General features: G+C 67.4%; 50 protein-coding genes (2 of these 50 running past the window's edge). 19 read left to right on the plus strand and 31 right to left on the minus strand.

Features of this window, described 5'->3' with window-relative positions; translation table 11 throughout:
- Window positions 1–3,773 carry the 3' portion of a Pls/PosA family non-ribosomal peptide synthetase gene (locus ACWPXE_RS14665; RefSeq protein ID WP_454018416.1) on the plus strand. Its footprint begins 211 nt before the window's first position, so 3,773 of the gene's 3,984 nt are visible here — the last part of the coding sequence; the start codon falls outside the window, past its left edge; its stop codon occupies window positions 3,771–3,773.
- Window positions 3,774–4,011: 238 nt separating this feature from the next.
- Window positions 4,012–5,646 carry a fumarate hydratase gene (locus ACWPXE_RS14670; protein WP_237903529.1) on the plus strand — a complete coding sequence of 545 codons (1,635 nt, stop codon included), beginning with the start codon at window positions 4,012–4,014 and terminating at the stop codon, window positions 5,644–5,646.
- A gap of 62 nt (window positions 5,647–5,708) precedes the next feature.
- Here ACWPXE_RS14670 and der read toward each other — a convergent pair whose 3' ends face one another.
- From der to ACWPXE_RS14695, 5 genes are all read right to left on the minus strand, one after another.
- Window positions 5,709–7,112 carry a ribosome biogenesis GTPase Der gene (gene der / locus ACWPXE_RS14675; protein ID WP_145625897.1) on the minus strand — a complete coding sequence of 468 codons (1,404 nt, stop codon included), beginning with the start codon at window positions 7,110–7,112 and terminating at the stop codon, window positions 5,709–5,711.
- Window positions 7,113–7,148: 36 nt separating this feature from the next.
- Window positions 7,149–8,531: an outer membrane protein assembly factor BamB family protein gene (locus ACWPXE_RS14680; RefSeq protein WP_454018417.1), complete on the minus strand. Its 1,383-nt coding sequence runs from the start codon at window positions 8,529–8,531 to the stop codon at window positions 7,149–7,151.
- Complete coding sequence (locus tag ACWPXE_RS14685) at window positions 8,531–9,175, minus strand: tetratricopeptide repeat protein (RefSeq protein WP_174440526.1); 645 nt, start codon at window positions 9,173–9,175, stop codon at window positions 8,531–8,533. The genes ACWPXE_RS14680 and ACWPXE_RS14685 overlap by 1 nt, the downstream gene beginning before the upstream one ends.
- A gap of 171 nt (window positions 9,176–9,346) precedes the next feature.
- Window positions 9,347–9,901, minus strand: coding sequence for a thioredoxin family protein (locus ACWPXE_RS14690; protein WP_454018418.1), 555 nt, complete (start codon window positions 9,899–9,901; stop codon window positions 9,347–9,349).
- A 192-nt stretch (window positions 9,902–10,093) separates the two neighbouring features.
- Window positions 10,094–10,741, minus strand: a complete 648-nt coding sequence (locus tag ACWPXE_RS14695; RefSeq protein WP_454018419.1) for a response regulator transcription factor — start codon at window positions 10,739–10,741, stop codon at window positions 10,094–10,096.
- A 777-nt stretch (window positions 10,742–11,518) separates the two neighbouring features.
- Here ACWPXE_RS14695 and ACWPXE_RS14700 point away from each other — a divergent pair.
- Entirely contained in the window at window positions 11,519–12,262 is a 744-nt protein-coding gene (locus ACWPXE_RS14700; RefSeq protein WP_237903525.1) for a response regulator transcription factor, read from the plus strand.
- Window positions 12,263–12,534: 272 nt separating this feature from the next.
- Here ACWPXE_RS14700 and ACWPXE_RS14705 read toward each other — a convergent pair whose 3' ends face one another.
- Window positions 12,535–13,230 (minus strand): LuxR C-terminal-related transcriptional regulator, encoded by a 696-nt coding sequence (locus tag ACWPXE_RS14705; RefSeq protein ID WP_014240789.1) that lies wholly within the window; start codon window positions 13,228–13,230, stop codon window positions 12,535–12,537.
- A gap of 502 nt (window positions 13,231–13,732) precedes the next feature.
- Here ACWPXE_RS14705 and ACWPXE_RS14710 point away from each other — a divergent pair.
- Window positions 13,733–13,903 carry a hypothetical protein gene (locus ACWPXE_RS14710; protein ID WP_454018420.1) on the plus strand — a complete coding sequence of 57 codons (171 nt, stop codon included), beginning with the start codon at window positions 13,733–13,735 and terminating at the stop codon, window positions 13,901–13,903.
- Window positions 13,904–13,997: 94 nt separating this feature from the next.
- Here ACWPXE_RS14710 and ACWPXE_RS14715 read toward each other — a convergent pair whose 3' ends face one another.
- Complete coding sequence (locus tag ACWPXE_RS14715; protein WP_454018421.1) at window positions 13,998–15,602, minus strand: AAA family ATPase; 1,605 nt, start codon at window positions 15,600–15,602, stop codon at window positions 13,998–14,000.
- A 333-nt stretch (window positions 15,603–15,935) separates the two neighbouring features.
- On the opposite strand from ACWPXE_RS14715, the gene ACWPXE_RS14720 reads away from it, so the two are divergent.
- The gene (locus ACWPXE_RS14720) at window positions 15,936–16,127 is read left to right on the plus strand and encodes a hypothetical protein (RefSeq protein ID WP_454018422.1); all 192 of its coding nucleotides are present in this window, start codon (window positions 15,936–15,938) and stop codon (window positions 16,125–16,127) included.
- A 175-nt stretch (window positions 16,128–16,302) separates the two neighbouring features.
- Complete coding sequence (locus tag ACWPXE_RS14725) at window positions 16,303–18,255, plus strand: potassium transporter Kup (protein WP_454018423.1); 1,953 nt, start codon at window positions 16,303–16,305, stop codon at window positions 18,253–18,255.
- 3 nt (window positions 18,256–18,258) lie between these two features.
- Here ACWPXE_RS14725 and ACWPXE_RS14730 read toward each other — a convergent pair whose 3' ends face one another.
- Window positions 18,259–19,077, minus strand: a complete 819-nt coding sequence (locus ACWPXE_RS14730; RefSeq protein WP_454018424.1) for an ABC transporter substrate-binding protein — start codon at window positions 19,075–19,077, stop codon at window positions 18,259–18,261.
- Window positions 19,078–19,216: 139 nt separating this feature from the next.
- Here ACWPXE_RS14730 and ACWPXE_RS14735 point away from each other — a divergent pair, with 139 nt between their 5' ends.
- A complete protein-coding gene (locus ACWPXE_RS14735) occupies window positions 19,217–22,753 on the plus strand; it encodes a response regulator (RefSeq protein ID WP_454018425.1) in 3,537 nt (1,178 codons plus the stop codon).
- 50 nt (window positions 22,754–22,803) lie between these two features.
- Here the strand turns inward: ACWPXE_RS14735 and ACWPXE_RS14740 are convergent, their stop codons facing one another.
- The 4 genes from ACWPXE_RS14740 to cobD all read right to left on the minus strand — a co-directional run bounded on the left by ACWPXE_RS14740 (window position 22,804) and on the right by cobD (window position 27,730).
- Window positions 22,804–24,111 carry a methyl-accepting chemotaxis protein gene (locus ACWPXE_RS14740; protein ID WP_454018426.1) on the minus strand — a complete coding sequence of 436 codons (1,308 nt, stop codon included), beginning with the start codon at window positions 24,109–24,111 and terminating at the stop codon, window positions 22,804–22,806.
- Complete coding sequence (locus ACWPXE_RS14745; RefSeq protein ID WP_454018427.1) at window positions 24,086–24,637, minus strand: PAS domain-containing protein; 552 nt, start codon at window positions 24,635–24,637, stop codon at window positions 24,086–24,088. The genes ACWPXE_RS14740 and ACWPXE_RS14745 overlap by 26 nt, the downstream gene beginning before the upstream one ends.
- A gap of 268 nt (window positions 24,638–24,905) precedes the next feature.
- Complete coding sequence (locus tag ACWPXE_RS14750) at window positions 24,906–26,474, minus strand: diguanylate cyclase (protein WP_454018428.1); 1,569 nt, start codon at window positions 26,472–26,474, stop codon at window positions 24,906–24,908.
- 188 nt (window positions 26,475–26,662) lie between these two features.
- A complete protein-coding gene (gene cobD, locus ACWPXE_RS14755; RefSeq protein WP_454018429.1) occupies window positions 26,663–27,730 on the minus strand; it encodes a threonine-phosphate decarboxylase CobD in 1,068 nt (355 codons plus the stop codon).
- A 35-nt stretch (window positions 27,731–27,765) separates the two neighbouring features.
- Here cobD and cbiB point away from each other — a divergent pair, with 35 nt between their 5' ends.
- Window positions 27,766–28,728 (plus strand): adenosylcobinamide-phosphate synthase CbiB, encoded by a 963-nt coding sequence (cbiB, locus tag ACWPXE_RS14760; protein WP_454018430.1) that lies wholly within the window; start codon window positions 27,766–27,768, stop codon window positions 28,726–28,728.
- Window positions 28,729–28,800: 72 nt separating this feature from the next.
- Here cbiB and ACWPXE_RS14765 read toward each other — a convergent pair whose 3' ends face one another.
- The 9 genes from ACWPXE_RS14765 to ACWPXE_RS14805 form a co-directional block, all read right to left on the minus strand.
- Window positions 28,801–30,219: a homospermidine synthase gene (locus tag ACWPXE_RS14765; RefSeq protein WP_454018431.1), complete on the minus strand. Its 1,419-nt coding sequence runs from the start codon at window positions 30,217–30,219 to the stop codon at window positions 28,801–28,803.
- 140 nt (window positions 30,220–30,359) lie between these two features.
- On the minus strand, window positions 30,360–31,634 hold the full coding sequence (locus tag ACWPXE_RS14770; protein WP_454018432.1) for a type III PLP-dependent enzyme: 1,275 nt from the start codon (window positions 31,632–31,634) through the stop codon (window positions 30,360–30,362).
- Between the two features lie 432 nt (window positions 31,635–32,066).
- Window positions 32,067–32,891: a hemerythrin domain-containing protein gene (locus tag ACWPXE_RS14775; protein ID WP_454018433.1), complete on the minus strand. Its 825-nt coding sequence runs from the start codon at window positions 32,889–32,891 to the stop codon at window positions 32,067–32,069.
- A gap of 129 nt (window positions 32,892–33,020) precedes the next feature.
- On the minus strand, window positions 33,021–33,584 hold the full coding sequence (locus ACWPXE_RS14780; RefSeq protein ID WP_454018434.1) for a 1,2-dihydroxy-3-keto-5-methylthiopentene dioxygenase: 564 nt from the start codon (window positions 33,582–33,584) through the stop codon (window positions 33,021–33,023).
- Between the two features lie 100 nt (window positions 33,585–33,684).
- Entirely contained in the window at window positions 33,685–34,920 is a 1,236-nt protein-coding gene (locus tag ACWPXE_RS14785) for an MFS transporter (protein ID WP_454018435.1), read from the minus strand.
- A gap of 133 nt (window positions 34,921–35,053) precedes the next feature.
- Window positions 35,054–35,926, minus strand: coding sequence for a VOC family protein (locus ACWPXE_RS14790; RefSeq protein WP_454018436.1), 873 nt, complete (start codon window positions 35,924–35,926; stop codon window positions 35,054–35,056).
- 75 nt (window positions 35,927–36,001) lie between these two features.
- A complete protein-coding gene (locus ACWPXE_RS14795) occupies window positions 36,002–36,514 on the minus strand; it encodes a thioesterase family protein (RefSeq protein ID WP_454018437.1) in 513 nt (170 codons plus the stop codon).
- Window positions 36,515–36,560: 46 nt separating this feature from the next.
- A complete protein-coding gene (locus tag ACWPXE_RS14800; protein WP_094302185.1) occupies window positions 36,561–36,953 on the minus strand; it encodes a MerR family transcriptional regulator in 393 nt (130 codons plus the stop codon).
- Window positions 36,954–37,090: 137 nt separating this feature from the next.
- Complete coding sequence (locus ACWPXE_RS14805; protein ID WP_454018438.1) at window positions 37,091–38,809, minus strand: long-chain-fatty-acid--CoA ligase; 1,719 nt, start codon at window positions 38,807–38,809, stop codon at window positions 37,091–37,093.
- Window positions 38,810–39,041: 232 nt separating this feature from the next.
- Between ACWPXE_RS14805 and ACWPXE_RS14810 the strand changes: the two genes are divergently transcribed.
- The 3 genes from ACWPXE_RS14810 to ACWPXE_RS14820 all read left to right on the plus strand — a co-directional run bounded on the left by ACWPXE_RS14810 (window position 39,042) and on the right by ACWPXE_RS14820 (window position 40,367).
- Window positions 39,042–39,350 (plus strand): SCP2 sterol-binding domain-containing protein, encoded by a 309-nt coding sequence (locus tag ACWPXE_RS14810; RefSeq protein ID WP_454018439.1) that lies wholly within the window; start codon window positions 39,042–39,044, stop codon window positions 39,348–39,350.
- Window positions 39,351–39,426: 76 nt separating this feature from the next.
- Complete coding sequence (locus ACWPXE_RS14815; RefSeq protein ID WP_454018440.1) at window positions 39,427–40,059, plus strand: DUF6134 family protein; 633 nt, start codon at window positions 39,427–39,429, stop codon at window positions 40,057–40,059.
- Window positions 40,060–40,082: 23 nt separating this feature from the next.
- On the plus strand, window positions 40,083–40,367 hold the full coding sequence (locus ACWPXE_RS14820; protein WP_038527656.1) for a DUF1488 family protein: 285 nt from the start codon (window positions 40,083–40,085) through the stop codon (window positions 40,365–40,367).
- A gap of 125 nt (window positions 40,368–40,492) precedes the next feature.
- Here ACWPXE_RS14820 and ACWPXE_RS14825 read toward each other — a convergent pair whose 3' ends face one another.
- The 6 genes from ACWPXE_RS14825 to ACWPXE_RS14850 all read right to left on the minus strand — a co-directional run bounded on the left by ACWPXE_RS14825 (window position 40,493) and on the right by ACWPXE_RS14850 (window position 46,670).
- Window positions 40,493–41,221, minus strand: a complete 729-nt coding sequence (locus ACWPXE_RS14825; protein WP_454018441.1) for an ABC transporter ATP-binding protein — start codon at window positions 41,219–41,221, stop codon at window positions 40,493–40,495.
- A gap of 26 nt (window positions 41,222–41,247) precedes the next feature.
- Window positions 41,248–42,012, minus strand: a complete 765-nt coding sequence (locus ACWPXE_RS14830; protein ID WP_035674628.1) for an ABC transporter permease — start codon at window positions 42,010–42,012, stop codon at window positions 41,248–41,250.
- A gap of 5 nt (window positions 42,013–42,017) precedes the next feature.
- Entirely contained in the window at window positions 42,018–43,049 is a 1,032-nt protein-coding gene (locus tag ACWPXE_RS14835) for an ABC transporter substrate-binding protein (RefSeq protein ID WP_454018442.1), read from the minus strand.
- 199 nt (window positions 43,050–43,248) lie between these two features.
- A complete protein-coding gene (cysC, locus tag ACWPXE_RS14840) occupies window positions 43,249–45,123 on the minus strand; it encodes an adenylyl-sulfate kinase (RefSeq protein WP_051140279.1) in 1,875 nt (624 codons plus the stop codon).
- An 18-nt stretch (window positions 45,124–45,141) separates the two neighbouring features.
- Window positions 45,142–45,939, minus strand: coding sequence for a sulfate adenylyltransferase subunit CysD (gene cysD, locus ACWPXE_RS14845; protein ID WP_014240756.1), 798 nt, complete (start codon window positions 45,937–45,939; stop codon window positions 45,142–45,144).
- Window positions 45,936–46,670, minus strand: coding sequence for a phosphoadenylyl-sulfate reductase (locus ACWPXE_RS14850; protein WP_454018443.1), 735 nt, complete (start codon window positions 46,668–46,670; stop codon window positions 45,936–45,938). The genes cysD and ACWPXE_RS14850 overlap by 4 nt, the downstream gene beginning before the upstream one ends.
- 200 nt (window positions 46,671–46,870) lie before the next feature.
- Between ACWPXE_RS14850 and ACWPXE_RS14855 the strand changes: the two genes are divergently transcribed.
- From ACWPXE_RS14855 to ACWPXE_RS14875, 5 genes are read left to right on the plus strand one after another with little or no spacing between them, the layout of a single operon-like run.
- Entirely contained in the window at window positions 46,871–47,437 is a 567-nt protein-coding gene (locus ACWPXE_RS14855; protein ID WP_454018444.1) for a precorrin-2 dehydrogenase/sirohydrochlorin ferrochelatase family protein, read from the plus strand.
- Window positions 47,434–48,258 (plus strand): uroporphyrinogen-III C-methyltransferase, encoded by an 825-nt coding sequence (gene cobA / locus ACWPXE_RS14860; RefSeq protein ID WP_454018445.1) that lies wholly within the window; start codon window positions 47,434–47,436, stop codon window positions 48,256–48,258. The genes ACWPXE_RS14855 and cobA overlap by 4 nt, the downstream gene beginning before the upstream one ends.
- Before the next feature lie 24 nt (window positions 48,259–48,282).
- Window positions 48,283–48,618: a DUF2849 domain-containing protein gene (locus ACWPXE_RS14865; protein ID WP_454018446.1), complete on the plus strand. Its 336-nt coding sequence runs from the start codon at window positions 48,283–48,285 to the stop codon at window positions 48,616–48,618.
- A 35-nt stretch (window positions 48,619–48,653) separates the two neighbouring features.
- On the plus strand, window positions 48,654–50,342 hold the full coding sequence (locus ACWPXE_RS14870; protein ID WP_454018447.1) for a nitrite/sulfite reductase: 1,689 nt from the start codon (window positions 48,654–48,656) through the stop codon (window positions 50,340–50,342).
- Complete coding sequence (locus ACWPXE_RS14875; RefSeq protein ID WP_454018448.1) at window positions 50,329–50,826, plus strand: DUF934 domain-containing protein; 498 nt, start codon at window positions 50,329–50,331, stop codon at window positions 50,824–50,826. Before ACWPXE_RS14870 ends, ACWPXE_RS14875 begins: the two co-directional genes overlap by 14 nt.
- Before the next feature lie 52 nt (window positions 50,827–50,878).
- Here ACWPXE_RS14875 and ACWPXE_RS14880 read toward each other — a convergent pair whose 3' ends face one another.
- Window positions 50,879–51,070, minus strand: coding sequence for a hypothetical protein (locus ACWPXE_RS14880; protein WP_454018449.1), 192 nt, complete (start codon window positions 51,068–51,070; stop codon window positions 50,879–50,881).
- A gap of 409 nt (window positions 51,071–51,479) precedes the next feature.
- On the opposite strand from ACWPXE_RS14880, the gene ACWPXE_RS14885 reads away from it, so the two are divergent.
- On the plus strand, window positions 51,480–53,258 hold the full coding sequence (locus ACWPXE_RS14885; RefSeq protein ID WP_454018450.1) for a cation:proton antiporter domain-containing protein: 1,779 nt from the start codon (window positions 51,480–51,482) through the stop codon (window positions 53,256–53,258).
- Between the two features lie 1,028 nt (window positions 53,259–54,286).
- Here ACWPXE_RS14885 and ACWPXE_RS14890 read toward each other — a convergent pair.
- Window positions 54,287–54,991 carry a glutathione S-transferase family protein gene (locus ACWPXE_RS14890; protein WP_454018451.1) on the minus strand — a complete coding sequence of 235 codons (705 nt, stop codon included), beginning with the start codon at window positions 54,989–54,991 and terminating at the stop codon, window positions 54,287–54,289.
- Between the two features lie 162 nt (window positions 54,992–55,153).
- On the opposite strand from ACWPXE_RS14890, the gene ACWPXE_RS14895 reads away from it, so the two are divergent.
- Window positions 55,154–55,300 carry a hypothetical protein gene (locus tag ACWPXE_RS14895; protein ID WP_454018452.1) on the plus strand — a complete coding sequence of 49 codons (147 nt, stop codon included), beginning with the start codon at window positions 55,154–55,156 and terminating at the stop codon, window positions 55,298–55,300.
- A gap of 222 nt (window positions 55,301–55,522) precedes the next feature.
- Entirely contained in the window at window positions 55,523–55,804 is a 282-nt protein-coding gene (locus ACWPXE_RS14900; protein ID WP_454018453.1) for a hypothetical protein, read from the plus strand.
- A gap of 52 nt (window positions 55,805–55,856) precedes the next feature.
- On the opposite strand, the gene ACWPXE_RS14905 is transcribed toward ACWPXE_RS14900, so the two are convergent.
- A complete protein-coding gene (locus ACWPXE_RS14905; RefSeq protein WP_454018454.1) occupies window positions 55,857–56,378 on the minus strand; it encodes a hypothetical protein in 522 nt (173 codons plus the stop codon).
- Window positions 56,371–56,919: the 3' portion of a hypothetical protein gene (locus tag ACWPXE_RS14910; RefSeq protein WP_454018455.1), read on the minus strand. It continues 261 nt past the right edge of the window; the window shows 549 of its 810 coding nt (coding positions 262–810); its start codon lies beyond the right edge, outside the window; its stop codon occupies window positions 56,371–56,373. The genes ACWPXE_RS14905 and ACWPXE_RS14910 overlap by 8 nt, the downstream gene beginning before the upstream one ends.

A 56,919-nucleotide genomic window follows, 5' to 3' on the forward strand; every position in this document is an offset into this window, starting at 1 on the left:
TGCATGTGGCGCTGCTCGGCATTCTGAAGGCCGGCGCGGCCTATCTGCCCTTCGACGCCGACGCGCCCGCCGAACGCGTGGCGGTCAGTCTTGCCGACTGCGCCGCGCCGGCCGTCCTGGTGGACACCGTAACCGCGTCGAAGGCGACCGGGCTCTCCGTGCCGGCGCTGCGGCTGGAGGATATGAACTGTGATGACGAGCGTGCGCCCGATCTGCGCGCGGAGGGCGTCACCCGGGATCATCCGGCCTACGCGATCTACACCTCGGGCTCCACCGGCAAGCCCAAGGGCATCGTCATCAGCCACGCCAACATCTGCCACTACCTGCGCGCCGCCAACTGCCTGTACGGCATCACCGGCGAGGATGTCGCCTTCCAGGGCGCGTCTGTGGCCTTCGACCTGTCGCTTGAGGAGATCTTCGTGCCGTATCTGGTCGGCGCGACGCTCTGGGTGGCGAGCCGGCAAGTGCTGGACGAGGCCGACCGGCTGGCCGACGTGCTGAACGACGCTGGGATCACCGTGCTGGACACCGTGCCCACCCTGCTCGCCATGCTGCCCAAGGACGTGCCCAGCCTGCGCATTGTCATCCTGGGCGGCGAATCCTGCCCGCCCGCGGTGGCCGCGCGCTGGTGCCGCCCGGGTCGGACGATCTTCAACAGCTATGGCCCGACGGAGGCGACCGTCGTCGCCACCGTGGCCGAGGTTCACCCGGACGAGCCGGTCACCATCGGCCGGCCGATTCCGAACTACAGCTGCTATGTGGTGGACGAGGCGATGGCGCTGGTCGCCCCCGGCACCCAGGGCGAGTTGCTGATCGGCGGGCCAGGAGTGGCGCAGGGCTATCTGGGGCGTCCGGATCTGACCGCCGAGAAGTTCATCCGCAACAGCTTCGCCATCCACGGCAACGACCCGGTGCTCTACCGCTCCGGCGACGCGGTGAGCGTCGATCCGAACGGCAACCTGCTGTTCCACGGCCGCATCGACGACCAAGTCAAGATCCGCGGCTTCCGGCTGGAACTGGGCGAGATCGAGGCCAAGCTGACCGACATGGCCGGCGTGAATCAGGCCACCGTGGTGCTGCGCAACGACAACGGGCTGGACCGGCTGGTCGCCTTTCTGGTGCCGCAGGCCGGCGCCGCGCTGGACAAGACGGCGCTGCGCGACCAGTTGCGCGCCCAGTTGCCGAGCTACATGGTGCCGTCGCATTTCGAGGTGACGGACCGCCTGCCCCGCCTGACCTCCGGCAAGGCTGACCGCAAGGCGCTGCAGGCTGCCCCGCTGACCGACGACACCGGCCCCGGCGAGCAGGACGAGCCGCAGACCCCGACGGAGGCCGCCCTGTTGGAAGCCGCCAAGCGCGTCTTCCCCGGTCAGGCGGTGCCGCTGGAAGCCGACTTCTTCATGGATCTGGGCGGGCATTCGCTGCTCGCCGCGCGGTTCGTGTCGGCGGTGCGGGAGACCCGGCATCTCGACGGGCTGACCCTGCAGGACGTCTATGGCGCCCGCAGCCTGCGCGCCATGGCCGAGCGGCTGGACGCCCGCGCGCCGCACGGCGGCAATGGCGGCGGGGCGGAGCGCAAGGACCGCTCCTTCACGCCGCCGCCCCTGATCCGCCGCTTCCTCTGCGGGGCGGCGCAGGCGGCGGCCCTGCCCTTCATCCTGGCGCTGATGACGGCGCAGTGGCTCGGCGTCTTCGTCAGCTACATGCTGCTGTCAGGCGAAGACGCGAATTTCCTTCAGGAAATCGCCACGCTGCTCGGCGTCTATATGATCATCAACGCGGCCACGGTGGTGATCGCCGTCGCGGCCAAGTGGCTGGTCATCGGGCGGACGAAGCCCGGGCGTTACCCGCTGTGGGGCGCCTATTATTACCGCTGGTGGCTGGCGCAGCGCTTCATCAGCCTCGTCCACCTGAAGTGGTTCCAGGGCTCGCCGGTCATGCGGGTCCTCCTGCGCGCGCTCGGCGCCAAGGTGGGCGACGAGGCGCTGATCGGCGAGTTCGAGTCCGGGGCCATCGACCTCGTGACCATCGGCGCCGGCGCTTCGATCGGCGGCAAGGTGAAGCTGGCGAACGCCGAGGTGATCGGGAACGAGCTGGTCATCGGTGCGGTGGACATCGGCGCGGACGCCTATATCGGGACGTCTTGCGTCATCGGCATGGACGCGGTGGTCGGTCACGGCACGGAGCTGGCCGACCTGACCGCCCTGCCCGCCGGCGCACGCACCGGCGCCTATGAGCGCTGGGACGGTTCGCCCGCCCGCCGCATCGGCAGCGTCGATCGGGCGGAATTGCCCGCCCCGGCGACCGCCGGACGGCGGCGCCGCGGGCTGAACGCCGCCTTTTACACGGCGATGCTGCTCGCCCTGCCGCCGATCTCGCTGATGCCGATCTTCCCGGCCTTCTACCTGTTCGACAATCTGGACGGGGTGCTGGGGTCGGTGTTCGGAGTCAGCTACCTCTATTACCTGCCGCTGATCGCTTGGCCGACCGCCATGGCGCTGGTCGCGGTGACGGTCTGCATGATCGCTGCCGTGCGCTGGATCGTCCTGCCGCGCGTCGAGGCCGGCACCTACTCGGTGCACAGCGGCTTCTACCTGCGCAAATGGATGGTGGCGCTGTCCACCGAGGTGATGCTCGACACGCTCAGCTCGCTCTACGCCACGGTCTACATGCGGGCGTGGTACCGGCTGATGGGCGCCAAGATCGGCAAGGACGCGGAGATCTCGACCAACCTCGCCGGGCGCTACGACCTCGTCGAGATCGGCGAGAAGTGCTTCATCGCCGACGAGGTGGTTCTGGGCGACGAGGACATTCGCCGCGGCTGGATGTTCCTGAAGCCGGTGAAGACCGAGGCGCGCGTGTTCGTCGGCAACGACGCGGTGGTTCCGGCGGGGGCCTGCATCCCCACCGGCTCCCTGATCGGCATCAAGTCGAAGCCGCCCGCCAACGAGGCGATGTCCGCCGGGGAGACGTGGTTCGGCAGCCCGCCGATCAAGCTGCCGGTGCGCCAGCGCTTCGACGGTGTCGGCGCCAACTGGACCTATGAGCCGTCCAAGGCCCGACGTCTGGGCCGCGCGGTGTTCGAGGCCTTCAGCCTGTCGATGCCGACGATGCTGTTCATCACCTTCGGCACGCTGGCGGTGGAGCTGTTCGCCCCGGCCATCCTGGAGCAGCGTTACGGCGCTTTCCTGGCGCAGTTCCTGGCGGTCAGCGTCGCCATCCCGGTGGCGATGGTCGCGGTGGTCATTCTGGTGAAGTGGCTGCTGATGGGCCGCTACACGCCCACCGTGAAGCCGATGTGGTCCTGGTGGGCCATGAAGACCGAAGCGGTGGCTGTGCTCTACTGGGGCCTTGCCGGCAAGGTGCTGCTCGACCATCTGCGCGGCACGCCGATGCTGCCCTGGGTGCTGCGCCTGTTCGGCACCAGGTTCGGCGAGGGCGTCTTCATGGACACCACCGACATCACGGAGTTCGACTGCGTCTCGGTCGGTGACCACAGCGCGGTGAACGCCCTGTCGGCCCTGCAGACCCACCTCTACGAGGACCGCGTGATGAAGGTCGGCTGCGTGAAGGTCGGCCGCGGCGTTACCATCGGCGCCGGGTCCACCGTGCTGTACGACACCAGCGTCGGCGATTACGCCCATCTCGGCCCGCTGACCCTGGTCATGAAGGGCGAGGAAATTCCGGCACACACGGAATGGGCCGGCGCCCCGGCGGAGCCGGTCGTCGAGGGTCAGCCCGAGTTGACGGCTCAGTTCAAGAGCGCTGCGTAAGGTCTTGCCCGTGTTGGTGTGTTGCGGCCCGGCTTCCAGCGCTTCGGTGGTGGGTCCGGGCCGCATCGTTTCCGGGCCGAGGTCAGACCCTTTCCTTAACGCCGCAGGGCGTTCCGTTCCCGTTGTGCGCCGGGCGCAGGGGTGTATAACGGTGCGCGAGCGTGGCCCTGGCCCTTTTGCGCGCTCCAACGCGCCGCATCGGGGCCTGTGACCCAAAAACAGGAAGGAAGCCCCCCGAATGCCCGATGACATCAGCCCCGCCCGCGGCGCCGCGACGCTGTTTCCGCTGGCCAAGGACGACACGACCTACCGCAAGCTGACCTCGGATCACGTCTCGGTCGTCGAGTTCGACGGCGAGCAAATCCTGAAGGTGGAACCGGAGGGCCTGCGCCTGCTGGCCGAAGAGGCCTTCAAGGATATCAACCACCTGCTGCGTCCCGGCCATCTCGGCCAGATCCGCGCGATCCTCGACGATCCGGAAGCCTCGCCGAACGACAAGTTCGTGGCGCTCGATCTGCTGAAGAACGCCAACATTGCCGCTGCCGGCACGCTGCCCATGTGCCAGGACACCGGCACCGCCATCATCATGGGCAAGAAGGGCCGCCGCGTCTTCACCAAGGGTGGCGACGAGGCCGCGCTGTCGGAAGGCGCCCGCGACGCCTACCTGAAGCGCAACCTGCGCTACAGCCAGCTCGCCCCGATCTCCATGTACGAAGAGAAGAACACCCGCAACAACCTGCCGGGCCAAGTCGAGATCTACGCCGAGGGTGAGGACGCCTACAAGTTCCTGTTCATGGCCAAGGGCGGCGGGTCGGCCAACAAGACCTTCCTGCATCAGGCCACCCCGTCGGTGCTGGCGCCGGACCGGCTGCTGAAGTTCCTCGAGGACAAGATCCGTTACCTCGGCACCTCGGCCTGCCCGCCCTACCACCTCGCCATCGTCATCGGCGGCCTGTCGGCGGAGCAGAATCTGAAGACGGTGAAGCTGGCCTCGGCCCGCTACCTCGACAACCTGCCGACCGAGGGCGGCGAGGACGCGCACGCCTTCCGTGACCTCGCCATGGAGGCGGAGGTGCACAAGCTGACCCAGACCATGGGCATCGGCGCGCAGTTCGGCGGCAAGTATTTCTGCCACGACGTCCGCGTCATCCGCCTGCCGCGCCACGGCGCCTCCATGCCGATCGGCGTCGGCGTGTCCTGCTCGGCCGACCGTCAGGCGGTGGGCAAGATCACCAAGGACGGCATCTTCCTGGAGCAGCTGGAGACCGATCCGGCCAAGTACCTGCCGGAGATCACCGACGGCGATCTGGCCGGCGAGGTGGTGAAGATCGATCTCAACCAGCCCATGAGCGAGATTCTCGCCACGCTGAAGCAGTATCCGATCCGCACGCGCCTGTCGCTGACCGGCCCGCTGATCGTCGCCCGCGACCTTGCCCACTCCAAACTGCGTGCGCGGCTGGACGCCGGCGAGCCGCTGCCCGACTATTTCAAGAACCACCCCATCTATTACGCCGGTCCGGCCAAGACTCCGGAAGGCTATGCCTCGGGCTCCTTCGGTCCGACGACCGCCGGGCGCATGGACAGCTTCGTCGAGCAGTTCCAAGCGGCGGGCGGCTCGATGGTCATGCTGGCCAAGGGCAACCGCAGCCCGGAGGTGACCGCGGCCTGCCAGAAGCACGGCGGCTTCTATCTGGGCTCCATCGGCGGCGCCGCGGCCCGTCTGGCTCAGGACTGCATCAAGAAGGTGGAGTGCGTCGAGTATCCGGAACTCGGCATGGAGGCCATCTGGCGCATCGAGGTCGAGGACTTCCCGGCCTTCATCATCGTCGATGACAAGGGCAACGACTTCTTCAAGGAATTGAAGCTGGCGTAACCGGTGGCGCGCCCCGTTTCCCTTCCCCGCCCGGCGGGGAGGGAGACGGGGGGCGCAACGGCTCAATCATCCGCGTAGGGGTTCTTCTGCTTCCGCAGCAGCAGCCGCACCGGCACGCCCGGCAGGTCGAACGTCTCGCGCAGATGGGCGATCAGGTAACGCTGGTAGCTTTCCGGCAGATCGAGCGGCTTGTTCACGAACAGCGCCACCGTCGGCGGGCGCGCCTTCACCTGAGTGGCGTAGCGGATCTTCACGCGCCGGCCTTCGACCAGGGGCGGCGGGTGGTGATCCAGCACGCCCTCGATCCAGCGGTTGAGCTGGGCGGTCGGGATGCGGCGGTTCCACTGCCCATAGGTCGACAGGATCGAGTCGAGCAGCGTGTCCAGCTTCTTGCCCTGAAGGGCGGAGATGGTCACGACCTCCACGCCCTTGATCTGGGCCAACGCGGCCTGGAGCTTGTCCTCGACCTGGCGCAGGGCCATGGCGCGGTCGTCCACGGCGTCCCACTTGTTCAGCGCGATGACCAGAGCACGGCCCTCTTCCACCACGGTGCGGGCGATGGTCAGGTCCTGCTTGTCGAGAATCTGGTTGGCATCGACCACAAGGAGGACGACTTGCGCCATGCGGACCACGCGCAGGGCGTCGGCGACGGCCAGCTTCTCCACCTTGGCATCGACGCGGGCGCGCCGGCGCATGCCGGCGGTGTCGACGAGACGGAACTTGCGGCCCCGCCATTCCCAATCGACGCTGATGGCGTCGCGAGTCATCCCGGCCTCGGGGCCGGTCAGCACGCGCTCCTCGCCGATCAGGGCGTTCAGCAGGGTGGACTTGCCGACGTTCGGCCGTCCGACGATGGCAATCTGGATCGGGCGGGCACGCTCCTCGTCGGTTTCCGGCTGGTCGCCAACGGGCAGTTCCTCTTCACCCTCCCCCTTGACGGGGGCCGAAGCCTTCTCGACCGCCTCCGGTTCCGGCGGGGCGTAGGGCAGCAGGGCCTGGACCAGATCGGCCATGCCCTCGCCATGCTCCGCCGACAGCGCGAGAGGGTCGCCCAGGCCGAGCTCGAAGGCTTCATAGAGTCCGGTCATCCCCACCTTGCCTTCCGCCTTGTTGGCGACGAGGATGACGGGGGTCTTGCTCTTGCGCAACAGGGCCGCGAAGTGGCGATCCAGGGGCGTGATGCCGGTACGGGCGTCCACGATGAACAGCGCCACGTCGGCGCGTTCCAAGGCGCGTTCGGTCTGGCGGCGCATCCGCGCCTCCAGGCTGTCGTCGGTGACGTCCTCCAGGCCGGCGGTGTCGACCACGGTGAAGGACAGCCCGCCCACGCGGGCGGGGGCCGAGCGCCAGTCGCGCGTCACGCCGGGCGTGTCGTCGACCAGCGCCAGCTTCTTGCCGGCCAAACGATTGAAGAGAGTCGATTTGCCGACATTCGGCCGACCGACGAGAGCAACGGTAAAGGACATCGGGCCGGGGGCCTTATAAAGAACCAAGGATGGCGATCAGCGGTACGCCACCAACGTACCGTTCTCGCCCAGGACATATAGGGTGTTGTTCGCCACGACCGGAGGCAAATAGGTGGAGGCCGGCAGCGAATAGCGGGTCAGCACCTGCCCGTCGGCGGGCGACAGGGCGAGCATCTGGCCGTTCGACCCGGTGACGTAGAGCTTGCCGCCGGCCAGGACCGGACCGGACCAGGTGATCGGCCCCTTCTTGTCCTCCGGATCGGTGAACTGGGCGAGTTGCGCGACCCAACGGGCGTGACCGGCCTGACGGGTCAGGGCGACCAGTTCCGAATCGTTGGTGACGACGAACAGATAGTCGCCGGCGATCCAGGGGGTCTGGGTGCCGCCGATCTCGGCTTCCCACAGGCGGATGCCGATGCGCTCGTCGATGGCGATCATGCGGCCGGAATGGCCGATCGCGTAGACGACGCCGCGGTCGATCACCGGCAGGCCGCGGATGTCGGCGAGGCTGCTCAGGGCGCCGCTGCGGCGGATCGCCGCCAAGCTCTCCTGCCACGCCACGCGCCCGTTCTCCGGACGCAGGCCGTACAGCTCGCCGGAGGAGTAAGGGGCGACGATCAGGGTCGGCGAGGCCGCCGGGCTGACGGCGCCCAGCAGGCCCGCCGTCTCCAGAATGCCCTGATGCGACCACTGCACGGCACCGTCGGAGGCCGACAGGGCTGTGAGCTGGTTGTCCAGCGTCAGGACGAGGACGCGCCCGCCCTCAACCGTCGGCGCGCCGCGGACCGGGCCCGGCACGCGCTTGCGCCAGATGATCGAGCCGTTGGCGGGATCGAGCGCGACCACCTCGCCGAAACCGGTGGCCGCGAAGACGCGCCCGTCAGCGAAGGCGACACCGCCGCCGCTGGCGCCGCCGCGCTCCTTCTCCGGCTTGGTGTCGATGCGCCAGAGCTGGCGCCCGGTGCGCTCGTCCAGGGCGGCGACGTGCGAGTCGGCGTCCATGGCGAAGATACGTCCGTCGGCGATGACCGGCGTCGCCAGAAGCGAGCGGGAGCTGCTGGCCCCCGTGCCAACGTCGCCGCGCCACGCCTCGGCGGGGGTAGCCGACAGAGCGAGGTTGCCGCCGGCGTGTTCCGGCGTGCCGCCGGGCTGCGCCCAAGCCGGGTTGGCGACGGCGGTCGGCAGAGCGACCGGTGTGCCGACCAGCCGCTGGTCGACCTCGACCTTGCGCTCGCGGGTCAGGACGGAAACCCGCTCGCCCGGCAGGGGCGGATCGGGGGTCTTGCCGAACCACCCGCTGACGGTGTCGCAGCCGCTGAGCAGCACGGCGAGCAGCGGGGCGGAGAGCAGAGCGGTGCGCAGGGAGGGGCGCTTCGCGGTGGGGTGCGCGGTCGGTGCGGCCATGGGAATGCGGGTCATCAGCTCTTGCCGTAGAGGGTGGCGAGATCGGCGGCGCGCGACCGGACGCCGGCCGGAGCCTGCGAGTCGTCGGCCAATTGCTGGAACAGGGTGCGCGCACGCTCCTTGTCCCCGGCGCGGGCGGCGAGCACGGCGCTCATCTCGCGGGCGGAGAAGCGCCAGGGATTGGCATCCGCCGTCAGAGGCTGGAGCCGCGCCTGAAGCTGGGCCGGATCGCCGGATTCGAGTTGGTGCATCACCGAGAGCAGGGCCGCCAGTTCGCGGTAGACCGCGGCGGCGCCGGCGTTGTTGGACAGCGTGTCGTAGACGGCCACGGCCTCCGCGGTCTTGCCCTCGCGGGCCAGCAGGGCGGCGGCGTTCAACTGGGCCAGCGCGGCCATGCCGGGGTCGGACTTGGCGGCGAAGGCGGCCAGGGCCTCGACGCCCTTGTCCGGCCCCTGGGCGGCCTGGGACAGGGCGGCGGCCAATGCCGTCGTCCCGCTCTCCTTCTGCGATTGCTGCCAGTTGCGCCAGGCCACCGTGCCGCCCGTCGCGGCGACGACCGCCAGCGCGGCCGCCAGCATGATGCCGCCGTAGCGCTTGAACACGCGCTCCATGCGGTCGCGGCGCAGATCCTCGTCGACTTCGCGGAAAATATCGCTCATGGCTCTACAGCGGCATCCTACGGCACGAAAACCGTTACAGCGGAGATTGCGCCCGCGCGCGGCTGCGGCGGGCGGTTCTGATGGTTCAAAGGGCCGGATAGCATTGGGCGCCGCACGCGGTCAAGGCGCAACGGCGCCCATCCGGGTATTAAGGCTGCGCTTTGGGCGGAATCAGGCCGGATTCCGCCATTTGATCAAGCAGCCCATGCTGGGGATCTGGTCGGTCGGCCCCTGCCCCGTCTGGGCGATGCGGACCATCGCGTGGAACAGTTCGCGCGGGGCGTCGGGGATCGGTTCGCGTTTGGAGGCGTCCAGCCGGCCGCGGTACTGGAGACACAGGTCGGCGTTGAAGCCAAAGAAGTCGGGCGTGCAGACCGCGCCGTAGGCCCGCGCCACCTCCTGCGTCTCGTCGAGCAGATAGGGGAAGGTGAAGCCATGCTCCGCCGCGAAACGCTTCATGTTGTCGAAGCCGTCCTCGGGATAGGCGTCGGTGTCGTTCGACATGATGGCGACGGCGCCGATGCCGTGGGCTCTCAGCGCGTTGACCTCTTCGACGATTCGCCCGATCACCGCCTTCACATAGGGGCAGTGGTTGCAGATGAACATAACCAGCGTGCCGCTTGGTCCCTGGACGTCGGCCAGGCTGTAGGTCTTTCCATCGGTTCCCTTCAGGCTGAAATCCTCCGCCTTCCGGCCGAAGTCGCACACCGGGGTTTCCGCCGCCATCGCTGTCTTTCCTCCTTCTGGACCCTCGGACGCGCCGCCGGCGCGGGTTCGGGCATGAGTATATGAGGTGAGGCGAAAGCCGGAATCGAAAAGGCCGCGGCGGCACCTTGTTCGTGCCTGCTCGCGGCCCTGTCGGTCTCCAACCCGGTTTTTTGTTTCCCGCCCTGCCCCGTGACCTTCGGACCCGCCCCTTTACGAGGCCATGGCGGCGGCGGCGATCACCGCCTGGGTGCGGTTCTTGACGCCCAGCGACTTGAAGATCGCCGTGACGTGGATCTTCACCGTGCCCTCGGACAGGCCGAGTTCGTAGGCGATCTGCTTGTTCGACTTGCCCGCCCGCAGGCAATCCAGGACTTCCCGCTGGCGCTGGGTCAGGCCGTAGGCGCTGCGATCCGCGCCGTCCAGGCGACTGCGGCGCGGCGCGGCGTCGGAGGCCGCCGTCGCTGCGGTGAGCGCGCCGGGGGGCACATAGATGCCGCCGGAGAAAACGAGGTTCAGCGCGCCCATCATCACCTTGACGCTGCTCGACTTCGGAATGTAGCCGGTGGCCCCGTGGTCGAGCGCGCCGCGAATGTCGTTCAGTGCCTCGGAGGCGGAGATCACCACCACCGGAACGCCCGGCTGGAGGCTCTGCACCTCGCGCAGCCCGTCGAAGCCCGGCCAGTTCGGCATATGCAGGTCCATCAGCACCACGTCGAACCCGCCGCCAACGCGGCATTGCTGAACAACCTCGTCGAAGGTGCCCGCCTCAACGAAGATCGCGTCCCCGTGAAGCTGCTCCAAAAGACGGCGCAGGCCTTCACGAAAAAGGAGATGGTCGTCACCGATCAGAATTTTCATGGCCCCGTCCGCCTTCGTTTTTCCCGTTGCTTCGGATCAGCCCTCCCGGACTAACCGGGCCACCCCGTTGGCGATCCAACTACCCTTTCGCCCCGTGGCTTGAAGAACTGCTACCACATTCGGAAGAGAGCCAATATCCGGACAAGGGCCATAGGTCATTTGCGGCGCGGAAAGGCCCTCCGATACAGCGAAGGCCGACTGAACAAAGCAAGAACTATTACCTTTTAACTATTTCTTTGCACGAAAGAAAGGGGAAGCGCAATTTTTTCCATGTTTGGTTGTTCAGGATGCGAACGTCACGATGTCCACCCTGGAAAACATCCGGCGCGCGTGAAGGATCGACGCCTATGATCGAAATGCGTGAAAACCTATCCCATCGGCGCAACACGTTGTACGGATGGCCAGTCCTTTTCCTGTGCGAATGCGCCACCTTGCGACACGTACCTGTACTGGCCTTTCAGTGCGGTCCGTCACAAAAGAGTTATCGCTTGGAGTGATCCGGTCACCATTCAGATGCGCTTGACGATCTTGAGTGATCGTCTATCGTTTGATTTACGTGTTACACGCCTAATTTATAAACTGTTTATCACAGTGTCAAGTTTTTTTCCAGGTTTGATGGATATATGCCTGAAATTCGATGCAGTCTTTAAACGAAACCACTTACGCGAAGACACAGAGCGCCGACGAATTGAGAGCACGAGACAAGCCTAAAACACAGGCGGCGATAATGCCCGACAAGGGCCTGCCGTGGATGCCTCCTCCAAACAGAGCTGACCCATGCAAATGAACCATGAGTACGCCCAAGAGAAAGCATCGCACTCGACCCGCAACGCGGTGACCCCCATGCACGTCTGCCTGATTCTCGACAACAATTCCCTGACCGACACCGTGGTGCAGGCGCTCGACCGGGCCGGTCGCCATCGTGTGACCGTCTTCCACGACATATCGGAACTGACGCAGAGCACGCTGACGCCCGATGCGATCCTGATCGGCCTTCAGCAGTTCACCGCGCTGCGCGAGAACGAACCGATGGTGTATCTGCGGCTGTCACGCCGGTCGCGGATCGTCGTGGTGCTGTCGTCGCGGGAGTTGCTGGACGCCGCACACATCCTGGCCTTCGCCGATGCGTGGGTGTTCGAGGACATCAACGTGGACCGCATCAACGAGCTGTTGGATCTGGGGCTGGAAGGGCACTGTCTGATGCCCAAGCAGTTCCTGTCCCGGCTGGGCGTCGATGAGATTCGGCTGACCCTGCTGCCGCGGCTGTCGGAACCGGAGTTCGAGACCCTGCGCTTGCTTGGCCAGGGGCTGAACAACCGGACGATCGCCAACCAGCTCGATCTGTCCGAGGCGGTGATCAAGTCGATGGTGCGCAGTGTCCTGTCCAAGCTGCACTTCCGCAACAGAACGGAGGCCGGCGTCTTTGCCGCGCGACAGCAGGGCGCGTTGCAATCCGCCCGGGAAGGCATGGTGCCGCCGCATATGCACGCGGCCCCGGCCCAACGGACCGGCACGTCCTGACGAATCGTCGGACGCGTTTCACCCTGATCAATCGAAAGAATCCCGGCCACCGTGCCGGGATATTTTCTGTCCGCGCAATGGGTGCACGCTCTGGGGGGGCACTTTGCTCAATCTTCCGTCCGGGCCGCTCTCTGCACGGCGGAAGCTTTCCGGACGCATACCGGCCAGCCTCTGAGACCCGCACGGAAACGCCGGACCGGCCAGCCACCCCGAACGGGTATGGGCTGGCCGGTCCGGCGCCTGCACCGGTGGGAACGACCGCGGGAGTGCGATTACTGGTGGACCGCCGCCGCGGTCACAGCGCCGGCGGCGCCGGCCAACTCGCCGCCGATGCCGTTGTTCAGCGCCCAGATCGCCGCCTGGGTGCGGTTGGAGGCGTTGATCTTGCGCAGCAGGCTTTTCAAATGAACCTTCACCGTCGCTTCGGTGATGTTCAGATGGTTGGCGATCATCTTGTTGCTGTCGCCGTTCAGCAGGCAGCGCAGGATCTGCACCTCCCGCTGGGACAGGCCCTTGCGCGACACCGGCATGTCGGTGCCGTTCCCGTTCACCCGACCGGAAATCAGCAGGGCGGCGAGATGGGTCGGGAACACCTTCTCGCCCATCATCACGAGGCGCAGGGATTGGGCCAGCGCATCGGAGGAGAGGTCCTTCATCAGATAACCGTCCGCTCCGGCCTCCAGAGCGTTGGCGAGACGGCGGGTGCACAGGTCGCTGGTCAGGATGACCATGCGCGCGTCGGGAAGCTGAGCGCGCAGCCGCCGCATGCCGTCGGCCTCCTCCTCACCCCCGTTCACCAGATCGAGCAGGATGAGCTGCGGACGCAGTCCGTTCTCGACGGAGTTCAGCGCCTCGCGCAGGTTCCCCGCCTCGGCGGCGATCTGAAAAGGTGAATCGTCGAGAAGCCTCTTCAGGCCTTCGCGGAACAGCTTATTGGAGTCGATCAGAAAAGCACGCACTGGTTCCATTGGTCAGCTCCCGCGATTTTTGGAAAATTGCTCTGACTCCCTGGGCAATCTTGTAGGCTACCAATCACCCGAGGTTTCCCCACCCGTGCCCCACCGATGGCATTGACGTGCCGATATTTTGGATGACCTTACCCCTGTGTCGTGCAACACGGTACCACTCTGTGGGATTAAAAGAAGAACGCATTGGGCATATGCGCAAAGCTACTTTTAATCATGGATTACTGCATCTCTTTTAAAGTATCCACCACCCCCAATCGAATGGATACTTTCTGCATTCTCTATCACTTTCTTGCGGAAGCGTGCACGCTTTGGATGCGCGGTGGCAATGCCCGGTGCATATGGGTTGCCGAAAGTTCCCGCCCCCAAACGGACAGGAGGCACTCATGCCGAAGAAGCGCATCCACCCCTTGCCATGGGCGTCCTATGATCGCCGCCGCCCCCTCACCGTAGGTCATAACACCATGCGGAGGGAGCGTTCCCGACAGAGGCGGTGCGCGGTTCGATGTGGACGATGATTGGGGCGGCGGCGGCCGGCTACCTGCTGCTTCTGGCCCGAAGCGCCTGGAAACAGGGGGAAATGCGCCAGTTCCTGCGCAGCCTCGCCATCGTGCTCGCCCTGTGTGCGTTGGTCGCCGGCGCGGTCCTCATCGCGATGCTGCTCGATTCGCGCTGATCCTCGGAAGAATGCACGCCAGAACGCACGAAGGCCCCTCCCCGCATGAAAGCGGAAAGGGGCCTCCCCGGACCGGTCTGCCGTGGATGGACGGTCAGATCTGGCCGCGCTCGTGGGCCTGCCGCATCAGCACGTATTGGCGCATCATCTGATTGCGGAAGCGGTAGCGGGTCCAGCCCGGCTCGACCACCGGAGCCAGGACGCCGCCATACTCCTCGCGACAGAGCCGCTCCAGAATGCCGAGCGCCTCCTTGGTCGGCGGGGCGCCGCCCGGTCCGGCCAGTTCCTTGGGGTCAAAGGTTCCATAAGCGTCCGCCGGGCACAGCGCGCAGGCCAGCAGAACATCCTCCAACTCGGCGCGGCGTTCGGCGGCCAGCGCCCGGGCGTAGGAGTCGACGATGCCGCGCTCCGCCTCCTGGAGGCAGCGGGTGACGGCATAGGCGAGATCGTCCCGCTCCACCACCGTCGAACCGCGGCTGACCGCACTGCGGGCGGCGTGCAGGCCGAGAAGCTGGGCGTAATACGGCAGACCGCGAACGAATTCGCAGATGCGGTCCACGGCTTCCGGCGCGAAGGCGATTCCGGCGTTTTCCGCCCCCGCGTTGATGAGGCGTCCGATCTCCACATCGGTCATCAACGGCAGATGCACCGGCACCAGCGATCGCTGGATCGACGGATGCTTGCCCAGGAGCTGGTCCAGGTTCTCCGCCACGCCGACCACCAGAAGCGTCACCGGGATCGAGCTGTCGGTCAGGTTCTTGAACAGCTCGGCCAGCTTGTTGCGGAAATCCTCGTCGGTGACGCGGTCATACTCGTCAAGGATCAGCAGCACATGGGTGGCGTGGATGCCGGCCAGCACTTCGTTCAGCTCCGTCACGCTGAACCCGCCCTCGGGCAGCAGCTCGTTGAAGCTGGTGAAGCTGCGGCGCGAGGCGAAGGGGTTGTCGATCCCCGACCGGTAATAGGTGGAGGGGATCTTCTTCAGGAAATGACGGAAGATGTCCTCGAAGCTCAACTCCGCGCTGCAGGTCAGCTTCAGCGAGAGGTAGCCGGCCTGGCCGGCGATCTTCTCGATGGCGTTGGCGACGGAAGTCTTGCCGCGGCCCCGGTCGCCGAACAGGATGACGTGCGCCCGTTCTTCCTCAATGGCGGAGATGATGCGCTTCAGCGTGTCGGTCCGGCCGATGAACAGCGAGTTGAGCTGCTGCTTGGGCCGCGTCGGCGTGAAGGCCTCGCGCAGCAGACCGTTCAGTTCGGGGGTGAGCCCCTTCAGCATGGCCGGCGCACCGACCGCTCCCGGTCCGCGCAGCCCGCCGTTCACGGTCATCGTGAAGCGCGGCAGCTCCGTGTCGGCGGAGGCTTGGCCGCGCTGAGCGCCCAATCCACCGCCAAGCCCGCCACCAAGCGGGCTGTTCAGCGGGTCGTGACGCAACCCGGACGGGCCGCGCATCGTCTCGCCCAAACCGCCACCAAGACCGCCGCTGCCGAGACCGCCGCCCTCGGGGCCACCGACCGGCCGCAGATGCGGCGCTGGACGGCCCGCGAGCGGGCTCTGGGATTGCATCGGCGGGTGGCCATGAGCCGCATTGCCCGGGGTGGAGCCCGGTCCGGCCGCTCCACCACCCGTGATGCCGCCGCCCATGGACATCCGGTCATCCGCATCGGCGGTCGCCCGCCGCTTCCGAAAGAAGTTTCGCATCCGTCCCGATCCCAGAATTCCGCGTTGTCGTCACCAGCCGGCCTTGGCCGGTGGCCTGATCGTCGCGTCGCCCGCCCCGCTCCGGCTGGCCCCGGCTTGGCTGGAGATGCCCGGCGGCTGCGGTGAACGCATTCCGGATGTAAGCGATGCATCGCCAACGGTTGCCTGGGATTTCGGATTATTATCCGGAGGAGGTCCAACCCTTATGGCGACTCCTTTCGGGAGGGGGCGGTGCCTCAAAATCCGGCGGCGTGGCCCAGCAGAGTCCAGACGAACAGGGTGCCGAACAGGGCCGTCAGTCCGGCGAGTTCACGCAGGAAAACCAGGATCGACATGGACGTCCTCCTTCATCGGTTGCCGCCGCTGCACCGGGCGGTGTTGACGCACGGCCAACGCTTCGATGAGGAAACCGTATCAGAACAAATCATGAACAACAAGCGGCGTGTCCCATATTTGTTCTGTTCGGCGGCACGACCGGACATCGACCGCGTATCGACCGTGCGCTGTCCCTGCATCGACCCGTGACGCCGGACGCGAAGAAGACCGCCGGCTTCAACGTTGTGGCTGGCGGCCCCGCACCGCCGGAACCATATGGTCTTGTGGTGAGCGGTTGATGTAAGGAGAAGGTTCGCGGCCGAAGCGTTCCGCCCGCAAGGAGGGACCCCCGACCCCGGACCGCGATCCGAACGAACGGACCATCATGGACAGCGCCAACCAGCAAACCGGCGACGGACCGAACGGCGCCGCTCCGGCCGCCAACCCCGCTCCCAGTTCCACTCCGCCGGGCCACCCCCCTCAAGCCAACCGCATGCCCGCCCTCGTCCTGGGGGCGCTGGGCGTGGTCTACGGCGACATCGGGACCAGCCCGCTCTACACCATGCGGGAGTCCTTCACCCACACCGGCCTGCCGCTCGACGAGCCGACCATCCTCGGCATCCTGTCGCTGGCAACCTGGGCGCTCATCATCGTCGTGACGCTGAAATACGTCCTGCTCGTCATGCGGGCGGACAACAAGGGCGAGGGCGGCGTCCTGGCCCTGGGCACGCTGGCCCACCGCGGGCTCAGCTCCAGGGCGGGCAACCGCGCCATCATGGCGCTGGCGATCCTGGGCATGGCCCTGTTCTACGGCGACAGCCTGATTACCCCGGCCATCTCGGTGCTGAGCGCGGTGGAAGGACTGAAGGTCGTCACCCCGGCCCTGTCCCCCTACATCGTCCCGATCACGCTGGCGGTCCTCACCCTGCTGTTCCTGTTCCAACGGCAGGGCACCGGCCGGGTCGGCATCTTCTTCGGCCCGATCATGGGGGTGTGGTTTGCCACGCTGGCGGTGCTGGGCCTGATGCAGGTGCTGCACTGGCCGGACGTTCTGCGCGCCTTCAACCCGCTGTATGGGGCGGTGCTGTTCGTCGACCATGGCTGGGTGGCCTTCCTGACGCTGGGCGCCGTGGTCCTGGCGGTTACCGGAGCCGAGGCGCTTTACGCCGACATGGGCCATTTCGGGCGGGCGCCGATCCGCATCGCCTGGCTCTACCTCGTCCTGCCGGCGCTGCTGCTGAACTACTTCGGGCAGGGCGCCATGCTGCTGCACGAGCCGGAGACGCTGGAGAACCCCTTCTTCCATCTGGCGCCGGACTGGGCGCAACTGCCTCTGGTCCTGCTGTCCACGGCGGCCACGGTCATCGCCAGCCAGGCGGTGATCTCCGGTGCCTTCTCGCTGACCCGGCAGGCCGTGCAGCTCGGCTACCTGCCGCGGCGCGAGATCCGCCACACGTCCGAGCATGAGGTCGGCCAAGTCTACATCCCGCGCAACAACTGGCTGCTCCTGGTCGGCGTGGTGATCCTGGTGATCGGCTTCGGGTCCAGCAGCAATCTGGCCGCCGCCTACGGCGTGTCGGTGACGGGGGCCATGGCCATCGACACCATCCTGGCCGCGGTCGTGGCATGGCGGCTGTGGCGCTGGAATCCCCTGCTGGTCGTCGCGGCCTTCTCCATCCTGTTGGTGATCGACTTGGCGCTGTTCGGGGCGACCCTGCTGAAGGTGCCGGACGGCGGCTGGTTCCCGCTGCTGATCGCGGCGGCGGTCTACACGCTGATGACGACATGGCGCCGGGGCCGCCGCATCCTGGCCGAGCGGCTCTACGCCGACGCCCTGCCGATGGACCTGTTCCTGCAGCGCGTCACGCCGCAGTCGCCGCAGCGCGTCGCCGGGACGGCCGTCTTCATGACCGGCAACCCCGACGTCGTCCCCCACGCCCTGCTCCACAACATCAAGCACAACCGGGTGCTGCACGAGCGGGTGGTCGTCATGACCGTGATCATTGAGGAGGTGCCACGTGTCTCCCCGGACCGCGCCGTCCTGGTGGAGAAGCTGGGCAAGGGCTTCTTCCGCGTGGTCCTGCGCTTCGGCTACCTGGAACAGCCGCACATTCCCCGGGCGCTGGAGCGGTGCCGCCGCTTCGGTCTGCATCTGGATATGATGGAGACGTCGTTCTTCCTGGGCCGCGAGACGCTGATCCCGTCGCGGTCGACCGGCCTGCCGGGTTGGCGCGAGCCGGCCTTCATCCTTCTGTCGAAGACGGCCCTGTCGGCGACGGAATTCTTCTGCATTCCGCCAGGCCGCGTGGTCGAACTCGGCACGCAGGTCGAGATCTGACGGTCAGTCCCGCGCCACGATGGGGGTGAGGCGGAATCGGGCGGCGGCGCTTTCAAGCCGCCCGTCGCGCTTGACCGCAGCGACGAACCGATTGACCCGGTCCAGCCACAGCGGGTCCCCCGGTGCCACGGCGTAGGCGTAGGGCGTGGTCTGGATCGGATTTTCCGGGGCGATCAGGTGCGCCCACTGGTGAAAGGCGAGCATCCGCTGACCATAGGGGTAATCGGTGAGAAAGGCGTCGGCGCGTCCCGACTGGACCTCCTCCTCCCGCTCCAGGGGACCGGAGACGATGCGGACGCTGGCCTTGCGGAAGGCGAGGCTGGCGTAGTCGTCCATGAGGGTGCCCTTCTGAACCGCCACCACCATGCCGTCCTGGTCCAGGTCGTCCCACCGCAGGATGCGCGGGTGCGTCTGGGAGGATACGGCGTAGATGCCGCTGCGCAGGTAGGGCTGGCTGAAGGCGACCTTTTCGGCACGAGCCGCCGTGACCCCGATGCCGAACATGCCGATGTCGCATCGGTCGCTCAGCAGATCGGCGACGAAATTCGGAAAGCCGCTTTCCACGAAGCTCACCCGCGCGCCCAGATCTTGGGCGAAGGCCCGCGCCATGTCGATGTCGAGGCCTTGGAGTTCCCCGCTGTATGAGCTGCGGAAGGAAATGGCGTAATAGTCCGGCCAGATGCACACGCGCAGCAGGCCGGTGCGCTGCACCCGGTCAAGCCGGCCTTCCGCCCGGACCGGCGCCGCTCCGGACACCAGGAACACCGACTGGAGCGCCGCGTGAAACGCCAACGCCGTCAGTGCGATGGAAAGACGCCGCACGACCTCGGACCCCCGAACCATCTCAAATGACCGCGACAGGATAGCACTGCACCCTCGTGAAACACAGCGCATGCTTGCGATTCGCCTGCCCGCTGTTAAGATTCGCGGGACATCAGCACACCTCACGGAGCCACGCGTGATGGCCAAGCTTGCCCTGTTCCAGCATCGGGGCGCCCTTCTCGCGTTGGCCTTCTTGTCGGTGATGGCCCTTGTGTTCGAGGTCGCCTACGACGTCCACGCCGACCGCGCCCTGGCGTTGAAAAACGCGGCGGAAAACATCGATGATTTGGCGAGTGCGCTGGAGGCCTCGGTCAGCCGAACGGTCCAGGCGGTGGACGTGACGCTGGCCTCGGTGGGTGAGGCGGTCAGCATCGGCAATCTGCTGCATGGCCAGCCCATGGAAGGCCGGGAAGGATCATCGCCCCAGCTGCTCCAGGAACGGTTGCGCCGGTCGCCGCATCTCCGCGGCCTGTCCGTGCTCGACCGCCGGGGCGTTCTGGTGGCGACCACGGAAGATCCCCGTCTGCTCGGCTCCTCCTTCGCGGAGATGGATCTGTTTCGCAGCCAACTGTCCGGGCAAAGTCAGGGTCTTTACATCGGCGCCCCGGTGCGCGGACGGTTTCTGGCGCCGGCTGGCGCTGCGGACGACCGGTCCGGCAAGTGGGTCCTGCCGATGAGCCGGGCGATCCGTGGAGCGGATGGGACGCTTCTCGGCGTCGCCGTCGCCTCGGTCAATCCTGAATATCTGCAAAGCATTTTCCGTGCGGTGCGAAACGGGCTGCACGGCACGGCGTCGCTCTACCGTCGGGACGGATTGCTTCTGGCCCAGCTTCCCCAGGACGGAACGGACGGCATCGGCACGCCGATGGCCGGGGCGGAGCTGTTCCGCGTCCATCTTCCCATGTCGGAAGGCGGCGTGTTCCACGAAACCGGCCGGGACGGTCAGGAGCGCATCACCGCCTACCGCGCCACGCCGCTCTGGCCGTTGGTTCTGGCGATCAGCCGCAGCGAGGACGAGGAGCTGGCGGGTTGGTGGACCAACCAGATGGAGATTGCCGGGATCGCGCTGGGCGCCAGCCTGGTCATCCTGCTGTTCGCCACCGCGCTGACCCTGCTGCGCCGCAAGGACGCCCAGCTCGAAGACGGCAACGCCCGTTTCAACGCGCTTCTGGAAACCGCCGTCGAGGGCATCCTGACGGCGCGGTCGGATGGCGTGATCGAGACCGCGAACACCGCGGCCCACCGCATCTTTGGCTACCCGCCTGGCAATTTGATCGGGCGTCATGTGCAGGAGTTGATGGAGCCGCAGCACCACCCGACCCACAACCGCGTCATGAAGGCCATCGCCGCCGGTGCCCACCGGATCGGCCCGAATTACACGCGGGAGGTGAACGGACTGCGGATGGATGGCGAGGTGTTCCCCCTCGACCTGTCGCTGGCCGAAGTGCAGACGCAGCATGGCATCCTCTTCGCCGCCTTCTTCCGCGACATGTCGGAGCGCAAGCGGGTCGAGCGGGCTCTGACCGAGGCCAAGGAGAAGGCCGAGGCCGGGCAGCGCAGCAAGATGGAATTCCTGGCGACCATGAGCCACGAGATCCGAACGCCCATGAACGGAGTGATCGGCATGGCCGGGCTTCTCCAGGAAACCCACCTGGACGAGGAGCAGCGCGGCTACGCCGACACTATTCGCGACTCCGCGGAATCGCTGTTGACCATCATCAACGACATCCTGGACTTCTCCAAGATCGATGCCGGGCGCCTCACCTTGGAGGTGTCTGACTTTGAAGCCGTGCCGCTGGTGGAAAGCGTGGTGGAACTTCTGGCTCCGCGCGCCACCGCCAAGGGCCTGGAACTGGCTTGCTACGTCCCGCCGGCCTTGCACGGACCTTTGCGCGGCGATCCTGGACGCCTGCGCCAGATCCTCATCAACCTTGCCGGCAACGCGATCAAGTTCACCGACCAGGGCAGCGTGACCATCGTGCTGTCGGTGGAACAGGACGCCGCCGCCGCCGGGGCCGATGACCGAGCGGAACCGGGTGATTCTGTGATCCCGGCCCCGCAAGAGACCCCGGTGACCATTCGTTTCGAGGTGAGGGACACTGGAATCGGCATCGCTGCGGCGGACCACAAACGTCTCTTCACGATGTTCAGTCAGGTGGACGGGTCGTCGGCCCGGCGCCACGGTGGAACGGGTCTCGGCCTCGCCATCTGCAAGCGGCTCACGGAACTGATGGGCGGGCGGATCGGCGTTCACAGCATGCCCGGCGAGGGCAGCGTCTTCTGGGTCGTCATTCCGTTGTGGCGCGGCGCTCCGACGGACGCCGCATCGGCGCCGCAAGCGCCGGGCGTCTGGGCCGGGCGGCGCATTCTTCTGGTGGATGATCTGGCGGTGAACCGCGACCTGCTTGCCCGTCAGCTCGCCGCCATGGGCCTGGAGACCGAGTCCGCTGCAACGGGAGAGGACGCCCTTCACCGGCTTCTAAGGGCGCACGCGACGGGCCGGTCGTTCGACGCCGCCATTCTCGATCATTGCATGCCGGGCCTGACCGGTCCGGAGTTGGCCGCTCGCATCCGCGCCGTACCGGCTCTGGCCGAGCTGCCTCTGGCGCTGGCCACCTCCCATCGCATGGGCGAGACGGAGGAGGAAGCCGCCGTCGTCGACGTGCGGATCGCCAAGCCCATCCGGTCCACGGCGTTGCGCACCGCGGTGTCGCGTCTGTTCGCCACGCGGGTCCCCGGGGCTGCGCAGCCGGATACGGGTCCCGCCGGCAAGCCGGACGTCTCACCGCCACCACCATCACGCTTGGGCGGGCCTTTGGCCGTACCGACACCACCCGGCGCCCCATCGACCGGCTCGGCCCGCCGCCGCATCCTGGTGGCGGAGGACAATCCGGTGAACCTTCAGGTCACGCTGGCCTTGCTGCGCCGGGCCGGCCACGCGGTCGATTCCGTGTCGAACGGTCTGGAGGCGGTCAACGCCGTCGCCGCCCTGCCCTACGACCTCGTCCTGATGGACGTACAGATGCCGGAGATGGACGGTCTGGCGGCGACCCGGGCGATCCGCCGGATGGGTGGAACTGCCGCCCGTGTTCCCATCGTCGCCATGACGGCCAACGTTATGGAAGGCGACCAAGCCATCTGCCTGGCTGCAGGGATGGATGATTACCTGCCCAAGCCCATTGTGGCGGACCAACTCCTGCATACCGTCGCGCGATGGAGCAGCCTTCCGCGAGGAAGCGGCCCCACCCCCCGGTATCCGTCGCCGGAGACCGAGATCCCGCCGCCGCGCATTGACCACGCCAAACGCCAAGACTTGCGCGACGCGCTTGGCGACGAAGGATTCGGCCTGTTGATGGACACGTTCCTTCGCGAAGCGCCGGACCATCTCGACCGGCTGAGGCGGGGTGCCCAGGACGGCGATTTCCGGGCCGTGGAACGCGAGGCCCATATCCTCAAGGGTTCCGCGGGGAATGTCGGCTTCGCTCAGGCCTCCGCGCTGGCCGGCGGACTAGTCGCCGCGGCCCGCCGCGGGGATGCCGCCGGCATCGGCAGGGATCGCATCCAGGCTTTGGACGCCGCACTCAAGGACGCCGAGCGGGCCTGCACACCGCCGGACGATGTGCGGGCCGGGCTGGAGATGACGGGGCTGCCGATGGACGCGTCCGCAGACAAATAAACACGCCCGGAACCACCCTCACGCAGCGTCGGGGCGCCCACCGCCGATCCTCAACGCTGCCCGCCGCAAACGCGCGCGACGAAATTGTCGATGTCGCCGTTCAAGGTCACGGCGCGGCGCGCCAACTCGCCAGCGGAGGACAGGACCTGGCTGGCGGCGGCGCTGGCGTCCTGCGCGCCGGAAGACACGCTGGTCACCGCGTCGGCAACGGTGCGCACGCCGGCCGACGCCTCGCGGATGGAGCGGCTGATCTCGTCGATGGCCGCGCTCTGCTGTTCGGCGGCGCCGGCGATGCCCACCGCGATCTCGTCGATGTCGTGGATCATGCCGCCGACATGCTGGATCACCGCCGCCGTGTCGCGGGTCACCGACTGGACCTGGGTGATCTGCGCGGTGATGTCCTCCGTCGCCTTGGCGGTCTGGTTGGCGAGGTTCTTCACCTCTGTCGCGACCACGGCGAATCCCTTGCCGGCCTCCCCGGCCCGCGCCGCCTCGATCGTGGCGTTGAGGGCCAGCAGGTTGGTCTGGCTGGCGATGTCGTTGATGAGTTGCACCACAGCGCCGATCTGATCGGAGGCGGCCAGCAGGGAGCGGATGGTGGCGTCGGCTTCCCGCACCTTCTCCACCGAACTGCGGGCGAGATCGGCGGTGCGGGACACGCCCTGGGCCACCTCGCCGATGGCTCCTGACACCTCGCCGGTCGCCGCGGCCACGCCGTCCACATTCGAGGACACCTGCTCGGCCGCGGAGGCCGCGGAGAAGGACTGCTCGCTGGCCGTGGCGGCGGTCGCCGTCATGGCCGTGGAGGACGCTTCGAGTTGGGCGGCGCTGGCCGACAGGCTCTGCGCCACCTCCTTGATGTTGGCACCGATGCGGGTCGCGCTCTCGACGAACTCGCGGCTCTTGCCGTCCATGGCCGCCAGCCCGTCGTTGATCTGGCGGGCGTAGGCGCCGAATTCACCGACCATGCCGGTCATCACGATGCGCCGGTAGTATTGCCCCTCCGCCGCGTGCTGCATGGCGGCGTTGGCCTCCTTGCCGAAGGATTCGACGCGGTCGAGCAGGCGGTTGATGGTCCGCAGCATGTCCGCGATCGGGCTGGCGCCATGGATGTTCAGGATGCGTGGCTGAAGGTCACCCTTCTCGGCCGCGGCGATGACCGTGCTGGCCTTCCGGATGGTCCGGTTGGTGAGCACCAGCCAGCGGATCGCGGCAAGACAGGGAAGAACCGCCAGCAGGCCCAGCAGGGCGGCGGTGGCGTCGCCGGCGGCGAGACCATACACCGCCTGTGCCCCCGACAGCAGGGCGGCCAAAGCGGTGGCGGCGAGCGATTTAGAGACTGAAGACAAACTCGTCATAGCTCGTGCCCTTGTCGCGCAGGAGTTTTTCCAGCATGGCACCGGAGGCCGCCATGGCCGCGTTCCGGTCGGCGTGCCGCGCCTCTTCCGCCCGCAGCGCGGCGTAGAGGCCCGCCGCCGCGTCCACCGCGGAACGCGCCGGCACCCGCCGGCTCGAATGGTAGCCGGTGACGGTCCGCCCGTTTCCGCTGTCCGGATTGCCGAACACCGGAGTGACATGGGCGAACACCCAATAATGGTCGCCGTCCTTCGCCCGGTTGATCACATAGGCGAAGATTTCGCTTCCGGATTCGATGCGGGTCCACAGCAACTTGTAGACGCAGCGCGGCATGTCGGAATGGCGGACGATGTTGTGCGGTTGCCCCAGCAGCTCCGCTTCGCTGTAGCCGCTGATGCGCAGGAACACGTCGTTGGCGTAGGTGATGCGCCCCTTGAGATCCGTCTTCGAGACGATGATCTCATCGCGGTGAAAGGTCCGCTCCTGCCCGGTCAGGGTACCGTATGTGCCGCCCGTGCCGACCGCCATGACCGTCCGCCTTTCAAACGCCGGTGAACGCAATCACCTGACAAACAGGTCACCAACCCAACCGTTGGTAATATCTTCTGCCCTCGACTCATAGCGTACGTAATAATTGGATGGCTTTAAAAACGAGCGGCGTTCGGCTGCGACAAATTGTACCACGTGCGTCACGCGCAAAAACGGTTGAATCGGAGCGAACAACACGGAGTCCGAAGGGAAAACACAGCATAAGCCACGAAGCGGATTGGATCGATGCTCTCCCGAAGATGGTGGATCACATGCCCGGTTCGTAGACCACGACACGATTCCGGCCTTCGCGCTTCGCCCGGTAGAGAGCGAGGTCGGCCCGGTGGATCGCCTTTTCCAGAGTGTCGTAGGAACCGTCCAGTGCCGCGATGCCGATGCTGCTGGTCAGATGGAAACGGCCTTCCGGCCCAGGAATGGCCATGCGGGACAGATGGCGGCGCACCCGTTCCGCGACCACGCGGGATTCCTCTGCGTTGGCGCCGGGCAGGACCACCACGAACTCTTCGCCGCCGAGCCGGCCGAGAATGTCGTATTCGCGCAGGATGGCCTGACAGCCGCCGGCCACCATGCGCAGGGCGTCGTCGCCGGTGGCGTGGCCGTAGCTGTCGTTGATGCGCTTGAAATGGTCCACGTCCAGAACGAAGACCGACATCGGCTCGCTGAAGCGGTGGGCGCGGGCCAGTTGCGAGCGCGCCAGCTCCATGAAGGACCGCCGATTGTAGATTCCCGTCAGCGGATCGCGGGACGCCATGTCCCGCAGCGCCTCTTCCATGTTCCGGCGGTCGGTGTAGTCGTAGATCCAGGCGAGATTCACCTGAACGCCCTGGATCACCGCCTGGTTGACCGTGAACAGCGTCCAGAATGACGATCCGTCGGCCCGGCGGAACTGCACCTCCATGTTGGTCACCGACCCGAAGGAGCGCAGGCGATCGATCACCCGCTCGCGCTGGTGCCGGTCCAGGTAATAGTCGCGGGCTTGCCGGCCGATCAGATCCTCGCGCTTCAGACCGATCAGTTCGGCGAAGCGGGTGTTGACGAAGATGATCTTGCCGTCGTCGCGGCGCGATACCGACACGCCGATCGGGCTCTGCTCCAGGATCGCTTGAAGCCGCTCCTCGCTGGGCAGCCCCTCGGTCAGGTCGTGGATCACGCCGACGATGCCGCCCAGGTTTCCGGTGCTGTCGCAGAAGACGGCCTTGGTCAGGCTGGACAGGCGGGTGGTGCCGCCGACGAAGGGAACCGCCTCCTCGTAGCTGCGCTGGCCCCAATTGAGGGTCAGCTCGCGATCCTGGTCGGCGTGCGCCTTGGCGATGCGCGGGTCCATCACGGCGAAGGCGGTCTTGGCGACGATGCTGCCGCGCTCCAGGCCGGTGTAGCGTTCGAAGGCGTCGTTGCAGTCCGTGTACTCGCCGGCCGCGTTCTTCACGAAAACGGGAACCGGCAGCGTCTCGAACAGCACCTCCTTCATCAGGAGCTGGTCACGCAACGCCGCTTGCGCCTGCCGGTGGTGGCTGACATCGGTGTAGACGCGCAGTGACTGCCGCTCGCCCAGCGGGCCTGTGGTTGGACCGACCGACTCAGCCACCCAGACGGCTCCGCCATCCTGGCAGCGCAATCGCCGTTCCCCCGGCGCGTCCGGCAACGCCGGAAGATTGGCATCGTCGGGCTCCAGCGCCGCGAGGTCGAGACCGGTCAGGCCACCGGGAGGGTAGCGCAGCAGACCGTGCAGGGCCGGGTTGGCGTAGAGGATGGTTCCTGCGTCCGTGGTGACGCAGACCCCCGTCGGCAGCGTGTCGAACACACGCCACAGCGCCACACGGGTTTCCTCCGCATCCCCAGAAGAACTCATTGAACCAACCGAATCCAGCATGGCCCCCACAGCGTCATGGAAGATTCTTGCGCCACGATAGGGCAAACAAAGAGTACGTTAGCCGATGCGCGTTTTTGCCCCTGTGTGCCATCTTGTCGCGCTATGGTGGTGATCGCCTATCCTGAGCGCAAAATCTATCGGTTTTTGAACATTCCGCACGCCGTTGCCACACGGTCTTCCGTCAGCGTGTCCACCGGCAGGCCCAGCCTCAGCCACCCCTGCCGATAGTCGAACCGGCGCACCAGCACCCCGGCCCGGCCCAACTCATTGTAAAGCCCGGCAGACTGTGGATCGTCTATGAGACGAAAGAGTGACGTGCCTCCGGCGACGCGCACCCCGGCCTCCACCAACCGGGCGTCGAAGCGGGCCGCCGCGTCGGCCAGACGGCGCCGCGTGGCGGCGATCCACGCCGAATCCGACAGCGCCGCTGTGGCGACCACCAACGCCGGACCCGACACCGCCCAAGGTCCCGCGGCGGCATGCACATCCCGGACCAGGGCCGACTCGCCGAGCAGGAAGCCGAGCCGCACCCCGGCCAGCCCGAAGAACTTCCCGAAGGAGCGCAGGATGACCAGCCCGGCGCGCCCGGCCTCGGCGGCCACGCTGCAGTCCGGGACGACCTCGGCGAAGGCCTCGTCCACCACCAGCCAACCGCCCCGCGCCGCCTGCCGATCGGCCAGCGCCAGCAACGTTTCGGGCGGGACGATGCGGCCGTCCGGGTTGTTCGGGTTCACGACCACCACCACGTCGGCGGCGCATTCCTCCAGCGATTCCACTTCGGCCACGCGATGTCCGGCCTTGGCCCAGCCCGCGGCGTGCTCCGCGTAGGTCGGCCCCAGAACGGTGACCGTCCCCGGAGGTCGCAACCGCGGCAGTGTCTGGATCAACGCCTGTGAACCGCCCGCGGCGGCGACGCGGTCCGGCGACGGCGCGCCGTAACAGGCCGCTGCGGCCTCTCTCAGCGCGGTTTCGGCGGAGCGGCTCGGCAGGCGCGCCCAAGCCTCGGCTGGGATGGGCGGCAGCGGGTAAGGCCAGGGGTTGATGCCGGTGGACAGGTCCACCCAAGGTTCCGGCGCCCCGGGAAAGGCCGCCCGCGCCGCGTCGAGGTCGCCGCCGTGGATGATCTCACCCTGAGCGATCCTCTCCTGGACGATTCTCCCATGGACGATCCTCTTGGACCCCGCCGCCGATTCCGCCATCATCCCGCCCCTTCCCTTCCCCCAGAGGATTCGATCCCGTGGAGCTTCATCCGTCCGTGCTCGCCGCCGCTCTCCTCATCGAGGCCGCCGCCGGCTATCCGGACGCACTCTACGCCCAAATCCGTCACCCGGTGGTGTGGATCGGGGCGCTTATCGCCCAGCTTGACCGCGCGCTCAACCGGGAGCGCGACTCCTTCGCCGTCCGCAAGGCGGCGGGGGTGCTGGCTCTGCTCGTCCTGCTGCTGGTGGTGGGCGGTGCAGCGTCGGCGGTGGCCGGATTGTGCCGGCACCTGCCGCTCGGCGGCCTCCTCGAAGCGGCGCTGGCCTCCACCCTGCTGGCGCAGCGCAGCCTGCACGACCATGTCGCCGCGGTCACCGCCGCCTTCCGCGACGGCGGGCTTGAGGCAGCGCGCGAGGCGGTGTCGCGCATCGTCGGCCGCAACCCGGCGAGCCTGGACGAGCATGGGGTGAGCCGCGCCGCCATCGAAAGCCTGTCGGAGAATTTTTCGGACGGGGTGGTCGCCCCGGCCTTCTGGCTGCTGGTCGGCGGCCTGCCGGGAATCGCGCTCTACAAGGCGATCAACACCGCGGACAGCATGATCGGGCACCGCACGCCCCGGCACGAGGCTTTCGGCTGGGCCGCGGCGCGGCTGGACGACTTGGTCAACCTGCCCGGCTCCCGCCTGTCGGCGCTGCTGATCTGGGTGGCCGCCCGCTTCACCGCGGGGGCCGACGCCGCCGAATCCTGGCGTTCGGTGCGGCGCGATGCCCACCGCCACCGCTCTCCCAACGCCGGCTGGCCGGAGGCGGCGATGGCCGGAGCCCTCGACCTCCGGCTCGGCGGGCCACGGGTCTATGGCGAGGTTCGGATCGAGGACGCCTGGATGGGGCCGGGCCGCACCGCCGCCACCGCGCAGGACATCACCAACGCCCTTCACCTCTATCGGCGCGCCTGCATCGCCCTGGTGGCCGGCGCACTGCTGCTGGCGCTGACGCTCTGACCGCACCAAAGGAAAAGGGGCTCCGAAGAGCCCCTTTCCTGTTCAAACGACCCGGCCTCAGGAGACCCGGCCTCAGGCGACCCGAAAGTTCTTGAACTGCCAGGGATCGTCGTGGTCGACATCCTCGGGGAACAGGCGCTCGCGGTCCTGCAGCGGAGTCCAGTCGCCATAGGCGCCGACCAACTCGCCGAGATAGGGCTTGGCGATCTCCAGGATGCGCTGGAAGTCGATCTCGTCCGGCTCGACGATGCCGCGGTTGGGATTCTCCAGTGCCCAGACGATGCCGGCCAGAACCGCCACCGTGACCTGCAGGGAGGTCGCGTTGTTGTAGGGCACCAGGGCGCGCGCCTCGTCGATGCCCAGGCGGGAACCGAACCAGTAGATGCCCTTCTTGTGGCCCATCAGCAGCACGCCCAGCTCGTCGGTGCCGCTGACGATCTCGTGCATCATCAGGCGCTGGCTCGGCTGCATGTACCAATTCTTGCCGGCCAGCTCATGCACCGACTTCACCGCGTCGTCGCAGGGGTGATAGGCGTAATGCACGGTCGGGCGGTAGGTGACGTGGTTGCCGTCGCGCTGGGTGTAGTAGTCGGCGATGGAGATCGCCTCGCTGTGGGTGATGAGGAAGCCGTGGAACGGCCCCTCCAGCGGGGTCCAGGTGCGCACGCGGGTGGAGGCGCCGGGCCGCATCAGATAGATGGCGGCGTCGCAGCCGAACTCGTGGCGGCGGCCATCGGCCGGGAAATGCTTCTCGTGGCTGCCCCAGCCGAGTTCGGTGGGCTGGCAACCCTCGCCGACGAAGCCGTCGATGGACCAGGTGTTGACGAACTCGCCCACCTTCTTCGGCTCGTTGGAGACCTGGGTGTCGCGCTCGGCGATGTGGATCACCTTGACGCCCAGCTTGGCGGCCAGGGCGCCCCAGCCGGCGCGGTCCTTCGGGACCTCCGTCGATTCGCCGGTGTCGGCGGCGACGTTGAGCAGCGCCTGCTTCACGAAATGCGAGACGAGGCCGGGGTTCGCGCCGTGGGTCAGAACGGCGGTCGGTCCGCCCTCATAGGCGGCGCGGTGCGACAGCGCGGTCTCACGCAGGGCGTAGTTCGTGCGCAGCGACGGCGACAGGGACGGGTCGGTGTAACCGCCGGCCCACGGCTCGACGCAGGTGTCGATGTAGAGCGCGCCGACCTTGTGGCAGAACTCGAACAGGGCGACGGACGACACGTCCACCGACAGGTTGACCAGGAAATCGCCCTTGCCCAGCATGGGCTCCAGCACCTGGACGTGGTTCTCCCTCGTCAGCGGCAGGTTGATGAATTTGACGCCAAGCTCATCCGCCTCGGCATGACCGCGTTCCTCGGCGGTGACGATGGTGATCTGGTCCTTCGTGATTCCGATGTGGCGCAAAATCAGGGGCAACACTCCCTGGCCAATCGATCCGAAGCCGACAATGACCATGCGGCCGGTGAAGGTGATGTGCTTGGTGTCCAGGGTCATCTAAGACGGTCCCCCGTGGTTGGCGTGACAGAAATACAGCCCGTCACCCTCGCGCCTCTTGCAAAGGCGGAGGGTGGCGGACCAACGATGGTTTACGGTGATTTTTTAGGGATATCCACAGCTTTCCCGCGATGCGGGACTTATGCCACGCAGCTCTTGAGGACGTAGCCGGGCGTTTCCAGCAGCGGCGCGTCCGAAACCTCGACCACGCGGGCCTGGTCGAACCCGTTGAAGGCGGTGCGCAGGCAGGAGCCGTAGGCCCCCAACTGGCCCAGCTCGATCCAGTCGCCGGCGCGGATGTCGGCCGGCAAATGGAATGGGCCGTTCATGCGGTCCGCGCTGTCGCAGGTCGGGCCGTAGAAGGCGAAGGCCTCCACCGGCTCGCCGCCCATCGGCGCGAAGGGGCGGATCATGCGGGCCGGGAAGCGGAAGCCGGGAACCCCGGCGTCCGACAGGGCCCCGTAGACGCCGTCGTTGATGAACAGCTCGTTGCCGCGGCGCTTCACCACCTGCACGACCAGCGACACGCCCGGCGCCACCAGCGCGCGGCCCGGCTCGCACCAGACGCGGCAATGCACCGGCAGGTCGAGCTTGGACACGCCGCGGGCGATGGCCTCCATGAAGTCGCCGAGCGGCGGCGGGGTGACGCCCGGATAGGAGACGGGGAAGCCGCCGCCCACATCCAGAACGTCGATCATCACGCCCGACTCCGCGATGATGCGGCCGGCCAGCTCCAGCGCCCGCTCATAGGCGGAAGGGTCGAGCATCTGCGAGCCGACATGGAAGGACACGCCGACCTTCGGGGCCACCATGCGCACGGCCTGGAGCAGTTCGACCGCCTCCGTCGCCGGGGCGCCGAACTTGCCGGACAGGTCGTAGACCGCGTTGCCCTTCGGCAGGGCCAGACGCACGACGAGGCCGAGGTCCTGGGCGTCACCCGTCTCCTCCAGAATCTTCTGAAGCTCCTCCATGCTGTCGAGCACGAAGTCGCGCACGCCGTACTGCTGGTAGGCGGTGCGGATCGCCTCGCGCCCCTTCACCGGGTGCATGTAGTGCAGCACCGCATCCGGGAACATCTGGCGGATCAGGCGGATCTCGCCCGGCGAAGCCACGTCGAAGTGGCGCACGCCGCCGGCCCACAGGGCGCGCAGCACCGCCGGCTCCGGGTTGCACTTCACGGCGTAGAGCACGTCGCCGGACACGGCGGCGTCGAAAGCGGCCACGAAGCTGGACGCGGTGTCGGCCAGGACGCCCGGACGGATGCAGTGCATCGGCTCCTCGGGCCGGGCCATCGCCACCGCCTGATGGACGGAGGTGCGGCGGTCCGACACCGGCGAAGCGCCGAAGGACGGGGCGGAGATGGAAACACCGCGGCGCAGCGGGGCGACGGCGGAACGGGAACGGATGAAGCCCATGGCGCACTCCTTACCCTGGGCCACCCGGCGCGGGGCGGTCCAGCGAACAGACAGGAATCCGGCGCGGCCTTCAAAGCCGCGGACCAGAATTCGGGTTGTGGTGAAAGGCGACGGAGAAAAGCCGGGTCAAACGCTCACGAGCGGGCTAACAGCTCCGCAGGTTCAAAGCGTCGATGTCCGGCTATGGGCTACCGTCTGAGAGCCCTGCCGTGGAGAGCCAACATGCCTACCTCCCTCTCGGGACCGGCCCACTGATGACCGGTTCTGCCAAAAAGGACGCGGTACGTCGTTGCATAACCACAGAGGGCCATTGGCACGTGCGAGTGCGTCGTCCCCGATGAATTACGCTTTTTCCCCGGCGATTCAAGTGATTTTTTGATGACAGGGCGTGATCGGCCCGGGGTCGGCCCGGGATTGGAACGATGGCGGCGGTCAGCGGGGCACCGCGTCCGCCGCCTCGACGAAGGTCGGACGGTCGGAGCCGAGCACATGGTCCATGAACCAGAAGCGCAGGAATCCCCGCACCGCCACGCCGGGGTCCAGACGACCGCTCTCCACCTGTTGGCGGATGCGGGCGAACTGCCCCTCCAGCAGCCGATGATGGTTGCGGTGGGCCACGAAACGGCTGGGCGCCACACGGCGCAGCACACCTTCCTCCATGGCGAAATGAGCGTGCACATGGTCGTGGAGCAGCCCCAGAAGATCCAGCAGTTCGCCGGTCGGCGCCCCTTGGCGGCTCATCGCGTCCAACTCGTTCATAAGCTCGGCGAGTTGGCGGTGCTGCGCGTCGAGCGGCCCGACCCCGACCTCGAAAGCACTGTTCCAGGCGATCAGGCTCCGCCCTTCCGGTGCCAGGGAGGCGTCGCGCACCAGCGCTGTGTAATCCCCGTCGTGCCGGATCTCGTGCCCGCACAGAGCGGCGTCCAGAGTGCCCGCCACCGTGCACAGGAAGTCCGACGTCACATCGCAGTCGCGCACATAGTCGATGAGACGGCCGAACTGCTGGTCCAGCATCGCGTGATGGCTGGCGTGCTCCTCCCACCGGGTGAATCCGGCGGCGCGGATGATGACCTCCTCATGGTCGAAATGCATGCGCATCTCGTCCGCGAATCGGCTGAAACGGGGAACCATGGAATCGCGGGAAGCGCCGTCCGCGCACGCGCGGCGGATGGCGTCGACATGGTCCATCAGCGAGCTGTGGGCCGCGTCGATGAAGCCGTTGCCCGTGCGCGGGACGGTGTGGCCATCCGTGGTCATGGAGCCTCCGAAGCGGGTGACGCGCCGCCAGCGATTGGGGGCCGATACCGAAGGCCTTGTAACAGCGTCGCTTTTCGCCCGCAATCGGCTGCGGCGAAAGGTAACGGCAGCGGGGTCATGGCGTGCGGGTCATGGAACGGCACCGGCTTCCGGTTCGAACTTCGGAAAACGGTCGGCGATCACGTCGCCGGTGAAGGAGGCCACCCAGCCGTCCGGGCGCGTGAAGAAGCGGATGGCGGTGAACTCCGGATCCGGCCCCATGTCGAACCAATGCTTCGTCCGCGCCGGTATGCTCAGCAGGTCGCCGGCCCCGCACACGACGCGGAACACCTTCTTGTCCATGTGCAGGTAAAATGCGCCGCTCCCCTGCACGAAGAACCGGGCCTCGTCCTCGTCATGGGTGTGCTCCGCAAGGAAGGCGGCGCGGCGGGCCGCCGCGTCCGGCTGGCCGCGCGGCATCCGCACCACGTCGGCGGACTGGAAGCCGCGCGCCTCCTTTAGGGCCAGCACCGGCCCGGCATAGGCGTCCAGCACCGCCTGGGCGTCGGCGGAGTCGGGAATGGCCTTGGGCGCCGGCCAGCGCTCGAACAGCACGCCGGCCAGCGCCAGATGGGCCGTGACCAGCGCTGGGTCGGCGGACGAGAGTTCCGCAACGGTGGGATCGGTGTCGCTGTAGACGGACAAACGGGCCATGGTCGCCTCGTTGTGCAGGTGCACCCAGAATGAGACGAAGCGGCGCCCGGCGCAACCGAAACGGTTGAAACCATACTTCGGTATGCGCGCAATGAACGAATCAGCGGCGGATCGCCAGCCCCAGCGACACGATCAGCCCGACCCCCAAAAGAAGCCCAACGAATCCGCCGACTCCGGCCCAGCCGAACCCGTGCCAGAAGACGCCGCCCAGCGTCCCGGCGATGGTGGAGCCCATGTAGTAGCAGAACAGATAGATCGCCGACGCCTGACCGCGGTTGACCGGCGCCCGCTGCCCGATCCAGCCGGAGGCGATGGTGTGGACCCCGAAGAAGGCGAAGGTGAACAGGGCGATGCCCGGCGTCATCGTCCACAGGCTGTCCGGCGTCATCAGCGCCAGACCGGCCGCCATCATCGCCGCGGCGACGGCCAGCACCCTGCCCCGCCCCAGCCGCACCGCCAGCCCACCGAACAGCGGCGAGCTGACGACCCCGCAGAGATAAACCGTGAAAACGGCACCGACCGCCGCCGGGCGCAGGTCGAAGGGCGGCGCCAGCAGGCGGAAGCCGATGTAATTGAAGACGGTGACGAAGGCCCCCATGGACAGGAACCCCATGGCGAACAGGGCGAGCAGCCCGCGGTCCACTAGGTGCCCGCGCCACGCCCCGGCCAGTTCCCGCACGCCCGCCGGCCGCCGCTGGAAGTTGCGCGATGTGGGAAGCGCGAACCACACCGCCACGGCGGCGGCGATTCCCAGCGCGCCGATCACGCCCATCGCCATGCGCCAGGACGCGACATCGGCCACCAGCGCCGTCAGCGCCCGGCCCGACATGCCACCCAGCGCCGTTCCGCCGATGTACAGGCCCATGGTGACCCCGGCGGAGCGCGGGTCCACCTCCTCCGACACATAGGCCATGGCGACGGCGGGAAGACCACTGAGCGCCATCCCTTCCAGCGCCCGCACCAACAGCAGCGAGGCCCAGTCCGGCGCCATCGCGCCGCTGATGCCCAGCGTGCCGGAGGCGAGCAGGGAAAGCGCCATGATCGCCTTGCGGCCGAACCGGTCGGACACCGCCCCGGCGACCAGCAGCGCGAAGGCCAGAACGCCGGTGGACACCGACAGGGCAAGGCTCGACTGTGCCGGGGTGACGCCGAACTCCCGCGTGAACTCCGGCATCAGCGGCTGCACGCAGTAGAGCGCGGCGAAGGTTGAGAAACCGGCGACGAAGAGGATGCGGCTCGCCCGCTTGTAGGCCGGCGTGCCGGCGACGAGGTAATTCGCCGCTGCCCCCTGCCCCGCCGGTTCGATCTGAATCCTACCGAAATCGCCGTCCGCCACGTCGGTCCGTCCCCATGATGCGCTGCAGCATGCACGCAAGAGGGGAATGTGCGCCCGCGACGGCGTCCTGTCCAACGGATCGGACGCAGTGCAGCAATATGATTCCGTTATGACAACCGGCCGTCCGACGGGTTCAGGGGATCAGCGCGCCGAGGTCGAACTCCTTGGCGAAGGCCAGCATGGCGCCGCAGGCGCTGGCGGACGACACGCGCAGCACCCCGTTGCCCACGACCGTCGGGAACTTGCTCTTCTGAAGCGCCTGCTGGGCGCGTTCCAGGTCGGCGACCGTCAGCACCATTCCGGCCAGGAAGGGGCGCGGAACCTCCAGCGCCGGGTCGCCGGTCCATCCCCAATGCAGCGCGGCGGGATCGGCCACCACGATGGGAGCGCTGCCGGTCGGCACGACGCGCGCCGGCCCCCGCGTCTCCACCGCCGTGCCGAACAGCCGGGCGTAGGAGGCGGCGGTGGCGTCGGGATCGTCGGCGGCGACAACCAGGGCGGCGAGACCGGTCACCGTGTTGTCGTGCTGGACCAACTCCGGACGCCAGACCACCTCGGGGGTGTGGTGCTGGCACAGGAAGACCCGCCCGCCCCACTCCGGCACACCGTCGATCGGGGTCGTCGTGAAGCGCGCCTGCTGCGCGCCGCCCGGCAGTTCGACGGGGCGGCCGAACTCCACCGGCTTGCCCGCCGGATAGCCGGCCTCGACCAGGAGGCGTTGCGCCGCCCGCGCGTCGTCGGTCTTCAGCGCTGCCGCCGCGATGCCCTCGCGGGTTTTCAGAACGTCGCTGAAAAAGGCGGTGAAGGGGTGCGGCTGTTCGATGGCGAGCAGTTCCAGATAGTCGCCGGCCCCGAACATCATGGTGTGGTTGGCCGACTTCAGTTCGCCATGCCGGCCCTTCGGCGAGATGGTGAAGCCCATGCGGCGATAGGCGTCCTGCGCCTTCTCCAGATCGCGGACGACGATGACGAGATGGTCGATGCCGTTGATTCCGTGTGCGCCCATGACCCTTGCCCTTCCGCTTTGCCGGCTTTTCGCGTCCGGCCAGCCATAGTGCAAGGGGGCGGCGCAACGCAAGGGTCAGGGCGCAAGCGGTCGCTCGCGCCACGCGGCAACAACGTCCGGCATGGGCGGCGAGTCCCGGTGCTCGCCGTGGATCGCCAGAATCTCCGCCGGGGCGACCACGGCGCCGCGCGCCACGAAGGCGCCCTGCACCACGGCCAGCGCTGCCGTGCCCGTGGCGGTCTCCAACCGGTGCTCGATGAAGAAATACTTGTCGTCCCAGCACAGCACGCGGGTCGTCAGCTCGAAGCGCTGGAAGGGCGCCAGCGGGCGGCGGAAGCGCAGGTTGGCGGCGCCGATCACCGGTTGCCAACGGTGGCGCAGGATCGACCGCCCCATGCCGGAGCGCAGCATCAGATCGACGCGCCCCAAGTCCATGACGCTGAAATAGCGGGCGTTGGTCATGTGCATGTTGAGGTCGAGATCGGTCGGCCACACCCGGAAGCGCAGCCGTGCCGGTTCCAGGAACCCCACCGGCCGTCCGGTCAGAGCGGCCACGATGACGGCGATCAGGCGGAACAGCAAATTCATAACCCTATCCCCTCCGGCCCGGCCGGGCGGACGGGACCGCACGGGCTCACGCGCTCTTGGACGCCAACCCGCGCTCGTCCAGCGCGGCCTGCACCTGGGCCTCGATCTCCCGCAGCTCGCCCACGGTCGCCTCCAGGTCCTGGCGCTGCTGCTCAAGGTCCTTCAGCCGCGCGTCGATGCGCTTCTGCAGAACCTTCAACTGCTCCACCCCGCCATCAACGTTGTAAAGGTCGAGATACTCGCGGATCTCCGCCAGCGAGAAGCCCAGCCGCTTGCCCCGCAGGATCAGCTTCAGCCGGGCGCGGTCGCGCTTGGTGTAGACGCGGTTGTTGCCCAGGCGGTTGGGCGACAGCAGCCCCTTCACTTCGTAGAAGCGGAGGGCACGCGGCGTGATGCCCAGTTCCTCCGCCAACTGATTCACCGTGTAGAGCTGTTCCATGGTGGGGGGCACGCCTTCCGTCACGTCGCGCCGCGGCGGCGTGGGGAACGAAGGCTGCTCGCTCCACGCCGCCGGACGGCGTCTCCGTTCCTACCACACACACCACGGCGTGACAAAGCCGAGCGCCCTTTCCCTGGTCATCCCTCCGACTTCTGCAAGCTTTCCGCAATCAACTCCTTCTTCGACAGCTTGCCGACGGCCGTCTTGGGCAGCTCGGCGCGGAACTCGATCAGCTTCGGCATCTCGATCCGTGAGATCTTGTCGCGCAGGAAATCCTTCAACCGCTCCGCGGCCAGGCTGGCTCCGGGCTTGAGCTGCACGAAGGCCTTCGGGCTCTGGCCGCGGTAGTCGTCGGGGACGCCGATGACGCAGACGGCCACCACGTCGGGGTGCTGGTAGATGGCCTCCTCGATCATGCGCGGATAGACGTTGTAGCCGCCGCAGATGATCAGCTCCTTCAGCCGGTCGAGCAGGAAGACGTAGCCGTCCTCGTCCATCACCCCGACGTCGCCGGTGAACAGCCAGCCGCCGACGATGGTGCGCCGGCTCTCCTCGTCCTTGTTCCAGTAGCCGGTCATGACGTTGGGGCCGGACAGCACGACCTGCCCCTTCTCACCGGGCGGCAACACGCGGTCGGGATCGTCCAGCGCGCGGATCTGCACCATGATGCCGGGCAGAGGCAGGCCGATGGAGCCCTCCTTGTTGACCCCGCTCAGCGGGTTGCAGGCACAGACCGGCGAAGCCTCGCTGAGGCCGTAGCCCTCGACCAGCACGCAGCCGGTGGCCTCCTCGAACTGCCGTTTCAGCTCCATCGGCAGCGGCGCCCCGCCGGAGATGCAGTAGCGGATCGACCGCATCGGGTGGCGCGCCACGTCGGGATGGCTCAGCAACGCCTTGTACATGGTCGGCACGCCGGGCAGCAGCGTGGGCTTGCGCCGCGCGATGGTCTTCAGCACCTGCAGCGTGTCGAAGCGCGGCAGCATGACCAGCTCCGCCCCCGCCGCCAGCCCCATGTTCAGGATCACCGTCATGGCGAAGACGTGGAAGAAGGGCAGGACGGCGAGCATCCGCTCCTCCCCCAGCGCCATGCCGGGGAACCAAGCCTGCACCTGCCGCGCGTTGGCCACGAGGTTGGCGTGGGTCAGCATCGCCCCCTTGGGCACGCCGGTGGTCCCGCCGGTGTATTGCAGCACCGCCACGTCGCGCCGCGGGTCCAGCCGCACCGGCGGCATCACTCCGTCGTTGGCCAGCAGCGCGTCGAAATCCACATGCCGCCCGTCCTGCGGGATGCTCGCCAGTTCGCTGCGCTTCAGGACGCGGAACAGCACGCTCTTCACCGGGGGCAAGATGGAGGCCATGCGGCAGACGACCACCGTCTTCAGCCGCGTGCGGTCCAGCATCGCCTCGATGCGCGAGTGGATCTGCTTCAGATCGAGCGTGACCATGATCTCGGTCCCGGAATCCTCGATCTGGTGCTCCAGCTCCCGCTCGACATAGAGCGGGTTGTAGTTCACCACCGTGCCGCCGGCCTTCAGGATCGCGAAATAGGCGATCACGTAGGTCGGCGTGTTCGGCAGGCACAGCCCCACCCGCACCCCCGGCTTCACCCCCATCGCCGCGAAGCCCTTGGCCGCCCGGTTCACCAGCCCCAGCACCTCCGCGTAGCGGTAGCGGCGGCCGAGGAAGTCCAGGCACGGACGGTTGGCGTAGCGGCGGGCGGCCTCCTCGAACAGCTCGGCCAGCGGCATCACGGCGATCGGCTGGTCCCAGGCGATGCCCTCGGGGTAATGCGCCAGCCAGGGATGGGCCGGCCTGTCGTCGCCGATGCTGCTCCGGCGCGCAAGATTCTCGGTCATTTCCGATCCTCCCGGCTGCGCGGCGGGTCAGGACAAGCGACGGCGGAAGGCGGTGCGCGGCTTTCGGAGTCCGGGCGCGGCGGTCTGCATGGTTTCACTCCCCTCGATTGATTTGATGGTTCCCGGATCGTTGAGGCGCCGGAAACCTTTTGGTTATGACGTTGACGTAAACGTAAACTTTGCCTACTGTCAAGGTCCGACAAACACGAATCCAGGGGAGAGAGACTGATCCATGGTTGAGGACATCCTGCGCGAACTCCAGTCCCGCTCCACCAGCTTCCGCAGCCTGAAGGCCGACGTCCGCTTCGCGCTGGAGGACGGCGAGGCGGTGCGGGTCAACGCCCGCGAGACGCCCGTCGCCATCGCGCGGGAGGACACCGGGGACGCCGATCCCGACTGCACCATCCGCATCTCTGCCGAGAACCTGAAGAAGCTGATGGACGGGCGGCTGAACCCGATGCTGGCCTTCACCATGGGCAAGCTGAAGGTGGACGGCTCGATGGGCGTCGCCATGAAGCTGGCGCAGCTTCTCGACGACTGAGCACCTGCGACTGAGCGACGGAAACCGGACGGCGGCACCATAAGCCGCCGCATCACGAACACAGGGAGGAACATCCATGACGCACGCCCTGCGCGCGGCGCTGGCGGTCGCCGGCCTGCTGTTGTCCACGGCCGCGGTCCAGGCTGCCGAGCCGCGCACGCTGACCTACCGGATTCTGATGGGCGACGATCCGGTGGGCAGCGAAACCGTCCGGCTGGAGGCCCAGGGCGACGTGACCAAGGTCGCCGTCACCGCTTCGACGCAGGTGAAGGTGCTGTTCATCAACTTCCGCTACGATCACAAGCGGGAAGAGGTCTGGAAGGGCGGGACGCTCGACTCCATGAGCGCCCAGACCGACGACGACGGCACGCCTCACGCCATCCGGATGATGCGTACCAGCGGCGGTTACACCGTCACGGTGGACGGCAAGGCCGGACAGACCGGCGCCGACATCCTGCCCCTGACGCTGTGGACCCCGGAGGTGCTGAAGCGCCCCACCCTGCTCTCGGTCATCGACGGCAAACCATACAACGTGCGCACCGACCTCGTCGGCACCGACACGCTGACCGTCGGCGGACGAGCGGTGCCGGCGCAGCATCACCGCATCTCCGGCGACGTGGAGCGCGACCTGTGGTTCGACGCGCGGGGCACGCTGCTCAAGACCCGCTTCAAGCGCAGCGGCTACGATGTTACCTACATCCTGGACTGAGATGTGTTCTGCGTGAGGGTGTGATGCCGCTGTTCGTGTTCCCCGATGACCCGTCCTGGAACGAGGAGGCCGACGCCGTGGAGTTCGCGGTGGAGGTCGGGGAGTATCACGGGCGGGTCTTCGTCCCGCGCCGCGCCTTGCAAACCCTCGCCGGCCATCTGCCAAAGCCGGACGAGGCGCTTCAGTATGTCTGCCTGAACCGCCCGGTCTTCGACAAAGCGGTGGAGGCCCGCATCATGGACCGCAAGCTGGACCCGGATGCGAACGTCCATCTGACGGCACGGGACGTGCGGCGGGTGGCGCCGTAGGAGGCCATCGAAATTTGAGTGGTCGCGTCGCCCCCCCTCCCGACCTCCCCCGCTTCGCAGGGGGAGGGAGAAAAGCCCTCCCCTGCGAAGCGGGGAGGGTTGGGTGGGGGCCCGGTTCAACACCCTCAAATGCTGTAATTGTCCGCGATCCCCGACCGCAGCTGCTCCACCTGCTCGCGGAAGCCTCCGCTCTCGCGGCCCGGCTCGTTGCGGACGTCCTGGACGATGCGCGCCGGGCTGCCGCCCAGCACGATGATGCGGTCGGCGAGATGCACCGCCTCCTCCAGGTCGTGCGTGACGAACAGCACGGTTTTGCCGGTCTCGCGGTGAATGCGCAGCAGCTCGTCCTGAAGGCCGTGCCGCGTGATGGCGTCGAGCGCGCCGAACGGCTCGTCCATCAGCAGGATGTCGGGGTCGACGGCCAGGGCGCGGGCGATGCCGACGCGCTGGCGCTGGCCGCCCGACAGCTCGTAAGGCCAGCGCCGCCCGTAATCGTCCAGCCGGACGAGGCGCAGCGCGGCGGCCACCCGCTCCTCCCGCTCGGCGGTGGAGATCGGCAGTCCCTCCAGGCCGAAGCGGACGTTCTTGGCGACCCGCCGCCAGGGCAGCAGGCGGGCGTCCTGGAAGACGAGGCTGACCGGACGGTGGCCCGGCTTCTTCGTCTCGTGGATGGTGACGGCACCGGCGCGCGCCGTGTGCAGCCCGGCGACGACGCGCAGCAGGGTCGACTTGCCGACGCCGGACGGCCCGACGATGGCGACGAAGCTGCCGCGCTCGATGGACAGGTCGACGTCCACCAGGACCGGCGGAGCCACGGCGCCGTAGCCGATGGCGACGCCCTTCAAATCGATCACAGCAGAGCCGTTCCCATTAGGGCCGTTCACTTTTGCCATGCGAGCACCCGCTGCTGAACCTGCATGAACAGGAAGTCGCACACACCGTAGAGCGCCGCGATGGTGACCATGTAGAGCACGACGATGTGCGTGGCGAGCAGGCCGGAGGCGTCGGACATGCGCGCGCCCAGGCCGGAGATGCCGAACAGCTCCGCCGCCACCACCGTCATCCAGCCCTGCCCCAGCCCGGCGCGCACGCCGGACAGGATGCCCGGCAACGCGCCGGGCAGGACGATCTTGAACAGGCGCGGGATCAGCCCGCCCTGCCCGAAGGCGTGGCCGAGTTCGATCAGGTCCTTGTCCACCCCGCGCACCGCGCTGTAGGTAGCGTAGTAGTTGATCCAGAAGACCGTCAGCGCGATCAGGAAGGTCGCCGCCGACTTGCTGACGCCGAACCAGATGATCGCGAAGGGAATCCAGGCGATGGACGGGATGGGGCGCAGCATGCGCACCACCCAGGCCTGGAAGGCGTCCCAGATGCCCCAGGTCGCCGCCGCGGTGCCGAAGGTGATGCCGAGGACGGTGCCGAGCGCCAGCCCCGACAGGTAGTGCGACAGGCTGGCGAAGACCATCGCCTGCCAGGTGCCGGACCGGAACTCCGCCAGGAAGGCGCCGGGCACCGCGCTGGGCGACGGCAAAAGCCCGGCGGGCACGACGCCGCTGCGCGCCAGCGCTTCCCAGGCGAGCAGGAAAGCGCCGACGCCGAGCGCCGACAGGGCGATGGAGCTGTGGAGCTTCAGCGGTTGACGCATCGCGCTTACTTCGCGGCGGCCGCGTCGTAGAAGCGGAAGTCGAAGGCCTCCGCCACCGGGATGGTGCCCTCGGCGGAGCCGATCTCCTTGGCGTAGGCCATCATCTGCTCGACCGCCGGGACGACGCCGTGCGGGTCGGCGAGGAACTTGGAGCCCGGCGAACGGAAGGCGGCCTCCAGCGTGGCCGGCTCCATCAGGCCCTTGCCGAGATACTCGTTGGCGACCGTGGCGGAGCGGGCCGGGTCCTTGGCGATCTGATCGACGGCGCGGATGTGCGCCTTGAGCAGGCGGGTCAGCGCCTCGCCATGCTCCTTGGCGACCGGGCCGCGGACCGCGATGACGGTGCCGGGCTGGTTCGGGAACATCTCCGCGCCGGTGGCGAGCAGGCCGACGTTCGGGTCGACCTTCTGGGTCACGGTCACCGTCGGCTCGCGGATCGTCGCGGCGTCGAGGGCGCCGGCCAGCAGCGCCTGCTGGGTCTTCTCGATGCCCATGGAGATGATCTCCACGTTCGCCGGGTCGGCCTTCACCACCTTGAACAGCCAGTGGCGCAGCACGGTGTCCGGTACCGAGCCCGGCGGCTGCGTGCCGATCTTGACCTTGCGGCCGCTGTCGGCGACGAATTTCGCGATCGAGTCCGCGGTGGCCTTGCCGCCCAGCGCCTTGGCGAACTCGCCCCGGCTGGCGACGACCATCTCCTCGACCGCCGAGTTGGCGATCACCGACACGTCCGCGCCCTTCGAGCGGGCGACCAGGACCGGAGCGACGCCGGCGTAGAGCAGGTCGATCTTGCCGGCGGCCATCGCCTGGATCGCGTGCGGGCCGGATTCGAACTTGGTCAGCTTCAGGTCGATGCCCGCCTCACGCGCCCAGCCTTCCCCTTCCAGGATGAACAGCGGCGCGGCGGCAAGGATGGGAATGTAGCCGACCTCCAGCTTCACCGGATCGGCGGCGCGGGCCGCGCCGGGCGTGAGAGCGGCCAGGGAGGCGACGGCGGCCACGGCCAGCATTGCGGAGCGTCGGGTCAGGGCGGTCATGGGATCCATCCTCGCAGGAAATTGCCCGCCTATTTAGCACATCTCCTATCGGAAGGAAGAGCGAATTACACATTATTGAATGATGAAATGCCTGATTTCACATGTTGCGTTTCGTAATGTGAAATCCATTCCACCATAGGAAAACCCCTTCGCAGCGACGCGAAGGGGCTTTTTTTTTCCGGAACGAAGAGGGGAGCCGTTACACCCGGTCGCGCTTCAGGGCGTTCCGGCCGAACGCGCCGTCCACATAGTCGAGCAGTTCGCCCAGCGCCTCCACCGGGGTGACCGCGCCGGTGTCGATGGTCAGCTCCGCCGACTCCGGGGCCTCGTAGGGGGCGGAGACGCCGGTGAAGTCCGGGATCTCCCCGGCGCGCGCCCGGCGGTACAGACCCTTGGGGTCGCGCGATTCGCAGGTGGCGAGGTCGGCGGCCACATAGACCTCGTGGAAGCGCTCGCCGCCGATGGCCCGCGCCCGCGCCCGGTCGGCCTGGAGCGGCGAGATCAGCGACGCGATGACGAGAACGCCAGCGTCGGCGAACAGTTTGGCCGTCTCGGCGACGCGCCGGATGTTCTCCGCCCGGTCCTCCGCCGAGAAGCCCAGCCCGGCGTTCAGTCCGTTGCGGACGTTGTCGCCGTCCAGAACGAAGACCTGCCAGCCGCGGTCGAACAGCGCGCGCTCCAGCGCCATCGCCAGCGTGGACTTGCCGGCGCCGGACAGGCCGGTCAGCCAGAGGACGCCGCCCTTGTGGCCGTTGGCGGCGTTGCGCTCGTCCGCCGTGACGGCGTGTGAGACCTCGGTCGTGTTGGCCGAGGCGGCAGGGCCTTCGTCCACCTCGACGACGATGCAGCCGCCGACCACGTCGTGACCGTCGATCAGCACGCCGCGCCCGGTGCGCGACAGAGCCGACGCGAGGTCGACGGCGATCGGCGAGCGGGAGCGCAGGACGACCTCGGCCACCTCGTTGCGATGGACCGCCTTGGCCGGGGTGCTCGACAGGTCCTCGATGTCGATGACGGCGGTGATGCTCTCCACCGTCACGCGGTGCTCGCCCGTCGTGATCTTCAGCGTGTAGGTCTTGCCGACCGCCAGCGGCTCCGAGGTCAGCCAGAAGGCGCGGACGCCCAGCCGGTGGGTGACGTGCGGCGCGCCCTCCTCATGGTGCGCGACATGGCCGCGCTCGGCGAAGATGCGCTTGTCCAGCGTGATGCCGATGCTCTGCCCGGCCTGGGCGGCGACGATGGGCTGGCTGTGGTTCCACCCCTCGATGCTGACCACCGTGGCGGTGGCGCCGGTCGGCGAGAAGCGCAGCGTGTCGCCGACGCGCAGGCGCCCGCTCTCGATGCGGCCGGCCAGGATGCGGCGGTCGTCGGGCTTGTAGACGTCCTGGAGCGGGAAGCGCAGCGGCAGTTCGGTCGGCGCCTGCTGCGGGCGGAAGGCATCCAGCGCCTCCACCACGGTCGGCCCCTCGTACCAGGGCGCCTTGTCGGAGCGGGTGACGATGTTGTCGCCATGGCGCGCCGCGATCGGGATCACCGTGGAGGTGTGCAGGCCGAGTTCCGCCAGATAGGCGCGGATCTCCTGCGACACCGCCTCGAACCGGTACTGGTCGAAGTCGACGCGGTCCATCTTGTTGACCGCCACCGCCACCTGCCGCACGCCCAGCAGATGCAGCAGGAAGGCGTGGCGGCGCGACTGCTCCAGCGCGCCTTCGGCGGCGTCGATCACCAGCAGGGCGGCGTCGGCCTGCGAAGCGCCGGTCACCATGTTCTTCAGGAACTCGGTGTGGCCCGGCGCGTCGATGATGACGTAGGGGCGCTGCTCCGTCTTGAAATGGATCTGCGTGGTGTCGATGGTGATGCCCTGGTCGCGCTCGGCCTGGAGCGCGTCCATCACGAAGGCCCACTCGAAGGGCATGCCGCGCTTGCGGCTCATCTCGTGGACCTGCTCCACCTTGCCGTCGGGCAGGCTGCCGGTGTCGTTCAGCAGGCGCCCGATCAGCGTCGACTTGCCGTGGTCGACATGGCCGACGATGACGATGCGGAGCTGGCCGTTCAGTTCGTTCCGGATGTCCATGGTCCCAATCCCCGCTTCTTACATATAGCCCGAGCTGCGCAGGCGCTCGAAGCTGTCTTCGGCCTCGTTGTCCATGGCGCGGCCGGCGCGCTCCGGAATGCGGGTCACGACCAGTTCGGCGATGATCTCGTCGATGGTGCCAGCGGTGCTGTCCACCGGGAAGGTGATGTTCTTCTCACCCAGCGAGCGGTAGCGCTTGCCATCCTTGGCGAAGTACAGCGGGACGATGGGAATCCCCTCGCGTTTGGAATAGCGCCAGATGTCCAGTTCGGTCCAATGCAGCAGCGGGTGGATGCGGACGTGGGTGCCTTCGTCGAAGCGGGTCTTGTAATGGTCCCAGAACTCCGCCGGCTGGTCCTTCACGTCCCAGTCGCCTTCCAGCGAACGCGGCGAGAAGACGCGCTCCTTGGCGCGGGTCGCCTGCTCGTCGCGGCGGATGCCGACCATGATGCCCTGGTACTTGCCGGTGCGCAGGAGGTTCTTCAGCCCCTCCGTCTTGCGGGCGGCGGCGCGGGTCAGCGGCGGCAGGGTCTGGTCCATGTCCGCTTCCGGCGGGCACTGCTCCACCCGCAGGTCGAGGTCCCATTCGCCGGCGATGCGGTCGCGGAAGTCGTAGACCTCCTGCAACTCCATCGCGGTGTCGAGTTGGACCACCGGGAACGGAACGCGCCCGAAGAACGCCTTGCGGCAGAGCCAGAGCAGGACGTTGCTGTCCTTTCCGATCGACCACAGCAGAGCCAGCTTGTCGATGCGGTTGTAGGCCTCGCGGAGGATGTAGATGCTCTGGCTCTCAAGGTAATCGAGATCGGCGGTCATTGTGCGGTTCCGGTCTTCTTGAAGGTGTGAATGCCGCATTCGGTCTTGGCGGTTCCGGCCCAGCGGCCCGACCGCGGGTCCGCACCGGGAGCGACACGCTCGGTGCAGGTGAAGCAGCCGATGGACAGGAAGCCGTCGGCCTCAAGCGGGTGGCGCGGCAGGTTGCGCCGCGCGAATTCCTGGTCGATCCGCTCGCGGTCCCAGTGGGCGAGCGGGTTGATCTTGATGCGGCCCGTGCCCTCCTCCGCCTCGAACAGCGGAAGGGCGGCGCGCGTGGAGGCCTGGAAGCGCTTGCGTCCGGTCACCCAGGCGTCGAAACCCTCCAGCGCACGGTCCAGCGGCACCGTCTTGCGCAGATGGCAACAGGCGTCATGCGAGCGGGTGAACAGCAGCCCGTCGGGGTCCTCCGCCGCCAGATCCGCACCGGTCGGGCCGATCGTGCGCACACCGGTCAGGCCAAGCGCGGACACCAGCTTGTCGCGGTAGCGCAGCGTTTCCCCGAACAACTTCCCGGTGTCGACGAAGAGAACCGGGAAGGACGGGTCGGCTTCCGCCGCCAAGGCGAGCAGCACCGCCGATTCCGTTCCGAAGGATGAAACCACAGCAACGCGGCCGTCGAATTCATCACGCAGAAGGGCGTTCAGAAGCACCGCCCCATCCAGCCGCCCGTACCGTTCGGTCAGATCGGCCACGCGGTCGCGTTTCACAGCCTGGGCAAGTCCATCAAGCATGACCTAATTGCCTATCCACGAAGTGGAGTATTTGTTCTGAATTGCACATTAACACCAGTTTCACGGCGTTGCAATGCATATACATTGTCTACATGTATTATAGGTTTAAGCGAGTTTGTGAAATCTGTTGATTGCACCCCGCCATCGCGCTTAAATGCGCCCATGATGTCTTTTCACGATAGGCTCGGTGTGCATTACAGGTGGCCGCAGTGATCCCGGTCGCGCTCGACCCGACGCATGTGCGGATCGCGCTGGTCGGTCAGGGACCGCTGGCGAAGCGCCGTCTCGCGCAGTTGCTGGAAGGTGGCGCGGCACCGGCGGTCTATTCACCGGAACCGGATGCGGAATTGATCGCTCTCGCGGGAGCGGCCCTGCGACGCGCCCTGCCCTCGCCCGGCGACCTGGAGGGCATGCAGGTGCTGTTCATCGTCGGCATCGACGATTCCGTCGCTGAAACGCTGGCCCGTCAGGCACGCGACCGCAACATCCTGGTCAATGTCGAGGATGTGATTCCGCTCTGTGATTTCCACGCGCCGTCTGTGATACGGCGCGGCGACCTTCTGATGACCGTCTCCACCGGCGGCAAGAGCCCGGCGCTGGCCCAGGTGCTCCGCGAACGGCTGGAGACTCTGTTCCCCGCCGTCTGGGCGGACCGGCTGGCGGAACTCGCCGCGCTCCGCGACCGCCTGCGCGCCACGGGCGCCAAGGGACCCGAGGTGCTGCGCGCCTGCCGGGATCTGATCGCCGCCAAAGGATGGCTGCCATGATCGCATCGTCTCTCCTGTCCCGCCTGCCCGCCTTCACGCCGGGCAGCGTCTGGCTGGCCGGGGCCGGTCCCGGCGATCCGGGCCTGCTGACCCTGCTGGCCGCCAAGGCGCTGGGCGAGGCCGACGCCATCGTCCACGACGCTCTGGTCGGCGGCGGCATCCTGGAGGCCGCCAACCCCGAGGCCCTTCTGGTGGACATGGGAAAGCGCGCCGGCCACCCCTCCCCCAAGCAGGAGGCGATCAACGCACGGTTGGTGGAACTGGCACGCGAAGGCCGGCGGGTGCTGCGGCTGAAGGGCGGCGACCCCTTCGTCTTCGGGCGCGGCGGTGAGGAATGCCTGGCGCTGGCCCAGGCCGAGATTCCCTTCCGCGTGGTCCCCGGAGTCACCGCGGGGATCGGCGGGCTGGCCTACGCTGGCATCCCGGTGACCCACCGCGGCTTCGGCACCACGGCGACCTTCGTCACCGGCCACGACAAGGCTGGCGGTCTGCCCGCCGATCTGGACTGGGACGTTCTGGCGCGGCTGCCCGGCGCGCTGGTGTTCTACATGGCGCTGGGCACCATCGGGACCATCGCCGAGCGGCTCGAAGCCGCTGGCAAGCCGCCGATGACCCCGGTCGCCATCGTGTCGAGCGCCAGCACCGAGGCGCAGAGCGTCATCGAGACCAATCTTGCCCATTGCGCCCGGGACGTCGTGCGGCTACAGGCCAAGCGCCCCGCGATCGTCGTGGTCGGCGAGGTCGTGCGGCTGCGCGCCGTGATCGGCGCGTGGCAGCAGACCACCGGCCAGCATCCGTTTCCCATCGCCGTGTCGGCGTGAGCGTTCGTTTTAGGAGTTGAAGGCATGGCGTTGAGCGATAAGTCCAGGAACGAGGCGGTGCTGAAGGCCATCACCGCCAACCGCCTGCGCGACGGCGAGGTGATCTTCCTCGCCCCCGGCCCTGACCTCGGCTGGGTGGAGCGTCTGGACGACGCCGCCCTGTTCGAGGACGCGGCGGCCGCCGAAACGGCCCTGGCCGCCGCCAAGGCCAAGGCGGAGGGCGAGCAGTTCGCCGTGGACGTCTACGCCTTCGACCTACGCATCACCGACGGGCAGCGGGTGCCGGTCAAGACGCGGGAGCGCATCCGGGCGCTCGGCCCCACCGTCCGCATCGATCTCGGCAAGCAGGCTGCGGCCTGAACCGGGCGGCCACTTTTTTGACAAGGGCGAGTTCCATGAACCACATCGCGCCCGGCCGCAACGCCGGGGTCTACAGCTACGACGACATCGACCGCCGCTTCGTCACGGAGCGCGTGGAGCAGTTCCGCGCCCAGGTCGAGCGTCGCCTGTCCGGCGAGCTGACGGAGGAGGAGTTCAAGCCGCTGCGGCTGATGAACGGCCTCTATCTTCAGCTCCACGCCTACATGCTGCGCATCGCCGTTCCCTACGGCGTCCTGACCTCGCGGCAGCTCCGCAAACTGGCCCAGATCGGGCGCAAATACGACAAGGGCTACGGCCACTTCACCACCCGCCAGAATCTCCAGTTCAACTGGATCAAGCTGGAGGACACCCCGGCCATCCTGCACGAGCTGGCCGAGGTCGACATGCACGCGCTGCAGACCAGCGGCAACTGCGTGCGCAACGTCACCACCGACCAGTTCGTCGGGGCGGCGCGGGACGAGGTTGTGGACGGGCGCGTCTACGCCGAGATCCTGCGGCAATGGACGACCCTGCACCCCGAATTCACCTACCTGCCGCGCAAGTTCAAGATCGCCATCATGGGGTCGGACGCCGACCGCGCGGCCATCCGCGTCCATGACGTCGGCGTCTTCGCCAAGCGCAACGAGCGGGGCGAGGTCGGCTTCACCTTCTACGTCGGCGGCGGCCTCGGCCGGTCGCCCTTCATCGGCAAGCTGATCCGCGACTGGGTGCCGGAGGAGGACTTCGTCGCCTATCTCGAAGCCATCCTGCGCGTCTACAACCAGTACGGCCGGCGCGACAACATCTACAAGGCGCGCATCAAGATCCTCGTCCACGAGCTGGGCCAGGAGAAATTCACCCAGGAGGTGGAGGAGGAGTTCGCCCGCCTGCGCGGCCCGAAATACCGCCTCGCCCCGGAGGTCGTCGACGAGATCCGCCGCCGCTTCGGCGGCCCGGCCTTCGAGACGCTGACCGATGAGCCGGAGTCCTTCCAGGCCGCCAAGGCCGCGAATCCGGACTTCGCCCGCTGGGTGGCGGTCAACGTGCTGGCCCACAAGGTCCCCGGCTACGCCGCCGCCACCATCTCGCTGAAGCCCGCCGGCGGCATTCCCGGCGACGCCACCTCGGAGCAGATGGAGCTGATCGCCGATCTGGCCGACGCGCACAGCTTCGGCGAACTCCGCGTCAGCCACGCACAGAACCTCGTCCTCGCCCATGTCCGGCAGGACGCTCTGTTCACCCTGTGGACGGCGCTGGAGGCCAACGGCCTGGGCACGCCGAACGCCGGGCTGATCGGCGACATCATCGCCTGCCCCGGCCTCGACTACTGCGCGCTGGCCAACGCCCGCTCGATCCCGCTGGCTCAGGCCATCTCGGCCCGCTTCGCCGATCCGGCGCGCCAGCAGACCATCGGCGAGCTGGGCATCAAGATCAGCGGCTGCATCAACGCCTGCGGCCACCACCATGTCGGCGCCATCGGCATCCTCGGCGTGGATAAGAAGGGCGAGGAGTTCTACCAGATCACCGTCGGCGGCGACCCGACCCTGACCACCGCCATCGGCGACATCCTCGGCCCGGCGGTGACCGCCGACGAGACGGTGGACGCCATCGAGGCCATCGTCGAGGTCTATCTGTCCAACCGGCACGACGGGGAGCGCTTCATCGACACGCTGAAGCGCGTCGGCCACGGCCCGTTCAAGGAGAGAGTCTATGCCGCTCATTAAGGACGGCCGCATCGTCGAGGACGAGTGGGTCGCGGTCGCCGACGGCGAGCCGGTTCCCGCCGACCGTCCCGCCGTCGTCACCTTCGAGCGCTGGCAGGCGGAGCGCGCGAGCTTCGACGGGCGCAACGCGGCGCTCGGCGTCCGGGTCAAGAGCGGGACCCTGGCCCCGGCCATCGCGCCGGACCTGGACCGCTTCGCCCTGGTGGCGATCGAGTTCCCGAAGTTCCGCGACGGCCGCGGCTTCTCCACCGCGCGCGAGCTGCGGGAGCGCTTCGGTTATCAGGGTGAGGTCCGGGCGGTCGGGCACGTCATCCCCGACCAGTACCGCTTCCTCCTGCGTACCGGCTTCACCTCCGCCGAGGCGCCGGAGGACACCAACCCGGAGAGCTGGGCGCATGCCCTGACGGAGATTACCGTCGCCTTCCAACCGTCGCTGGACGACCCGCAGCCGCTGTCGCTCCTGCGCCGCCGCCTGGGGTCCTGACACGCATCGCGCCGCGCCTGCGTTCCGAAGATGGGAGCGGGCGCGGCGCGGTTCACAGTCCGCCGAACAGCCAGAACAGGCCTGCCGCAGCCGCAGCCGCGACCGCCGCCAGCACACCGCCGACGGTGCGCCGCAACCGGGCCTCGCGCCGCTCGACCTCCTGGCGCTTTTTCAGCAGATACTGCTGCTCGGGTCCGAGAAACGCCCCCGAATCGCCATCCAGGGACAGGGCGCGCTTCGCCACGCTCCGGCCGCGCGCGGCGGGGACCGTCCGGACCGGTGGGCGCGCTGCCCGCCCCTCCAAAACCATCGATTCGCCCGCCAGCGGACGCCCTGTCCCCGGACGACCTCGGCCCGCCTTCCTGGATGCCTTCCGTCTTTTGCTCGCCATGCTCCTCACCTCACCGTCGCCCGGCGAAGCATAGCGGCCCTGTCCCGCTTATCCAGCCCTTGATCACGGCAGGCCAGCAAGGTCACACCGCGTTTCCCACCCCTCGCCGAATCATTGGGCAATTGAGGGGAATTTGCGCAAATCGCGTTCCAGTTCCCGAAAAAACGAGCATGCGACTGGAAAAAATCCCGACGCCACCGCCCACAAGCACCAGCAAAATCCGTACTATGCGGCATCGCGCCGATGCAGCCAGGATTTTCGCATGTCCCATGACGTTCCACTTATTTCTATGATCGCCATCGCATTCGGGTTGGCCTTCATCTTCGGATACCTCGCTGATCGCATTCGCTTGCCTCCCCTCGTCGGGTATCTGGTCGCCGGCATCATCATCGGTCCCTTCACGCCGGGCTTCGTCGCCGATGGTGCTTTGGCCGCCCAGTTGGCCGAGATCGGCGTCATTCTCCTGATGTTCGGGGTCGGTCTTCATTTCTCGCCCTCGGATCTGCTGGCGGTCCGGAAAATCGCCATTCCCGGCGCGGTCGGCCAGATCGGCCTCGCCACCGCGCTGGGCGTCGGGCTGGCTTGGCTGTGGGGCTGGAGTCTCGGCGCCGGCCTCGTGCTGGGCCTCAGCCTGTCGGTGGCGAGCACGGTCGTGCTGCTGAAGGCCCTGGAAGAGCGCGACATGCTGAACACCGCCGAAGGCCGCGTGGCGGTCGGCTGGCTGATCGTCGAGGACCTCGCGATGGTCCTGGCGCTCGTGCTGCTGCCGGCCCTGGCGGAGGTCCTGGGCGGCCACGCGCCGGGCGCCGCTGGGAGCGCCGCTGGGGGCCATGGCGCCGGCTCGGACGGTCCGATCTGGCTGACGCTGGCCCTGACGCTGGGCAAGGTCGCGGCCTTCTCCGTTCTGGCGATCGTGCTCGGCCCGCGCGTCGTCCCGGTGATCCTGACCAATGTGGCGCGCACCGGCTCGCGCGAGCTGTTCACCCTGTCGGTTCTCGCCATCGCGCTCGGCGTCGCCTACGGTTCGGCGGTGCTGTTCGGCGTGTCCTTCGCGCTTGGCGCCTTCTTCGCCGGCGTGGTGCTGAACGAATCGCGCTTCAGCCACAAGGCGGCTACCGATTCGATGCCGTTGCAGGACGCGTTCGCCGTTCTGTTCTTCGTGTCGGTCGGCATGCTGTTCGACCCGTCGATCCTGCTGCGCGACCCGCTGGCGGTCATCGCCGTGGTGGCCCTGATCGTGGTCGGCAAGTCGCTGATCGCTTTCGGCATCGTGATCCTGCTGCGCTTCCCGGTGGGCATGGGTCTGGCGGTGTCGGCCAGCCTCGCGCAGATCGGTGAATTCTCCTTCATCCTCGTCGGGCTGGGCATGTCGCTCGGCCTGTTGCCGGAGGAAGGGCGCGACCTCGTGCTGGCCGGCGCGCTGCTGTCGATCACGTTGAATCCGGCGGTCTTCGCGGGCGTCGCCGCGCTGCGCAAGCATCTCCAGGCCAAGCGCGCCGCCGGCGTGCCGCCTTATGGCTGGGAGCAGTTCGAGCAGCTCCAGAGCAGCCTCGCCGACGCCCGCCACCAAGCGGAGGAGCGCGAGAAGGAGCACGACCTGCAGATCCAGGCGCTGGCCAAGACCTTCCCGGTGCTGTCGCTGCTGGACGCCCATGAGCAGGAGCGGTTGATGATGCTGTTCCGGCCCAAGTCGGCGGTGCCCGGCGAGCGCATCATCCGCAAGGGCGACCGCGCCAACGCCATGTACTTCATCGCCTCCGGCGCCGTGGAGGTGCTGATGGAGGGCCAGACCATCCGCCTGGGGGCCGGCACGATGTTCGGCGAGATGGCCCTGCTGAGCGGGCAGCGGCGCAACGCCGATGTCGCCGCGGTCGACTACTGCCAGTTTCAGGTGCTGGAGCGGCGCGACTTCAACCAGTTCACCGCCCGCCACCCGGCGCTGCGCACGGCCCTGATCGACATGGCCGCGCAACGGCGCAAGATGAACCAGCCGGACGCCGCCACCGACGAGGCCGTGGCCGCATCGGAAAACGCCGCCTGAGCGGACGCGGTTTCCGCGAGCCGGTCCGATGGCAAAGGCGATGAAAAGGCCTTGGAGGCGACCGACTCCGAGGCCTTTTCTTCGTCCGGACCATGGGGCGGAGCGACAGGATTTGACCCTGAACCGCGGGTCGCTTCAGGGTGCACGACCGTTTTCGACGCATCGTCCGGCACCGGGTTGGGGGCGACCAGGAGCCCAAGGCACCAGCCAAGGTAAAAACGAAGATCCTCATAGAACGCTTCCGGCGTGTAGATCTGAAAACCCGGACTTTCGATCATGCCGGAGCCCGCCTGAATTCCCCAGGCGAGCAGCATCCAGCCCCCTGCCACCCATGCCGTCAGTTGCGCCAACTCGGGAATGGTCTTCGCATCCCAATGGCGAAGCACCACTCTGCTGCCAAGCAGCGCGATCAGAAAGCCCGGCACGGCGCTCGTTGCCACGATCGGCCAACCCCACCCATAAGCGTGGCCGACGACGACAATCCAGACGCACGCCAAGCCCGTTGCCGGAAGAGCGAGCCGGCGCGATGTCCCCGCGACGAACCAGGCGGCTGTGACCGCCGCCGGAATCGAAGCCCACTCGCTGGCGCTGTCGATCGCCCGTGCCAGACTGGCTTGCTTGGCCCCGTCACCGGCGTGCTCAGCGCCGAGATACGCGATCATCGCTTCATGGATGCACACGACGACAATCCCAAAGACCAGCGACACCAGGACGCCAAGCAGCATTCCACCGGATGGCGCATGCGCCAAACGCCACCGCCCCGCCTTGAACCGCTCTACCAGCGGTTCGACGAAGAAGGCGAAAAGCGTGCCGATGAACAGTGCGGAAAACAGTTCCGCGGTCCCGAAATGCCCGCGCAACAGCACGAACCCTTGCCAGAGAAGTTCCGGGGCAAAGGCGCAAACCGAAACCCATAACGTGTAGACCGCATAGGCCAAGGCACGAGTGAACGGCACGGATTGCCTCCCTCATCGAACGGCCACGCCGAGGTGATGCTGGTTCCCGTCCAGTCTCGCCGGAGAAGCCCCCTACGCGGCCGGCGCAAAATTCACCAACGGAGCCGAACGTCGGCAAAAATCGGCGAGGTTGGACTGCGCCGCGACGAACACGCGCAGCGGCGTGTCGATCTCGTACCGGCAGATGTTGGGCAGGAAGCCCATCAGTGCGGTGTCGGTGCTATGCGGGGCATCACCGAACAGGAAAGGCCGGTCCGCCAAGGTGCCCGCGATGACTTCCAAGTCAGTGAGACCGCGGCTGTAGATCTGGTCGGGCTCGTAACGGCCGATGCCCTGGACATAGTAGCGTTTCAGGTTGTACTGCCGAGCCGCCTCAAGCAGTCCCTCCGTAACGTTTGGATGCGTTTTGAGAAATTCATCCCGAAACAACGGCCAGAACCGCGCATCGGACCACCGTGAGTAGGACATCACCCAATACAGATCATCAAGGGTGCGCCGGATCATACAATCCATGCGCCGTTCGGCCTCGCCGAGATCATCGTCGATCGAAAGGTGATTTCGTCGGATCAGGTGCGCGATGATGAAATCGCTGTCTCCGACCACGGTGTCACCGTCCAGGATGTACGGCAACTGCGCGCGGGGGGCGTCATGGACGTCGACGATGTGCTCTTGTCGATAGGGTAATCCACACAAGCGCAGAAACGCCACGACCTTGAGGCCATACGGGTTGTTGTCCGCCAAGCCATAAAGGTTGGGGTAGGTGTACAGCGTGATCATAGCCGGCTCCATCCACTTGCAGCCCGGCCGGGGCCACGATCCGGTTCCGCAGGGGACCAGTCACGACCAACTCCCATCAGGCCAAATCCCCTCAGGGCCGCCGTTCAGCTTGGCATGGAGTGGCGACTGTTGGATATCCGATCATTGGAACAGGAGATGGGGGTGACCGGCGCGAAACAAGGTGAAATGGCCCCTGTTTCCATCCTCTCGGAGACCGTCCTGGTCATCCCCTCAATGGCCGGCTTCTTCCAGGCATTGGTCAGCGCCTGGAGCCAACTGCCAAACAGGATTCGCAAACAGCGGGGATGATGGGCAAAGAAAAAGCCTTGGAACCGTTGAGTTCCAAGGCTTCTCTTCCGATCCGGAACTTGGTCGGAGCGACAGGATTTGAACCTGCGACCCCCAGACCCCCAGGATGGGGATGGAGGCGTAAGGGCATTGAAATCATTAGATTTTCAAAACGCAAATCAGGCCATTTTTCCACACATTTTGACCCCGAGTTCCACACGGATTTCCACACAGGATGGCCGTGTGGAAGAGCGTGTGGAGGCAACAGCGCCAGCCCTTTCCAACCCCATCCAGGTGCTGAGCATCCTGCTTGCTGATCCGCTGGAGCGGTTGGTACGAATGCAGTGCGATGGGGCCGCTTCCTGGCGCTTGCTTCGTGATGGCCGATTCGTTTCTCCCGATTCGGCGGATAAGCTGCGCGGACCGTCGGCTGTGGAGTTCTACAGCGGGCGCCTGTTCGCGATCGAGGGGGAAGACGGTCCAGCCGATGCCCCGGTGGTGTTTGCGTGGTTCACGAAACTGTGAGCCCAAGCCACTTCGGCATATCCGATGATTTCGGCGCGGTTCCCGTCGAGGTTCATGCGGCGGCCCTCCCCTCGTCAGCGGCCGGGCCGGCCTCGCCGTGCACCAGCCGGCGGAGGTCTTCGATGGCCGACACGACGAGCAGGCAGTCGCCCACAAGCGCCTCGCTGGTCTGCTTCCAGACTTCGAGCTTAGCGAGAATGCCGGCGGCGGTGACGGCGGGGGTGGAGCAGATGACGGACTCAGCGGCGTCGACTTCGGCGCTCCAGCGATAAACCTCGTCCCAGATGACGCGTTGGATCGGGTCGAGCTGGATCTCTTCGTGGGTCCGGCCGGCCTTCTCCAGCTCGCCCCAATGCGCATCCGCCCATTGGTTGGCGCCGGCGCATCGGGCGTCCACCTCCCACCACTTCGCGCACAGAGGAAGGACCGGATCAGTCACGCCCGCGGGCAACCGCTCTTCGAGCGAGGCGATAGCCGCCTCAAAGGGGTCTGCGGCATCCGCCGGGCCGGGAACGGCCAGGGCCACCGCCGACGCGCCGGCCAGGATGGAGCGGCGGGATAAGGGCTCAAGCATGGGCCACCCCCTGCCCGGCAAGCCACGCCGTCAGCTCGTTCCGCCGGGCGCCCACCCTCTTCGTCCCATTCACCTTGAACGTCGGAATCCGTCCCATATCGTGAAGGTGGCGGGCCTGCCGCTCAGTGAGGTTCATGGCACAGGCGATGGCGTGCAGCCCGTACAACAGGTCTTCCGGCTCTGTCGCCTGGATGCGGACCTTGCCCCCGGTCAGCGCCTTCGACTTCTCCGCGGCGATCTGGACGGGCTTGACGACACCCACCACCAGCTCCCCCACCAGCGCGGCCAGCCGGCCCACCTCGGCAGCCAGGGCAGCCAGAGCGGCCCCTTCGGGCGAGGCGAGCTTGCCCCGCCTGTAAGCCAAGAACACCTCGATGATCTGCCGGCGCACCAGGGCGGCTTGCGGGGTGCGGGACAGGGCGCAGATGACCAGCGCTTGGCCTTCGTTCAGGTAGTAGGCTTTGCCGGGGCGGCCGCCTTTGTCGGTGGTTTGCGCCACGGTGGCGCAAACCTCCCCATAGGTTTCCGCTTGGCGAGCGGA

The organism is Azospirillum sp. Marseille-Q6669 (genome assembly GCF_965111635.1).

Bases quoted from the DNA above. Each gene is read 5' to 3' on its own strand.
- ACWPXE_RS14670 (WP_237903529.1), top strand. From the start codon at position 4,012: ATGCCCGATGACATCAGCCCCGCCCGCGGCGCCGCGACGCTGTTTCCG.
- der (WP_145625897.1), bottom strand. From the start codon at position 7,112: ATGTCCTTTACCGTTGCTCTCGTCGGTCGGCCGAATGTCGGCAAATCG.
- ACWPXE_RS14680 (WP_454018417.1), bottom strand. From the start codon at position 8,531: ATGACCCGCATTCCCATGGCCGCACCGACCGCGCACCCCACCGCGAAG.
- ACWPXE_RS14685 (WP_174440526.1), bottom strand. From the start codon at position 9,175: ATGAGCGATATTTTCCGCGAAGTCGACGAGGATCTGCGCCGCGACCGC.
- ACWPXE_RS14690 (WP_454018418.1), bottom strand. From the start codon at position 9,901: ATGGCGGCGGAAACCCCGGTGTGCGACTTCGGCCGGAAGGCGGAGGAT.
- ACWPXE_RS14695 (WP_454018419.1), bottom strand. From the start codon at position 10,741: ATGAAAATTCTGATCGGTGACGACCATCTCCTTTTTCGTGAAGGCCTG.
- ACWPXE_RS14700 (WP_237903525.1), top strand. From the start codon at position 11,519: ATGCAAATGAACCATGAGTACGCCCAAGAGAAAGCATCGCACTCGACC.
- ACWPXE_RS14705 (WP_014240789.1), bottom strand. From the start codon at position 13,230: ATGGAACCAGTGCGTGCTTTTCTGATCGACTCCAATAAGCTGTTCCGC.
- ACWPXE_RS14710 (WP_454018420.1), top strand. From the start codon at position 13,733: ATGTGGACGATGATTGGGGCGGCGGCGGCCGGCTACCTGCTGCTTCTG.
- ACWPXE_RS14715 (WP_454018421.1), bottom strand. From the start codon at position 15,602: ATGCGAAACTTCTTTCGGAAGCGGCGGGCGACCGCCGATGCGGATGAC.
- ACWPXE_RS14720 (WP_454018422.1), top strand. From the start codon at position 15,936: ATGGACGTCCTCCTTCATCGGTTGCCGCCGCTGCACCGGGCGGTGTTG.
- ACWPXE_RS14725 (WP_454018423.1), top strand. From the start codon at position 16,303: ATGGACAGCGCCAACCAGCAAACCGGCGACGGACCGAACGGCGCCGCT.
- ACWPXE_RS14735 (WP_454018425.1), top strand. From the start codon at position 19,217: ATGGCCAAGCTTGCCCTGTTCCAGCATCGGGGCGCCCTTCTCGCGTTG.
- ACWPXE_RS14740 (WP_454018426.1), bottom strand. From the start codon at position 24,111: ATGACGAGTTTGTCTTCAGTCTCTAAATCGCTCGCCGCCACCGCTTTG.
- ACWPXE_RS14745 (WP_454018427.1), bottom strand. From the start codon at position 24,637: ATGGCGGTCGGCACGGGCGGCACATACGGTACCCTGACCGGGCAGGAG.
- cobD (WP_454018429.1), bottom strand. From the start codon at position 27,730: ATGATGGCGGAATCGGCGGCGGGGTCCAAGAGGATCGTCCATGGGAGA.
- ACWPXE_RS14765 (WP_454018431.1), bottom strand. From the start codon at position 30,219: ATGACCCTGGACACCAAGCACATCACCTTCACCGGCCGCATGGTCATT.
- ACWPXE_RS14770 (WP_454018432.1), bottom strand. From the start codon at position 31,634: ATGGGCTTCATCCGTTCCCGTTCCGCCGTCGCCCCGCTGCGCCGCGGT.
- ACWPXE_RS14775 (WP_454018433.1), bottom strand. From the start codon at position 32,891: ATGACCACGGATGGCCACACCGTCCCGCGCACGGGCAACGGCTTCATC.
- ACWPXE_RS14780 (WP_454018434.1), bottom strand. From the start codon at position 33,584: ATGGCCCGTTTGTCCGTCTACAGCGACACCGATCCCACCGTTGCGGAA.
- ACWPXE_RS14790 (WP_454018436.1), bottom strand. From the start codon at position 35,926: ATGGGCGCACACGGAATCAACGGCATCGACCATCTCGTCATCGTCGTC.
- ACWPXE_RS14795 (WP_454018437.1), bottom strand. From the start codon at position 36,514: ATGAATTTGCTGTTCCGCCTGATCGCCGTCATCGTGGCCGCTCTGACC.
- ACWPXE_RS14800 (WP_094302185.1), bottom strand. From the start codon at position 36,953: ATGGAACAGCTCTACACGGTGAATCAGTTGGCGGAGGAACTGGGCATC.
- ACWPXE_RS14805 (WP_454018438.1), bottom strand. From the start codon at position 38,809: ATGACCGAGAATCTTGCGCGCCGGAGCAGCATCGGCGACGACAGGCCG.
- ACWPXE_RS14810 (WP_454018439.1), top strand. From the start codon at position 39,042: ATGGTTGAGGACATCCTGCGCGAACTCCAGTCCCGCTCCACCAGCTTC.
- ACWPXE_RS14815 (WP_454018440.1), top strand. From the start codon at position 39,427: ATGACGCACGCCCTGCGCGCGGCGCTGGCGGTCGCCGGCCTGCTGTTG.
- ACWPXE_RS14820 (WP_038527656.1), top strand. From the start codon at position 40,083: ATGCCGCTGTTCGTGTTCCCCGATGACCCGTCCTGGAACGAGGAGGCC.
- ACWPXE_RS14830 (WP_035674628.1), bottom strand. From the start codon at position 42,012: ATGCGTCAACCGCTGAAGCTCCACAGCTCCATCGCCCTGTCGGCGCTC.
- ACWPXE_RS14835 (WP_454018442.1), bottom strand. From the start codon at position 43,049: ATGACCGCCCTGACCCGACGCTCCGCAATGCTGGCCGTGGCCGCCGTC.
- cysC (WP_051140279.1), bottom strand. From the start codon at position 45,123: ATGGACATCCGGAACGAACTGAACGGCCAGCTCCGCATCGTCATCGTC.
- cysD (WP_014240756.1), bottom strand. From the start codon at position 45,939: ATGACCGCCGATCTCGATTACCTTGAGAGCCAGAGCATCTACATCCTC.
- ACWPXE_RS14850 (WP_454018443.1), bottom strand. From the start codon at position 46,670: ATGCTTGATGGACTTGCCCAGGCTGTGAAACGCGACCGCGTGGCCGAT.
- cobA (WP_454018445.1), top strand. From the start codon at position 47,434: ATGATCGCATCGTCTCTCCTGTCCCGCCTGCCCGCCTTCACGCCGGGC.
- ACWPXE_RS14865 (WP_454018446.1), top strand. From the start codon at position 48,283: ATGGCGTTGAGCGATAAGTCCAGGAACGAGGCGGTGCTGAAGGCCATC.
- ACWPXE_RS14870 (WP_454018447.1), top strand. From the start codon at position 48,654: ATGAACCACATCGCGCCCGGCCGCAACGCCGGGGTCTACAGCTACGAC.
- ACWPXE_RS14875 (WP_454018448.1), top strand. From the start codon at position 50,329: ATGCCGCTCATTAAGGACGGCCGCATCGTCGAGGACGAGTGGGTCGCG.
- ACWPXE_RS14885 (WP_454018450.1), top strand. From the start codon at position 51,480: ATGTCCCATGACGTTCCACTTATTTCTATGATCGCCATCGCATTCGGG.
- ACWPXE_RS14890 (WP_454018451.1), bottom strand. From the start codon at position 54,991: ATGATCACGCTGTACACCTACCCCAACCTTTATGGCTTGGCGGACAAC.
- ACWPXE_RS14905 (WP_454018454.1), bottom strand. From the start codon at position 56,378: ATGCTTGAGCCCTTATCCCGCCGCTCCATCCTGGCCGGCGCGTCGGCG.